We start from the raw sequence: 55827 nt of genomic DNA on the forward strand, positions 1-55827 counted from the left end.
CGTGCTCCGCCGCAGGTCAGAGCGACGCCGGGCCCGTACTGCAAAGGTCTCTTCTAAGCACTTGGCCGCAGGTTCGAGTCCTGCCGGGGGCACTCGCGCCCGTCCGTACATGCCGAAAAAGAGCGCCGGCCCGTGGTTTCGTGTCCACGGGCCGGCGCTCTTCGGCTTGGTGCGTGTGCTGTCGTCCGGGCGGGATGCCCGGTCCGGAGGCGGTTCAGCCGTCCGTCTCGGCCGCCCATCCGGCGAGCAGGGCCTCGAGCCGGGCTTCCCGGGCGGCCGCGCGGGCCGCTGCTGCCGCCGCCCGGTCCACCGGGTCCGCGGGCGGCTCGACGGCCGTGACGGGCTCCGCGGCCTCGTACGGATCGGCCGCGTCGTAGGGATCCATCGCCTCGTACGGATCGGCGGTCTCGTACGGATCCGCAGCCCCGTAGGAAGCCATCGCCTCGTACGGGTCGGCCACATCGCCGGAATCCATCGCCCCGTACGGGTCGGCGGCCTCGTAGGGGTCCACGACCGCGGAGGGCTCGATCGGCGCGGACGGCTCGACGGGCGCGGGCTCGGCGGACGCCGTCCAGGACGGGGCCGCCGGCTCCGGCTGCGCCGCCGGCGCGGACTCCTCCACCGCCGCCGACTCCTCCACCGCTACGGACTCCACCGCCGGCGCGGACTCCACCGCCGGCGCGGACTCCTCCACCGGCAGGACCGGCTCCGCCGCGCCGACCGGCTCCGCCGGTTCCAGGGCCGCCACCGGGTCGACCGGGCCCAGGGCCTCGAAGACCCGCTCGGCCGCGCGGTCGAGGGTCGCCAGGACCCACTCGTCCAGGTCCGTACCCAGCTGCTCGGCCGCCTTCACCCAGTGCTGGAAGCGCTCCGCCGGCACGGCGAGCTGGCGCCGCGGAGCCGGCCTGTCACGGATGACGCCGTCGCCCTCGCGGGCCTCGCGCAGGGCGGCCCGGAGCTGCTTGGTCGTCCACGACAGCTCCTCGGCCCGCCCGAGCCACTGGTCCGCTTCCTCGGTCGGCAGCGAGGCCACCTCGGCGTGGTGCTGGAAGGTGAGCTTCCCGTGCCGCCGGCTGTGATCGAACCGGCGGGCGACCCAGGCGTAGTTGCGCAGCGTCTGGTACCGCAGGCCCGCTGCCTGGATGCCCTGCTGATAGCGGTCGCCGTAGTGGTCCTTGCCGTAGGCCAGCCAGTCGCCCAGCCACCACGCGGAGGAGTCCACGACTCCCGCCAGCTGGCGGCCGGCGCGCTGCCAGTCCTCGAAGGTGAAGACGACAGGGAGTTGCAGGCCCACTCTCGTCGTCAGTACTTGTTCGGCCCCGGGCTGCCCTTTGCGTATTGCCCGCTGCGGGGGAATCAGCCTCGACACCTGCGGACCGGGACGGTGGGGGGCTTGCGTTCCGACACCGGTGTTGTTGGCCAGGTTCACGTGCACGACCTCATTTCAGCCGACTAAGTGCGCGCTATGAGGCCATGATTTTCCGCCAACGCCTCTTGGAGAAGGGCAGGATTGAGACCTTGTCAAGTCCTCTCGAGTGAATCATGAATTCCGCACTAGGCCACCCGGTGCAGCATCCGGCGGCGTCGTTCGCGGGCGATGTCCACCGTGCCCGGCGCGGTCCCTGCAGGCCGGTTGAGCAGGGCGTTCCCGCCGGTACGGCCGTGGTGCGCGGCCAGGTAGCGGAGCACCGCGAGTACCCGGCGGTTGTCGCCCGGGCTGCCCGGTATGCCGAGCTTGTCGAAGACCGCGGCGACCCGCTTCTCCACCGTTCCGGCTGAGACGATCAGCCGTTCCGCGATGGCGCTGTTGGTACGGCCCTGCGCCATCAGTGACAGGACCTCCCGCTCCCGCTCGCTGAGCGAGGCGAGCGCGTCGGGCGCCGCCTCCTCGGCCGGGCCGTGACCCGAGGCCCGTGCCGCCAGGGCTCCGACCATCCGCGGATCGACCACCGTGCCACCCGTCGCGACCTGCGACAACGCGCCCACGACCTCGTCGGCGTCGGTCATCCGGTCCTGCAGCAGATAGCCCAGTCCGGCACCGTCGTCCCCGAACAGGCGGGCGACGTGCTGCGGTTCGGGAGCCGCGGAGAAGAGCAGGACGCCGGTCCCCGGGTGACTGCCGCGCGCGGCGAGCGCCGCGCCCACTCCCTCGTCGTTCCAGGCCGGCGCGAGCCTGACGTTGGAGATGAGGACGTCCGGGCGGTGCGTGTCGATGAGGGCCGGAAGCACTCGGGCGTCGTGGACCGCGGCGACCAGCTCATGGCCCCGGTCGCCGAGCACGTGGGCCAGGCCCGCCCGCAGGATCGCGGAGCCTTCGGCAATGACAAGACGCATGCTGGATCACTTCCTTCGGCCAGAGCCGGGATCGTGGTCGACCGGGGGTCAGCGCCGCCGGTACATTTCGGCGGTGAGGAATGCGAGTTCGAGCGACTGAGTGCGGTTCAGGCGGGGATCGCAAGCGGATTCGTAGCGATCCGTCAGGTCACCGAAACGCACCCGGGCTCCTCCTCCGACACACTCGGTGACGTCGTCACCGGTGAACTCCAGGTGGATTCCGCCGGGGTGGGTACCGAGACTCCGGTGCACCTCGAAGAATCCCGTGACCTCGTCGATAATGTCGTCGAAATGCCGCGTCTTGTGCCCGGAAGGGGCTTGGAAGGTATTTCCGTGCATGGGGTCACAGACCCACGCAACGGGGGCGCCCTCCATCGTCACCCGCTCCACCAGCGCGGGCAGCCGGTCGCGGACCGTGCCCGCGCCCATCCGCACCACGAAGGTGAGCCGTCCGGGCTCCCGCTCCGGGTCGAGCCGGTCGATCAGCCGCATGGCCGTGTCCGGGGTGGTGGTGGGCCCCAGCTTCACCGCGATCGGGTTGGCGATCCGTGAGAAGAAGTCGATGTGCGGTCCGTCGATGTCGCGGGTGCGCTCCCCGATCCACAGCATGTGCCCGCTGGCGGCGTAGGGCCGGCCGGTGGCCTCGTCGATCCGGGTGAGCGACCGCTCGTACTCCAGCAGCAGGCCCTCGTGGCTGACGAAGAACTCGACGGCCCGCATCGCCGCCTCGTCGCTGCCGCAGGCACGCATGAAGGACAGGGCCTGGTCGATCTGGTCGACCAGCCGGGCGTAGCGGGAGCCGATCGGGGAGGTCTGCACGAAGTCCTGGTTCCAGCTGTGCGCCTGATGCAGGTCGGCGTCACCTCCCGTGGTGAAGGCGCGCACCAGGTTCAGGGTGGACGCGGCCGCCTGGTACATGCGCAGCATGCGCCCCGGGTCGGGGATGCGCTGGGTCCGGGTGAAGTCGAAGCCGTTGACGGCGTCGCCCCGGTAGGCCGGCAGGGTGATGCCGTCGCGGGTCTCGGTCGGCTGGGAGCGCGGCTTGGCGTACTGCCCCGCGATGCGGCCGATCTTGACGACCGGGACACTGCCCGCGTAGGTGAGGACGAGGGCCATCTGCAGCAGGGTCCGCATCTTCGCCCGCACGGCGGCGGCCGAGGCGTCGGCGAAGGTCTCGGCGCAGTCGCCGCCCTGCAGCAGGAACGCCTCACCGCGGGCGACCGCGGCCATGCGCTGCTTGAGGGTCGCGCACTCGTTGGCGGAGACCAGCGGGACCGCGGCGTCCAGCTGGGCCCGGACCACGTCGACGGCGGCGGGGACCGGCCAGTCGGGCTGCTGGGCGGCGGCGCGCTGCTCCGGGGTCCAGTGCCTGGGGTCGAACGGATCGGTGACGGGGTTCGTCGCGGGCATCCCCTCGGGGGACGCGTCCAGGACCTGCTCCGTCGCCTGCTGCGTTGTCGTAGCTTCGATTACGGTCGTCATCTTCGCTGTCTCCCATGAACGATTCGAGTGGATGCCGGGCGGGCGTCAGCCGGCGGCCGGTACGGGTCGGGCGCCGTGCCTCTCGTCGAGCAGGGCCGCCAGTTCGCCGAGGGTGGAGCAGCGCGCGAACTCGCTCAGGGAGAGCCCCTGGTCCAGCGCGATCACCAGACGTGCGGCGGCCCGTGACGTGCCGCCGATCTCGAAGAAGTTGTCGGTGCGCTGGATGCGGTCGGCCGGCACGCCGAGCACGCCGGCCCAGAGACCCGCCAGCTTGCGCTCGTTGTCGGATCCGAGGCCGCTGTGCCGCTCTCGCGCCGCGATGCCGTACTCGTCCGTGTCGTCAGTCATGTGCGTCGCCTCCACCGGGGATCTGCGCCTCCGCGTGCGCCGGGGTCCGGCGTCGCGTCTTCATGAGGAAGACATTAGGGAGGAGCGTTATCAGGCCAATATCGACTGGCTTCCGGGGGATGCGGGGGGCTCGAAAAGGCCCTGGAAGGCCCGCCGGGAGAAACCCGGCGGTGACACCTTCACCAGCACATCGGACCACTCGTGGAGCGAGGGGGGAAGAGAAAGACAGGAGAAGTGAAGAAGCGGGGAAACAGAGAGGAAGAGAAGAGGAGAAACGGGGAAGCCGGGAAGCGGCGGGCCTAGTCGGCGCCCTCCAGCAGCCGCTGCATCGCACCCACGCTCTTGGTCAACTCAGCTACCTCTGCACGCAGTTCGCGCTGTACGGCGGCTGCCGCGTGGTCCGCGTGCCGGCGCTCGCGCGCCCGGCTGGTGGCGAGCCAGACCAGTCCGGTGACGACCACGGCCGTGCTGCTCAGCATGGCCGAACTGGCGATGACCGCGCCTGCTGTGGAATCCATGACGATGCCTCCTTCTTTCTTCACGGGTGAATGTCGGTGGGTATATCCGAAGTTACGCGCACGCGCGCGCGAGCACCATGGAGGAAAACCTCCGCAATTCCTGTGGCCGCCGCCGTGGCAGCCGCGACCGGCGCCGTGGCCAGCAGAATGCCCCCCGCGACGACCCGTGGGGGAAAAGGGTCGTCGTGGGGGGCGGGCGGCGACGGAGCCGGATCAGCTGTCGGCCGCCTGGAGGGCGCCGGCCGGCACGAGTTCGCGCTCGGCCCGCCGCTGGATGATGGAGTCGGCGATCTCGCCGCTGCGCACGGCGATGTTCGACAGCAGGGACGAGCTCAGCCCGTGGGTGTGCTCGGTGCCGCCCTGCAGGTAGATGCCGACGGGCAGGTCCGGGGTGGTGACGAGCCGGTAGTCGCGCTCGACCCGGTGACGGCCCGACTCGTCGCGCAGGCAGAAGCGGTCGAGGTCGCCGAGCAGGCTGCTCGGGTCCAGGGAGTCGTAGCCCGTGGCGAAGACGATGGCGTCGACGTCGAGCTGCTGCGGCTCGCCCTCCAGCTGCGAGACCAGGTGGACGATCCGCTCGTCGCCGGCCTGCTCGACGGCACGGACCTTGGTCAGGTTGCGGTAGTGCAGCCGCTTGGCGCCGCCCACCTCCTCGGCGTACTGGATCTCGAAGAGGTCGCGGATGATGTCGGAGTCGGCCACGCCGTAGTTGGTGTTCTTGTGGTAGCGCCAGAAGGCGTCGCGGGCCCCGTCGGCGCCGAAGTAGTACTCGTCGACGGCCGCCGCGTCGAAGATCTGGTTGGCGAACGGGGTGTCGTCGGCGACGGAATACCCGTACGACGGCATGATCGCGGTGACCTGCGCCTCGGGGAGGCGGTCGTGGAAGAACTTCGTGATCTCGGCGGCGCTCTGGCCGGCACCGACGACCGCGACCCTCCGGAGCCGGGCCGGGTCCACCTCCGCGAACCGTGCGAGGAACTCCGAGCTGTGCCAGACCCGGGCGTCCCGTTTGATGCCGTCCGGCATGCGTGGGACGAGGCCGGTCGAGACGACCACGTTCCTCGCGTTGACCGTACGGGTCTCCCCGGTGGCGGTGCGGACGTCCACCTCCACGTACTCCGGCGTGCCGTGGAGGGCTTCCGGGGGCAGCCGGATCCCGGTGACCGCCGAGCTGTAGGTGACGACGTTGCTGAGGCTGGACTCGGCCCACTCCAGGTACTGGTGGAACTCGGCGCGGGTCGGGAAGAAGTCCTGGCGGTTGACGAAGCGGGCGAGCCGGCCCTGGGAGTGCAGGAACGAGACGAAGCTGTAGCGGGACACCGGGTTGCGGAAGGTGACCAGGTCCTTGAGGAAGGAGATCTGCATGGTCGCGTCCGGCAGCAGCATGTTGGGGTGCCAGCCGAAGCGGGGCTGCTTCTCGAAGAAGGCCGAGGTGATCGGGTTCGTCAGGACGTTCGCACGGTGCTCTTCCAGGCTGATGGCGAGGGACAGGTTGGACGGGCCGAAGCCGATGCCGACCACGTCGTAGATCTGGTGTTCGCGAGCAATCATGGAAATTCTCTCCCGCTTGCGCAGTGGTGACGGTGGGGTGACCCCGGCGTCCGCGACGCCGGGCGGTGGGGCGGTGCGTGCTCGGGTCAGGCGCCTGCCGTGACCCGGTGGCGGATCTCCAACGTGCAGCACTTGACGCTGCCGCCCGCCTTGAACAGTTCGGAGAGGTCGACACCGACGGGTTCAAAACCGCGGGCGCGCAGCTGCCGCGCCAGGCCCGTCGCGGTCTCCGGAAGGAACACGTGCCTGCCGTCGGAGACCGCGTTGAGCCCAAAGACCTCGGCGTCCGCCGCGTCGACCAGCAGCGCGTCCGGGTAGAGCTCGCGCAGCACGGCCAGGCTCTCCCCGGAGAAGGCGCCCGGGTAGTACATGACCTCGGTGTCCGAGAGCGCGGCCAGGGCCACGTCGAGGTGGTAGTAGCGCGGGTCGACCAGCTGGAGGCTGACCACGGGGACGCCGAGGGCCTCCCGGGCCTCCGCGTGGGCCCGCGGGTCGGTACGGAAGCCGGTGCCGGCCAGGACGGTCCGGCCGACGACGATGTAGTCGCCCTCGGCCTCGTTGACGTACTCGGCGGAGGTGACCTGCGGATAGTCCCGGGAGGTGAACCACGCGTGGTAGGAGGGCGCTTCGGCGGTGCGCTCGGGGTGGCGGAACTTCGCGACCAGCACCCGGTCGTCGACCACGGTGGCGCCGTTGGCGGAGAACACCATGTCCGGCAGGCCCTCGACCGGTTCCACCAGGTCGACGGTGTGGCCGTACTCGAGGTACAGCCGGCGCAGGCCCTCCCACTGTTCGACCGCCAGGTCCGTGTCGACCGGCTTCCCGGGGTCCATCCAGGGGTTGATCGCGTAGGTGACGTCGAAGTGCGTGGGCCGGCACATCAGGTAGTGACGGGGCGTGGCCTCGCGGACGGGCGTGGGCTCGGACAAGGGATCTCTTCCTCTCGGTCGGTGGGGTTCCCGGACGGCCGGGTGGCCTGTGGGCCGGATCGGCCGGATGTGCGGGTGTGGCCGTGTTGGGCCGAATTGGACCGTGATTAAGCTTTTTTGTTCTCTGTTGGCCTGAACTGGCCGGAACACGATCTCTGTAACGAAGGTATCGGGGCGGGTTTCTCTTTCGTTATTGATCGCTTTTTCGCCGGGGCTTCTGCTTTGCGCCCTGGCGGCCAAGCGGCACGACAGTCAGGCGCCCCGACGGTCAGGCGCCCCGAAGGTCAGGCGGCGTCGCGCTCGATCGGGCAGCTCATGCAGCGCGGACCGCCGCGGCCCCGGCCGAGCTGGTCGCCGCGGATCCGCAGCACCTCGATGCCGTTGTCCTCGAGCATGCGGTTGCTCATCTCGTTGACCTCGTACGCGACGACCGTGCCCGGGGACAGGGCGAGCAGGTTGCTGCCGTCGTTCCACTGCTCGCGCTCGGCGGCGTAGGAGCTCTGGCGGGTCTGCAGCACGCGCACCCGGTCCAGGCCGAGGGCGTCGGCGATGGCGTCGAAGAAGTCCTTGTTCTCGGTGATCTCGGGCACCTGGTGGGCGCCCGGCGTGAGGGTCCAGGACCTCAGGTGGCGCCGGTCCAGGCCGGTGAAGAGGGTGAAGGCGTCCCGGTCCACCATGGTCAGCACGGTGTCGAGGTGCATGTACGCACGGGCCTTGGGCAGCTCGACGGCGATGACCCGCCGCGCGGAGCCGGTGCGGAAGAGGCGGCGGGCCAGGATCTCCACGCCGGCCGGGGTGGTGCGCTCGCCCAGCCCGACGAGGACGGTGCCGTTGCCGATGACCTCCACGTCGCCGCCCTCGATCGCGGCCGGGGCCATCGCCTCGCCGTCGATCCAGCGGTGCGCGCCGGACTCGGCGAACATCGGGTGGAAGTTGTAGATGGCCTCGTAGTTGACGGTCTCCCGCTTGCGGCCGGCCATCATCATCGGGTTGACCGACACCCCGTCGTAGACCCAGCAGCTGGTGTCCCGGGTGAAGAGGGCGTTGGGCAGCGGGGCCAGGACGAAGCCGTCGTCCGGCATCAGCTCGAGTCCCAGGGAGCGGGCTCCGCGGGTGCGGTGTTCGCCCAGCGCCTCCAGGAGTTCGCGCTTGTTGAGGCCGCCGAGCAGGTGCGTGGCGAGCTCGTCGGGACCCATGTCGGCCAGCACCCCGGCCGTGGCACGGGTGAGCGCCGGCCCCATGTGGGGTTGCCGCACGTCGAGGATCCGGTCCAGGATGAAGGCGACCGCCTGCTCGTACTTCACCGTTTCGGCGAGCAGGTCGTGCAGCAGGTGGACGGTGACTCCCCGGTCCCGCATGACCTGCTGGAACTCGCGGTGTTCCTCCTGGGCCCGGGACACCCATACGACGTCGTCGAAGAGCAATTCGTCCTTGTTGCCCGGGGTCAGCCGCTCGAAGGCCAGGCCCGGCTCGTGCAGAATGACCTGTTTCAGGGCGCCGACCTCGGAATCCACATGGAACATGTTCTCTCCTGACTTCGATCCGGAGCGGTGTCGACTCCTTCCGAAGCTAGGCCCGGGGGTTTAACTTTCGGTATCGAATGCTTTTCGGCCAAAGTCTGGGAGCATGGACGGTCGGATCACCCGCCATGACCTGCACCGGCAGCCCGTCACCCGCGGAAACCAGGCCGATAACGATCCAAAATCCGGCCCTCGTAGCTTTCTCGGCAGACACCTCACCAGCCGCCTGCCGAGAGGGGCGAATTCCCGATGTTCGTGCCACCGTTCTACAAAGAGCCGTCCGGTTCGTGGATGGTCGACCTGATCCGCAACAATCCGCTGGCCCTGCTCGTGCACAACGGCTCCGACGCCGCAGGGCCGTTCGCGACCCACCTCCCGGTGATTCCGGATCCGGAGATGACCGGAGACTGGGCCGAGGATCTCTCCGGGGCCGTACTGCTCGGCCACATGAACCGCAACAACCCCCACTGGGCCGTCGTCGAGAAGGGCGGAACCGGCCTGCTGACCTTCACCGGTCCGCACGGCTACGTGTCCCCCACCGTCTACGGGAAAACCCCGGCCGCTCCCACCTGGAACTTCACCTCGGTGCATCTGCGCGGCACGATCGAGAAGATCGATTCCCCGAAGTCCTCGGAGGAATCGCTGGAGGTCGTCAAGGCAACGGTGCGGGCCTTCGAGGCGGACTTCGGAGACCGGTGGGACATGACCGAGTCGATCGACTACTTCCGCCAGATCCTGCCGGAGGTCGGGGCGTTCCGGTTCACCGTCAGCGGCGCGGACGGCATGTTCAAGCTCAGCCAGGAGCAGCGGCCCGAGGTCCGCGAGCGCGTGCGGGTGTCGTTCAGCGGCCGTGACTGCGCCCGGCACCGTGCGACCGCCTCCCTGATGGCGCAGTTGCCGTGAGTTCCGCACAAGCCGACGCCGGTGTCCGGCAGTTCTCCGGGCAGTTCCCGGCGCAGTTCTCCGCGAATTGCGATCTGGGAGTCCGTTGCGCCGCCATGGCGCTGTCCAGGATGCTCGCGGTCCAACTGCCCGCATTGCTACGTCACATACGTCGGCAGAAACCCTCGGCAGCAGCCGGCTTCGTCCCGCCGACAGGACGCCGCCAGGACACCGCCGGGACACCCACCAGCGCGTTGACCGCCCCGACCCCGTAGGACACAATGAAGCCTGGGAATTTCGTCGAGAGTTTCACGCACTCCGCCCACGCGGTCTTCTGCAAGAACCGCAAACTCGCCTTCCGTCTGACCGACCGAATGCGCGGATCCCCTTATTCATCGCCTCAACCCCCGGCGTCCGCACAGGGCCGGCGGAAATTTCCCGCACCCTGCACCGACGGCGATGCGCCCTTTGTGCAACTCGCTTCGTTCAGTTCATCAAGAGGAGGAATGTCATGACGGCCATTGCGGCTACCGGTCTGCGCAAGGCGTATGGGGAGCACAAGGTTCTGGACGGGGTGGATCTGCACATCCCGCAGGGTTCGGTGTTCTCGCTGCTGGGTCCCAACGGTGCGGGCAAGACCACGACGGTGAAGATTCTCTCGACGCTGACCTCGATGGACTCGGGGGACGCGCGGATCATGGGTCATGACCTGGGGTCGGATCCGGACGGGGTGCGGGGCAGCATCGGTGTGACGGGTCAGTTCTCCGCGGTGGACCCGTTCCTGAACGCCTACGAGAACCTGCATCTGATGGGGCGTCTGTGGCACCTGCCGGCGAAGACGGTCAAGCAGCGGGCGGTGGAGCTGGTCGAGCAGTTCGATCTGGTCGAGGCGGCGAAGAAGCCGGTGGTGACCTACTCGGGCGGTATGAAGCGGCGTCTTGACCTGGCGATGACGCTGGTGGGTGGTCCGCGCCTGATCTTCCTGGACGAGCCGACGACGGGTCTGGACCCGCGGGTGCGGCGTTCGATGTGGGAGCTGATCAACGGTCTGGTCGCGGACGGCGTGACGATCTTCCTGACCACGCAGTACCTGGAGGAGGCCGATCAGCTGGCCGACCGGATCGCGGTGCTGGACGGCGGCCGGCTGGTCGCCCAGGGCACCCCGGAGGAGCTCAAGCGGAAGGTCCCCGGCGGCAGCATCGACCTGCAGTTCACCAGCCTGGCCGCGCTCGACCAGGCGGCCGCCGCCCTCGGCGTCGGCGCGACCCGGGACGAGGAGGAGTTCAAGCTCCGCATCCCCTCGGACGGCAGCGCGCAGAACGTGCAGGCGGTCCTCAACCGGCTGGACACCAGCACGGTCAAGGAGCTGTCCCTGCACACCCCCGACCTCGACGACGTCTTCCTCGCCCTCACCGGCCAGTCCTCCGCCCAGAAGACCGCCGAGACCACCGAGACCACCGAGACCGCCGAGACCCCCGCCACCCTGGCCGCCTGAGAAGAGGTAGATCCATGAGCACCGTCACCTACGCGGTCGCCGACTCCGTCACCCTGCTGCGCCGCAACGTCAAGAACCAGCTCCGCTACCCCACCACCACGATCTCCATCATCGGCATCCCGGTGCTGTTCCTGCTCCTGTTCGTCTACGTCCTCGGCGGCGCTCTGGGAGCCGGCGTCACCCCCGCCGGCGGCGGTAGCGACGACTACGTCAACTACGTCCTCCCAGGCCTGATCATCATGACCGCCGCCACCGGCATGCTCGGCACCGCCGTCGCCACCAGCGTCGACATCACCGAAGGCATCATCGCCCGCTTCAAGACCATGGCCATCTTCCGGCCCTCCATCCTCATCGCCCGCGTCATCACCTCCGTCGGCCAGACCATCGCCTCCATGGCCTTCGTCTTCGGCGTCGCCTTCCTCATGGGCTTCGACCCCAACGCCACCGCCGTCGAATGGCTCGCCGTCCTCGGCCTCCTGGCCGGCATCAGCTTCGCCCTCACCTGGCTCGGCGTCGCCTTCGGCCTCGCCGCCAAGACCCTCGACGCCGCCTCCAACGCCCCCTTCCCCCTCATCCTCCTGCCCTTCGTCGGCTCCGGCGTCGTCCCCACCGACTCCATGCCCACCGGCCTCCGCTGGTTCGCCGAATACCAGCCCTTCACCCCCGTCATCGAAACCCTCCGCGGCCTCCTCCTCGGCACCGAGATCGGCAACAGCGGCTGGATCTCCCTCGCCTGGTGCGCCGGCATCGCCCTCCTCGGCTTCATGTGGTCCATGAAGCACTTCAACAAGGACCGCACCCACTGAGTCCCGCCCCGACCCGCAGTTGATCGTTCGTTGATCCTTCGAGGCGCTTCGGAAGCGCGAGATGAGGTATAGGTGATGACCCGTCAGCTAGTCGTGGGCGGTGAGCAGGCAGACCTGCTCCGGATCGGCATGGACGCCCTGAACGACACCGACCCCGAGCTCGCCGCGCTCCTGGATGCCGAGGTGAACCAGCAGAACTCCACCCTGGCGATGATCGCGTCGGCGAGCATCGCCGACCCGTCGGTCCTCGCGGCCGGCGGAGCGGCCCTGTCCAACGTGACCGCCGAGGGTTACCCCGGCGCCCGGTACCACCCCGGTGCCCGGCAGTTCGACGAGGTGGAACGCCTCGCGGTCGAGCGGGCCAAGGGCCTCTTCGGCGCCCGCTACGCCAACGTGCAGCCGCACTCCTGCTCCTCCGCCAACCTCGCCGTGCTGGCGGCCCTGGTCCCGCCGGGCGGCACCATCCTCGGCCTGGACCTCGACGCCGGCGGCCACCTCACCCACGGCTCCCGGGCCTCGGTCACCGGCCGCCACTACCACGCGGTGCACTACGGCCTGGACGAGGCCGGCCGCATCGACTACGCGCAGGTCGAGGCCCTGGCACTGGAGCACCGCCCCAGGGTCCTGATCGCCGGCGCGAGCGCCTACCCCCGCACGGTGGATTTCGTCCGCTTCCGCTCGATCGCCGACAAGGTCGGGGCGTACCTGCTCGCCGACATCTCGCACATCGCGGGCCTGGTGGCGGCGGGGCAGCACCCGAGCCCGGTGGACGTCGCCCACATCACCACGATGAGCACGTACAAGCAGCTCGGCGGTCCGCGCGGCGGTCTGATCCTGAGCGGCCGGGACTACCAGACCCCCGGTCCGGACGGCCGTACCCCGCTGAACCGGCTGATCCAGCGGGCCGTGTTCCCGCAGTCCCAGGGCACCCCGAGCCCGGCCTCGATCGCCGCCAAGGCCCGCGCCTTCGCCGTGGCCTCCGCTCCGGGCTTCCGGAACACGGCGCGGCTGATCGTCGAGAGCGCCTCGGCCCTCGCCGGCGAGCTGTCCTCGCTCGGCTACCGGATCCTCACCGGCGGCACCGACAACCACATCGTGCTGATCGACACCGCCGGGGTCGGCCTGACCGGTGTGATCGCCGAACGGGCCCTGGAGGAGTGCGGGATCCTCGCCAACCGCAACCGGATCCCCGGCGACACCAAGCCGCCGCTGGTCACCAGCGGGCTGCGGCTGGGCACCAACATCCTCGCCCAGCGCGGCATGGGCCCCGAGCAGATGCGCGAGTGCGCACTCCTGATGCACACCGTCCTGGAGGGGACCACCGCCCTGACGGACACCGAGTACCGGATCGACCCCGCACTGGTCGCCAGGATCCGCGAGGAGGTGCGGTGGCTGTGCGCCCGGCACCCCCTTCCCATCGAGAGCCCCAGCAGCGTTTCCGCAGAACTGATCGGAGTCGGACCATGACCACCCTCGACCACCACCACGACGCCTCCCAGGAGGCCTGGCCGCCGGCCCTCGTGCCGTCGGACCGGCCGCGCCTCCCGGACACGGCGCCCCGGTGCTCGGCGGTGGTGCACTCCACCTTCGACGTACTGGCCGCGGCCTCCCAGGCCGTACGGGGCGAGGTGCTGGCGGCCGCCTTCGCCGCCCTGCTGTTCCGCTACACCGGCCAGGACCGGATCGCCCTGGGCGGTCCTGACGGGGGGTTTCACTTCCCGGTGAACGGAGCGGCGACGCTCACCGGGCTGGCCGGGGCGGGGATTCCCGCCACGGAATCCGGAATAGCCGGTTCCACCGTGACCGCCTTCGCCGCACACCCGGCCGACCGGACCGACCGGACCGACCACGCCGGCACCGACGAGCACGCCCCCACCGACGAGCACGCCCCGTACGAGCTCCAGCTGCTGGTCCGCGGCTCGGACCTGGAACTCCACTACGACCCCGCCCTGTTCGACCGCGACACCGCGGTCCGCCTGCTCGACCACTACCGCACCCTGCTCGCCGACGGTCTGGCCTCCCCGGAGCGCCCGGTCGGCAGCCTGCGCCTGCTCACCGACGACGAGCTGCACCGCACGCTCATCGAGTGGAACCGCACCGGGACCGAGCTGCCCGAGCACGCCCACGGCACCCTGCACCGGGCCTTCGAGGCCAGGGTCGCCGCCGCCCCCGACGCGGTCGCCGTCGTCCACGGCACCGAGCGGCTCAGCTACCGCGAGGTCAACGCCGCCGCCAACCGGCTGGCCCACCACCTGCGCGACCTCGGCGTCGGCCCGGACGTCCGCGTCGGCCTCTGCCTGGACCGCTCCCCCGGCCTGCTGGTCGCCGAGCTCGCCGTCCTCAAGGCCGGCGGCGCGTACGTCCCGCTCGACCCGGACTACCCGGCCGACCGCATCGCCGTCATGGTGGGCGGCACCTCCTGCGCTGTGATGATCAGCCGTGCGGACCTGACCGGCAACCTGCCCGACGCCGGCGACCAGAGCCCGCCGCTGGTGCTGCTCGACCGCGACGCCGCCGTACTGGCGGCCCGGCCCGAGCACGACCCGGAGCCCCTCGCCGGTCCCGAGCACCTCTGCTACATCATCCACACCTCCGGCTCCACCGGTGCGCCCAAACCGATCGCGCTGCGCCACGCCGGCGTGCTGAACAACATCGCGGACCTCAACTCCCGCTTCGGGGTGGGCCCCGGGGACTCCGTCCTGGCGCTGTCCTCGCCCAGCTTCGACATGTCCGTGTACGAGTTCCTGGGCCTGACCATCGCCGGCGGCACCGTGGTCGTCCCGGCCGCCGGACGCACCAAGGACCCGGCCCACTGGGCCGAGCTGGCCGTCGCCGAGAACATCACCGTCTGGAACTCCGCCCCGGCTCTGCTGGGCCTGCTGGCCGACCAGCTGGAACAGACCGGTGCGGGAGCGGCGCACCTGGCGCGGCTCCGCCTGGCCCTGCTCGGCGGTGACTGGGTGCCGGTGCCGCTGGCCGACCGGGTCCGGGTCTTCGCCCCCGCCCTCCGCTTCATCGTGATGGGCGGCGCCACCGAGGCCTCGATCCACTCGACCATCTTCGAGGTCGAGAAGACCGACCCGGAGTGGACGAGCATCCCCTACGGCCGCCCGATGGCGAACCAGCGCACGTACATCCTCGACGAGGACCTCCAGCCGGTGCCCCCGGGCGTCCCCGGCGAGCTGTACCTGGCCGGCACGGGCCTCGCCCGCGGCTACCTGAACCAGCCGGAGCGGACCGCCGAGCGCTTCCTCGACTGGTCCCACGGCGACCTGCTGCCGGCCGAGCGGCTGTACCGCACCGGCGACGTCGCCCGGTTTGGCCCGGACGGCCTGATCGAGCTGATCGGCCGCGCCGACTTCCAGGTGAAGATCCACGGCCTGCGCGTGGAGCTCGGCGAGATCGAGAGCGTCCTGCGCTCCCACCCCGGGGTCCGGCAGAGCGTGGTCGTCGCCCGCTCCAACCGCCTGGTCGCCTACGTGGTCGCCGAGGAGACCGCCGCCGCGGCGGGCGGGCCCGGCACCGGTGAGCTGCTCCGCCTCGCTTCCGGCCGCCTTCCGGAATACATGGTTCCGGCCGCGGTGGTCGTCATGGACGCGCTGCCCCTCACGCCGAACGGCAAGCTGGACCGCAAGGGCCTGCCCGAGCCGCAGCTCGCCACCGCCGCCTACCGGGCGCCGCGGACGGACACGGAGGAGCTGCTGGCCGCCGTCTTCGCCGAGGTGCTGCGCGCCGAACGGGTCGGCATCGACGACGACTTCCTGGCGGTCGGCGGCGACAGCATCCGCGCCATCCAGGTCGTCACCCGGGCCCGCGCCCGCGGCCTGGACGTCACCCCGAAGCAGATCCTGCAGTCCCGTACGGTGGCCAGGCTCGCCGAGGTCGCCACCGCGGCGGACCGCGCCGCCGAGGCCGCCGCGACCGCCCCGCTCAGCGCGCCGGACTCGGCCGCCTTCCGCACCTGGCAGCAGCGCTACCCGGGCCTGTCGGACGTATGGCCGCTGACCGCGCTGCAGTCGGGCATCCTCTTCGAGTCCACGCTCAGCGACACCGGCTACGACGCGTACCAGATGCAGACCGTGTTCCACCTGTCCGGGCCGGTCGACTCCGCCCGCATGCGGGCCGCGGGACAGGCCCTGCTCGAGCGCTACGCCAACCTGCGCGTGGCCTTCGCCCAGGACGCCGAGGACAACCTCGTCCAGCTGGTGGTCGACGGGGTCGAACTGCCCTGGCAGGAGCTGGACCTCGGCGGTCTCGGCGAGGCCGACCGCGAGGCCGCCTTCGAGCGGTTCCTCGCCGAGGACTACGCCCGCCACTTCGACCGCGCGGTCCCGCCGCTGGTCCGCCTGACCCTGGTGCGCCTCGGGCCGGACCGGAGCGAGCTGGTCCTCACCACCCACCACGTGCTGATCGACGGCTGGTCCGAGCCGATCCTGATGCAGGACCTACTGCGCCTGTACGCCTCGGACGGCGACGCCTCCGGCCTTCCCCCGGTCCGCGACTTCCGCGGGTTCCTGGCCTGGCTGGACCGGCAGGACAAGGCGGAGACCGCCCGGGTCTGGGCGGAGGAGCTCGCCGGGGTGGACGAGCCGACCCTGCTGGTCCCGGCCGCCGGCGAGCGCGGCGGGACGTCCGGGGCCGGCGAGGTGGGCCTGGGCCTGTCCGAGGAGGAGTCCCGCGCGCTGGTGCGCCGCGCCTCCGAGCTGGGCATCACGGTCAACACGCTGGTGCAGGGCGCCTGGGCGGTGCTGCTCGGCGGGCTCACCGGCCGCCGGGACGTGGTGTTCGGCGCGACCGTGTCCGGCCGTCCGGCGGCACTGCCGGGCGTGGAGTCCATGGTCGGCCTGTTCATCAACACCCTGCCGGTCCGGGTCCGCTTCGCGCCCGGCGACACCCTCGCCGAGCTGCTGACCGGCCTGCAGGACCGCCAGTCGGGGCTGCTCGACCACCACCACGCGGCGCTGCCCGAGATCCACCAGGCGGCCGGACTGGACATCCTGTTCGACACCCTGGTGGCCTTCCAGTCGTACCCGGTGGACCACGCCGGAATCGCCGAGGCGACCGCGGCGGCGGGCATCGAGGTGACCGGCACCAGCGCCGAGGGCGCCGCGAACTACCCCCTCGCGCTGATCGTGGAGACGGACCCGCGGGTCCGGCTGACCCTGCAGTACCACCGGAACCTGCTCGGACCGGACGCGGTCGGCGAGATCGCCGAGCGGCTGCACACCGTGCTCACGCGGATCGCCGCCGCCCCCGGGCAGGGCGCCGACGGCACCGACGGCGTGGACGGCATCGACGTCCTGACGGACGCCGAACGGGAGCTGATCGCAGCCGGCCCCGGCACGGCGGTGTCCGGCGACGGGCTCCCCGCAGAGACCCTGCAGGCCCTGCTCGTGCGCCGCGCCGCAGTCCCCGAGGCCGCCGCGGAGCCCGCCGGCGGGTACCGGGCCGGCCGGACCCCGCAGGAGGAGGCGCTCTGCGAGCTGTTCGCGGAGGTCCTCGGTGTCGACCGGGTCGGCATCGACGACAACGTCTTCGCGCTCGGCTGCAACTCCCTGAAGGCGACCCGGATCATCGGCCGCATGCGCCGGACCCTCGGGCTCGAGGCTTCGATCCGGATGCTGTTCCAGCATTCGACGATCGCGGAACTCTCCGGCCACCTCCAGCCCGCCAAGGCCAAGAGCCGCCCCAGCCTGGGCAAGTCGCTCCGGCAGGCGGTCAAGGACATCCGAAACGACTCGAAGGAACAGGTGAAGGACATGAAGGCGACCGCCAAGGAGCAGGCCAAGCAGCTCAAGGCACAGCTCACCGAGCAGGCCACGGAGGCCGCTCGCGAGCAGTACAGCGGCGAGGACTTCCAGGCCCGGCTGCAGGCGGACATCGACGCCCGCATCGAGCGCGGGATGCAGGCGGGCTCCCGGAAGCAGTGGGGCTCCTACCTGGCCAAGGAGGCCGAGCGCGCCGAGAAGGCCAAGGACGCCCCGCAGGTGACCGGCGGCAAGACCCTCTAGTCGAGCTCCTCCCGCAGGGAGGCACTCCGGGGCCGCTCGCACTCCTCCGCGAGCGCGCAGGCCCCCCGGCCCGGTGATCCCCCCGGGCCGGGGGGCCGTTGCGCTGTCCGCCCCCGGCGCCGGTGTTCCGCCGCTACGCCGCGGCCGGCAGCGGATTGCCGGTACGCCGCAGCCAGGCCCGGTACGGAGCCGTCCGCAGGGCGGCCTCGCGGTAGGCCGCGCACAGGTCGGCGTACACCTCGGCGTGCGCACCGGGCAGGGTGGCCAGCAGCAGCCGCACCGCGAGCGGGTCGCCGCGCAGTGGCCGTATGGCCATGTCCTCGCGGGGCAGGGAGGTCGGCTGGCACGGCGCGACGGCCTCGCCGGAGACGATCAGCGAGGCGGCGGTGTGGTAGTCGGTGTGCAGCACGGGCGGGTCCAGGCCGGCCCCGGCGAGGACGCGGCGCAGCCCGTCCCATTCACCGTCCACCGAGGGGTCCACCGTCCAGCGGTCCCCGGCGAAGTCGTGCAGGTCCACGACGGGCCGGCGGGCGGCGGGGTGGCTCCTGGACATCGAGACGAACTGCGGCTCCCGTTCCATGAGCACGCGCACCTGCAGCCCCGCGGGGACCGTCAGCGGGCTGCCCTCCACCTCGTGCACGAAGGCCACGTCGAGCTGCCCGGCGGCGGTCATGCGCAGCAGGGCGTTCGCCGAGACGTCGACCACCAGGGTGGTCTCGGTGTCGGGCAGCCGGTGGTGCAGGCGGCGCAGCCAGCCGGGCAGGGCGCGGCTGGCGGTGGAGCCGATCCGCAGCCGCCGGCCCTGGGAGCGTGCCCGTGCCTCCGCCACCAGTGCGGCCATCTCCGCGAGCAGCGGGCGGGCGCGGCCGAGGACCTCGCGGCCGAAGGGGGTGGGGCGGCAGCCGGTGCGCTCGCGCAGGAACAGTTCGCCGTCCAGGGCCCGTTCGATCCGCTGCAGCTGCGTGGTGAGGGAGGGCTGGCTGACACCCAGCTGCCGGGCCGCTTTGTGCAGGCTGCCGGCGTCGGCGATGGCGCAGAGTGCGCGCAGATGCCTCACCTCGAGCTCCATGACCCGAGAGTAGGTCGGGGCCGGTCGGCCGCACCAGTCACCCAGACCCCGTTGATTCACGCCAATTTCTCCTGCCCGTAAGGGGATCGGCGAGCCGAAAAACCTCGATAGGGCCGTGCTATCGGGTGCTGACATCATCCGCGGCGGGCCCGGGCTCCCGCAGACTCCGGTACCGAACGACCCACCCCCCGCACCGAATTGAGAGCAGGAGCCCCCCACATGCGCCTCTCCCGTCATGCCCATGACACCAACCGTTCCCGGAAGGGTCTGCTGGCGGCCGCGATCGGCCTCGGTCTCGCCGCCGCACTCGGCGCCACGCCCACCGCCGGCGCGGCACCCGCCCCCGATGCCGCCGCGGGCGGCCCCGCGAGCTACGCGGCGTACGAGCGCTCACAGGAGAACGCCGACGCCAACCGGGCGTTCTTCGACGCCGTGCAGCGCGCTGCCGCGCAGGAGCGGGCCGCGAAGCCCGGCGCTCTCGCGGTGACCGTCACCTACAACACCCGCAACGCGCCGAGCTTCCGGACCCAGATAGCCCGGTCCACGCAGATCTGGAACAGCTCGGTCTCGAACGTGAAGCTCCAGGAGGTGTCCTCGGGCGGGCACTTCTCCTACCGCGAGGGCAACGACTCGCGCGGCTCGTACGCCAGCACCGACGGCCACGGCCGCGGGTACATCTTCCTCGACTACCGGCAGAACCAGCAGTACAACTCGACCCGGGTGACCTCGCACGAGACCGGACACGTGCTCGGCCTCCCGGACCACTACTCCGGGCCCTGCAGCGAGCTGATGTCGGGCGGCGGGCCGGGCACCTCCTGCCAGAACGCGACGCCGAACTCGGCGGAGCGGGCCCGGGTCGACTACCTGTGGCAGAACGGACTGGCCGCGGCGCGGCGCTAGCCGAGCCGCGGCAGGCCGGCGCGCCGGACGGGCTCAGCCGTCCGGCGGGTCGTACTCCGGACAGTCGGGGTTCCGGCAGGGACCGGGACCCCACACCGGCACCCAGGCCCCGAGGACCTTGCGCCGCTTGACCACCGTGTCGACGGTGCGCTTGCAGGCCGGGCAGAAGTGCTGCTCGTGCCCGGCCTGCGGGGCGACCGTCAGGTGTGGATGCTGATCATGACCGGTCATACCTTCAACGGTAGGCCGGTTCTCCGGTTTCGGCCCCAGGGGGCCGGAACCGGAGACAGCCTAGGAGCGCTTGCGGGCGTAGGTGGTGACCACCTGCCCCTCCGTGAAGGACCGGACGCCGGTCAGCTCCAGGTCCCGGGGCGCGAACCCGGCCCTGGTCATCGGGATACCGGACCCGGCGAAGACCGGGTAGGTCTTCAGCACGAACTCGTCGATCTCCTCGACCAGCTGTCCGGCCAGGTCGGCGCCGCCGCAGAGGTAGATGCCGAGGCCGTCCTCCGCCTTGAGCTCCCTGACCCGGGCCACCACGTCCCCGCTGATGAACTCGACCTCCGGATCGGTGGAGGCGGGCAGCGAGCGGCTGACCACGTAGTGCTTCAGCGGGCTGTAGGGCTGGGTGAGCCCGGCCTGGAGGCCGGGGTCGTACGTGGCCCGGCCCATGATCACGGCGTCGAACCGCTTGAGCTCGGGCTCGGGCAGGCCGAACGCCTTGCGGGCCGGCGCCGGGAAGAAGATCTCCGGGTATTCCTCCGCCATGAAACCGGCGTACTCCGGGTCCGGGTGGAGGGGGAAGAAGTCGAAGCCCCCGTCGGGAGCCGCGATGAAGCCGTCGATGGTGACGCCGATGAAGTACGTGAGCTTGCGCATACGGATGTCCCCCGTTTGATCCGTGCCACCGCTCCGGGGCACGTCAAATAAAGTACTTCACTTGAAGTGGTACCACAAGGGATTACCGTCCGCGCCCTCACGCAGAGGCCGCGCCCTGCGGCTTCCGCCACATCGGCCACATCTCCGGCCCGTCCGGCAGCCGCACCGCCGTACCGGTGAAGACCCAGCCCAGCCGCTCGTAGAGCCGCATGCTCCGCTCGCTGCTCGCCTCCAGGTACGCCGCCACCCCGTCCCGGTCGCAGCGCTCCAGCACCGGGCGCATCAGCTCGGTGCCCAGCCCCTCCCCCTGCCGCTCCGCGTCGACGGCGATCATCAGCAGGTACTCGTGCTCCTCGTGGGTCGGGTGCACGGCGCCGGTGAGCCTGCCGACCAGTTCGCACCGCTCGTTGCCGGGGTCGGCCGCCGCCCGCATCCGCGCCGGCACCTCGTCCTCCCCCTCCGGCTCGCCGGCCGGGACCCGCAGCCACAGCGCCGCGCAGGAACCGTCCACCGCGTAGTCGATCCGGCCCTCCTCCAGGGCCACGTCCACGAACACCCCGAGGAACGCGCCGTGCACCGCGCGGCGGTGCTCCGGATCCGGGAAGACCCAGGTGCTCACCGGGTCGTTCCGGAACGTCTCGTCCAGCAGCCGGGCCACCGCGTCCCGGTCCGACGGACCCGCCCGACGTATCTCCAGCACCATGGGGATCACCCTTCACTCGGCAGTCAACAACCGCGAGTGATCCTAGAGTTGGGCCGAAGACGCGGAAAGGCCCGTTCCGGCACCGTGGGGTGCCGGAACGGGCCTTTCCCGCACGCGGCCGGGCCGCGCCCGGGCTCAGCGGGCGCCGCCGACGGGTGCGCTCAGCGGGCGCGCTCAGCGGGTGCGCCGGGTCACGAACTCCGCCAGGGCCAGCAGTCCGCCCGCCGCCGCCAGGTCCGGGACCGCCCGGGACAGCTGGTGCACCGCCCGGCCCATCCGGTCCGCGGCATGGGCCTGCGCCCAGTCACGGCCCCCGGCCCGTTCCACCGCGTCGGCCGCCCGCCGTACGTCGTCCCCGGTCATGGGGCCCGCGTACAGCTCGGCCAGCTCGGCCCCCGCCTCCGTCCCCGAGGTGAGGGCGGCGACGACGGGCAGGGACTTCTTGCGGGCCAGGAGATCGGCCCCGGCAGGCTTCCCGGTGTGCTCCGGGTCGCCCCAGATGCCGATCAGGTCGTCGATCAGCTGGAAGGCCAGTCCGGCCTCCCGCCCGAAGGCGTCCATGGCGTCGACCTCGTCCGGTCCCGCCCCGGCGTACAGCGCGCCGAGGGCGCACGCGCACCCCAGCAGGGCCCCGGTCTTGGCCGTCGCCATGGTGAGGCACTCGTCCAGCGAGACCTCGGCCACCTTCTCGAAGGCGCAGTCCGCCTGCTGGCCGGCGCAGAGCTCGATCAGACAGGAGGTGAGCCGGACCACGGCGGCCGCGGAGGCCGGGTGCGGGTGCTGTGCCAGCCGCCGCAGGGCGAGCGCCGCCACGGCGTCCCCGACGATGATCGCGTCGGGAACCCCGAAGACCGTCCAGGCCGTGGCCCTGCCGCGGCGCCGCACGTCCTCGTCCACCACGTCGTCGTGCAGCAGGGTGAAGTTGTGCGCCAGCTCCACGGCCACCGCGGCCGGGACGGCCCGGCCCGGGTCCCCGCCCACGGCCCGGGCGGCCGCGAGGACCAGGGCGGGCCGGATGGCCTTGCCCGTGCGGCCGTCGGCGGGGGTGCCGTCGGCACGCTCCCAGCCGAAGTGGTACATGGCCACGCGGCGCATGGAACCGGGCAACTCCTCGACAGCACGCCTGAGTTCGGGATTGACCGTTTCTCTGGCGTGTTCGAGCAGGGCCACGGCCTCCTGGCCCTCACCGGTCGCGATGGCGTTCACGCTCAGTACCAGCGGCCGATCTCGACGTTCTCCAGCACGCCCAGCGCGTCCGGCACCAGCACCGCGGTCGAGAAGTACGCGGTGACCAGGTACGAGATGATCGCCTGCTCGCTGATGCCCATGAAGCGGACCGACAGGCTCGGTTCCAGCTCGTCCGGGAGACCCGGCTGGTGCAGGCCGATCACGCCCTGCTCGTCCTCGCCGGTGCGCATGCAGAGGATGGAGGTCGTGCGGGCGTCGCTGATCGGGATCTTGTTGCACGGGAAGATCGGGACCCCGCGCCAGGTCGGGATGCGGCTGCCGGCCACGTCGACGGTCTCGGGGACCAGACCGCGCCGGTTGCACTCGCGGCCGAAGGCGGCGATGGCCTTGGGGTGGGCGAGGAACAGCTTCGAGTCGCGCCGCATGGACAGCAGCGCGTCGAAGTCGTCCGGGGTCGGCGCACCGTCGTGCGGCTGGATGCGCTGGTCGTACTCCGCGTTGTGGAGCAGACCGAACTCCGGGTTGTTGATCATCTCGTGTTCCTGGCGCTCGCGGAGCGCCTCCACGGTGAGCCTCAACTGCTGCTCGGTCTGGTTCATCGGCTGGTTGTACAGGTCCGCGACGCGCGTGTGGACCCGCAGGACCGTTTGTGCAATGGACAGTTCGTACTCGCGCGGCCTGGCCTCGTAGTCCACGAACGTACCGGGCAGGACGGGCTCGCCGATGTGACCGGCGGAGAGGTCGATCTCGGCCTCGCCGTGCTCGTTGGTGCGCTGTTCGGGGCGGCTGCGGGCCCGGTCGAGGTGCGCGCGGAGCGAGTCGACGCGGTCGGCGAGGAGCCGGAAGTCCTGCCGGGACAGCACGAGCGCGGTGCCGGAGGTGGCCGCGCGGGCGGTGTACTCCCAGATGGCCTCGTCGTCGACGAGGCTGTCCTCGCCGAAGTAGGCGCCGTCGGCGACGGTGCGCAGTACGGCGTCGGCGCCGTAGGGGCCGGGGCCGATCTGCTCGATGCGGCCGTGGGCGAGCAGGAAGACCTGGTCGGCCTGGCTGCCGAAGGAGGTGAGCTCCTGGCCGGCCTGGAACTCGATCTGCTGGAAGCGCTGGGCGAGTTCGCCGAGCACGTCGAGGTCCTCGTAGGTGCGCAGCAGGGGCAGTTCGCCGAGCTCCGCGGGGATGACCTGGACCTGGTCCCCGGTCTTGACGAAGGTGACCCGGCCGTCGCCGACCGAGTAGCTGAGCCGCCGGTTCACCCGGTACGCGCCGCCCTGCACCGACACCCACGGCAGCATCTTGAGGAGCCACCGCGAGGTGATTTCCTGCATCTGCGGCGCGGACTTGGTCGTGGTTGCCAAGTTCCGTGCGGCCGAGGTGGCGAGACTGCGCTGGGGCACCGCCTGTGCCTCGGTTTCGGAACCTGCCTGGACCGACATGTCTATCCCTTTCGACACTCCACGGATGTGCGGGACACGAGCCTTCCAGGGCGCAACGCGACGGGACCATTACACAAAAGGGTGGGACTACCAGGGCCGGGAGCGGGGAACTCTCTAGGGTCCCCGCCCTCTGTCCGCAGGGCGTGATCCGGCCACCGGGCGCCCGCCGCGAGGTCCGGGCCCACCCGCCTCCTCCGCGCCCTCCGCGGCCGTTAATTTGCATCCAAGATGCAAGGTTTCCTACGCTGCACCCATGCGGCTCACCCGATTCACGGACCTGGCCCTGCGCGTCCTGATGCGCCTGGCCGTCGAGGACGCCGAGCAGCCCACGACGCGCGAGGTGGCGGCGACCATGCAGGTCCCGTACACGCACACCGCCAAGGTGGTCGCCCGGCTGCAGCACCTCGGACTGGTCGAGGCGCGGCGCGGCCGGGGCGGCGGCCTGGCACTGACCACCGCCGGCCGGGACGCCTCGGTCGGTGGCCTGGTCCGCGAGCTGGAGGGCGCCGACGACGTGGTCGAGTGCGAGGGCAGTACGCCGTGCCCGCTGCGCTCGGCCTGCGTGCTGCGCGGCGCGCTGCGCCGGGCCCAGGAGGCGTTCTACGCGGCACTGGACCCGCTGACCGTGGGTGAGCTGGTGGCGGCACCGACCGGGCCGCTGCTCCTGGGGATCTCCAGAGGCCCCGGAAGCCCGGCCCCCTAGCGGCACCGGCGACCGGCGCCGCGTGGCCGATACCGGGCGCTCACAGCACGCACGACAGCACCCGCTCATGCCACACCCTTAAATACGCATCTCAAATACCAATTAACCCGAAGAACAAACCGGCACAGAACGAAAGAAGGACCATCGATGCTCTCGGAGAAGTCGGCCGCGACCGTACGCGCCACCCTGCCCGCCGTCGGCGCCGCCATCGGCGAGATCACGGACCTCTTCTACCGGAAGCTGTTCGCGGACCGTCCGGAGCTGCTGCGCGACCTGTTCAACCGGGGCAACCAGGCCGCCGGGCTGCAGAAGCAGGCCCTCGCCGGGTCCATCGCGGCCTTCGCCACCCACCTCGTCGACCACCCGGACACCCGCCCGGACGTGATGCTGAACCGCGTCGCCCACAAGCACGCCTCGCTCGGCGTCACCCGCGAGCAGTACGGGCTCGTCCACACCCACCTCTTCGCGGCGATCGCCGAGGTCCTCGGCGACGCCGTCACCCCGGAGGTCGCGGCAGCCTGGGACGAGGTGTACTGGCTGATGGCGGGCGCCCTGACCGCCATCGAGGAGCGGCTCTACGCCGAGCGGCAGGTCCTCGCCGGCGACGTGTGGCGCGCGTGGACGGTCACCGGGCGCACCGAGGAGACCGCCGACTGCACCACCTTCCGGCTGACCCCGGCCGACGGCGGTCCCGCCCCCTCCTTCAGGCCCGGCCAGTACGTCTCCGTACAGGTCGAACTCGCCGACGGCGCACGCCAGATCCGGCAGTACAGCCTCTCCGGCGCACCCGCCTCGCCGGTCCGTTCCATCACCGTCAAGCGGGTGCACGACGGCGAGGTCTCCCGCCACCTGCACGAGCACGTCCACGAGGGCGCCACCCTGCGCGTCTCCGCGCCGTACGGCGACCTGGTCCTGCCCGGCACGGGCGACCGGCCCGCGCCGCTGCTCCTCGCCTCGGCCGGCATCGGCTGCACCCCGATGCTGTCGATGCTGGAGCACCTGGCCGAAACCGGCCACACGGCCCCGGTCACCGTCGTCCACGCCGACCGCTCCCCGGCGGACCACGCGCTGCGTGCCGACCACCGGGCGCTCACCCGCAAACTGCCCGACGCCCGCGCGGAGTTCTGGTACGAGTCGGGGGCCACGGCGGAGGACCGCACCGGCCTGGCCGACCTCTCCGGCCTCCCGCTGGCCCCCGGCACCCGCGCCTACCTCTGCGGCCCGCTCCCCTTCATGCGCGCGGTCCGCGAACAGCTCCTGTCCGCGGGTGTCCCGGCGTCGGACATCCACTACGAGGTCTTCGGCCCGGACCTCTGGCTCGCCTCCTGAGGAAGCGGCCACCGGCGGACACGGGTGTCCGGAACGGCTCGCTCGCCGTACGAAAGGACTAGCCGCGGAACCTCCACCTCCGCTACATCGGGTAGTGGATGTTCACTCCCGGTACGCAAGGAAGGAGGCGGCCATGTCCGCACCCATGTCCGCGGAACGGTTCATCACGGCACTGCGCAACGAGGGGCTGACCGTCGTCGAGGTCGGGGCCTGGCGCACACACAACCGCAACCACAAGGGCCCGTGGGGGCCGGTCCACGGTGTGATGATCCACCACACCGTCACGCACGGCACGGCGAGCACCGTCGCGCTGTGCCGTGAGGGCGACTCCCGCCTCCCGGGCCCGCTCTGCCACGGCGTGATCACCAAGGACGGCCGGGTCCACCTGGTCGGCTACGGCCGCGCCAACCACGCGGGCGGCGGCGACCCCGACGTCCTGAACGCGGTGATCGCGGAGCGGGGGCTCCCCCCGGACAACCAGTCCACCACCGACGGCAACCGCCACTTCTACGGCTTCGAGTGCGAGAACCTGGGCAACGGCGAGGACCCCTGGCCCGCCCGCCAGCTCGACGCCATCGCCCGCGCGGCCGCCGCCGTCTGCCGCGTCCACGGCTGGACCTCGCGCTCGGTCATCGGCCACCTCGAATGGCAACCGGGCAAGATCGACCCGAAGGGCTTCACCATGACCTCCATGCGCACCCGTGTGGCGGAACGCCTGAAGTGAACCGAGGGGCGAGGGCCGGCCCCGGCCCTCGCCCCACCCCGCCGGTACGCCGGACAGCGGACGTACGCCGGACAATGGACGGGTGAACCGCTCCGTGGACCTTGACGCGACCCTTCGGGAACGGCCGCCGTCGCCGGTGGTGGAGGCGGTGGACGAACGGTTCGGGCGGTGCGGGGTGGGGCTGCTGCTGAAGCGGGACGATCTCGTGCATCCCGAGCTGCCCGGGAACAAGTGGCGGAAGCTGGCGCCGAACCTGCGGGTGGCCGTGGCGGAGGGGTACCCGGAGCTGCTGACGTTCGGAGGGGCGTACTCCAATCATCTGCGGGCCACCGCGGCCGCCGGGCGGTTGCTCGGGATGCCGACCGTGGGGGTGGTGCGCGGGGAGGAGCTGGCCGGGCGGCCGCTCAACCCCTCGCTCGCGCGGTGCGCGGCCGACGGCATGCGGCTGCACTTCGTCAGCCGGGCGCGGTACCGGGAGAAGGGGGCCCACCCCGGAGGGCTGGCGGGCGAGGCGGGGGCCGCCGGGGCGTACGTGATCCCCGAAGGGGGCAGCAACGCACTCGCCCTGGAGGGGTGCGCCGGGCTGGGGCGGGAACTGGCCGGGGTGGCGGACGTGGCGGCCGTCGCGTGCGGCACCGGCGGGACGCTGGCCGGGCTCGCGGCGGGACTGGGTCCCGGGCAGCGGGCGCTGGGGGTGCCGGTACTCAAGGGCGGCTTCCTCGACGGGGAGATACGTTCCCTCCAGACGGCCGCGTACGGGCGGGTCCTGCCGAACTGGACTCTGGCCGACGGGTTCCACCACGGCGGCTACGCCCGGGTCCCCGCCGGCCTCGACGCCTTCGCCGCCGACTTCGAGCAGCGGCACGGCGTCCCGGTGGAACGGCTGTACGTGGCGAAGCTGCTCTGGGCCCTGCTGCGGCTGGCCGAGGACGGCGCCTTCCCCCGCGGCACCACCCTCGCGGCCGTGGTCACCGGACGCCCCTGAGATGGCGGCGATCGTGTACTTCCGGAAGGTGTCGGAGGACGCCGGGCACGTGCGGTACGCGTTCGGGGCCGAGCCGGGGGCACTCGTACGCCATCTGTCGCTGGAGCGGGCCGGCGGCCGGTCCGCCGCCGAGGACGGGCGGACCGACCACCTCTTCCTCAAGGCGTCACGGAAGATCAACGCGCTTCGGGCGGAGTCCGGCACCTGGCCCGACCACGGCATGAGCGTCAGCTGAGCGGGCGGGCCGGGGCGTGCGCTACGCCGTCTCCTCGCGGTACGCCGCAGCCTCCTCCAGGTCCAGCCGGCGCAGCAGGGCCCGGAGCATCTCGTCGTCGATGCGGCGCTGGTCCCGGAGGGCGACGAAGACCTCGCGTTCCGCCTCGATCATCTCCCGGGCCAGCCGGCGGTAGATCTCGTCCGCCGACTCCCCCGTCACCGGATTGGTCTCCCCCAGCCGTTCCCACACCGCGTTGCGCCGGCGCTCCAGCACGCTGCGCAGCCGGTCCGCCAGCGGTGGCGGGAGGGCGTTGCCGGGGTCGGCGAGCAGTTCCGCCAGCCGCTCCTCCGCCGCCCGCGAGGCCTCGCTCTGCGCCTGCGCCTCGGCCAGCGTCTCCGCCTGCACGTCGCGCTGCGGCAGCCGCAGCGCCCTGATCAGCGGCGGCAGCGTCAGCCCCTGGATCACCAGGGTGAAGATCACCGTGGTGAAGGTGAGGAAGAGGATCAGGTTCCGGTACGGGAAGGGGCTGCCGTCGTCCAGGGCCATCGGAATGGAGAAGGCGATGGCCAGGGACACCACGCCCCGCATGCCCGCCCAGCCCACGATCACCGGCGACTTCCAGTCGGTCCCCGGCTCCCGCTCCCGGATCCGCGCGGACAGCACCCGCGGCAGGAACGTCGCCGGGAAGACCCAGACGAACCGCGCCACCACCACCGCCAGGAACAGCGCGACGGCGTACCAGACCGCCTCTCCGCCCTCGTAGTCCCCGAGCCCCTGCAGCACCACCGGCAGCTGGAGGCCGATCAGCGCGAAGACCACGGACTCCAGGATGAAGGCGACCATCTTCCACACCGCCCCCTCCTGCAGCCGGGTGGCGAAGTCCACCTGCCAGGCCCGGTGGCCCAGGTACAGGGCGACCACGACCACCGCCAGCACCCCGGAGGCGTGCACCCGTTCGGCCGCCGCGTAGGCCACGAAGGGGATCAGGAGGGACAGGGTGTTCTGGAGCAGCGGCTCGCGCAGCCGGGTGCGGAGGTGGTGGATGGGCACCATCAGCACCAGACCGACCCCGACGCCGCCCACCGAGGCCAGCAGGAACTCGCCGAAGCCGCCCGCCCAGCCCGCGCCCTCCCCGATCACCGCCGCCAGAGCGACCTTGTACGCGGTGATCGCGGTGGCGTCGTTCACCAGGGACTCGCCCTGCAGGATGGTCGTGATCCGGTTCGGCAGACCCAGCTTCCGGGCGATCGCGGTCGCGGCCACCGCGTCCGGCGGGGCGATCACCGCGCCCAGGACCAGCGCCGCGGTCAGCGGCAGCCCCGGCACCAGCAGGTACGCCGCATAGCCGACCGCCAGGGTGGCGAACAGGACGTAGCCCACCGACAGCAGCGCGACCGGCCGCAGGTTCGCCCGCAGGTCCAGGTACGAGCTGTCCACCGCGGCCGTGTACAGCAGGGGCGGCAGCACCAGCGGGAGCACGATGTGCGGGTCCAGTTCGTACGCCGGCACGCCGGGGACGTACGACGCGGCCAGTCCGGCGGCGACCAGCAGCAGCGGGGCCGGCACCGGGGTCCGGCGGGCCAGGCCCGCCACCGTGGCACTGAACGCCACCAGTGCCACAAGCGTCAGTACTTCCATCGAAGATCAGCCCTCCGTAGCTCGTCGCGCGCCCCGACCTGCGTAACCTGGCCATCATGAGCGAGTGCCCGCATGTTGCCGAACTGCCGCGCCCCGAGCCCATCCCCCGTGCCCTGACCTGCCCGGAATGCGAAGCCATCGGCAGTCACCCGGTGCAGCTGCGGCTCTGTCTCTGGTGCGGGCACGTGGCGTGCTGCGACTCGTCCCCGCACCGGCACGCGACGGCACATTTCCACCAGACCGGACATCCGGTGATGCGGAGCTACGAGCCCGGCGAGACCTGGCGGTGGTGTTTCGTCGATGCCTCGATCGTCTGAGGTTCGATCGCGCGCGGCGGGGTAGGTCAACCCTCCGCCGGTTCCCCCGATTTGGAACCCGCAGACCCCTAGCCACTGTGCGTACCCATGGGCTTACCATCGGTCACTGGCCGTGGGTGGGGTTGCCACCGGGGGTGCCGCGACACGATCGTCCGGATCGCGATAGCGTCACCGGCGAACAGAGCTCGTACCACCTTGGAGGTGAGGGTGTCCCAGATCGCAGGCGAGCCCGGGACCCAGGACTTCGTGGAAGTCCGGCTGCCGGCCGCGGGTGCCTACCTGTCCGTGCTGCGAACGGCCACGGCCGGCCTCGCGGCGCGCTTGGACTTCACCCTGGACGAGATCGAGGACCTCCGCATCGCGGTGGACGAAGCCTGCGCGATCCTGCTCCAGCAGGCCGTTCCGGGCTCCGTCCTCAGCTGCGTGTTCCGGCTGATCGAGGACTCGCTGGAGGTGACCGTGTCCGCGCCCACCACGGACGGGCGCGCACCCGAGCGCGACACTTTCGCCTGGACGGTCCTGTCGGCGCTGGCCGGCAAGGTCGAGTCCACGGTCGAGGAGGACCGCACGGTCAGCATCAGCCTCTACAAACAGCGCGGCGCGGGACCAGGCGCGGCGTGAGCGGCGGGGAGACCCCGGTGCGGGAGTCCGCCTCCGGCATCCCGGAACAACAGGCCCGGCCGCACCCGGTGGCGGCGGAGGACCTGACGGACGGCCTTGCGGCAGACGGCTTTTTGGACTCGGCGGAGCGACGGGCGGGCCCTGTGAGCGATAACGAGCACGAACACCACGAGGAGCACGATCCGCGCGACCGCAGCGGCGCGCGGGCCCTGTTCCTGGAGCTGCGGGAACTCCCCGAGGGCTCCCCGCAGCGGGCCGAGCTCCGCAACCGGCTGGTGCGGATGCACCTGCCGCTGGTCGAGCACCTGGCGCGGCGGTTCCGCAACCGGGGTGAACCCCTCGACGACCTGACACAGGTCGCCACGATCGGCCTGATCAAGTCGGTGGACCGGTTCGACCCGGACCGCGGGGTCGAGTTCTCGACGTACGCGACCCCGACGGTGGTCGGCGAGATCAAGCGGCACTTCCGGGACAAGGGCTGGGCCGTCCGGGTCCCGCGCCGCCTCCAGGAGCTGCGGCTGTCACTGACCACCGCCACGGCCGAGCTGTCCCAGCAGCACGGCCGCTCCCCCACGGTCCACGAGCTCGCCGAGCGGCTCGGGATCTCGGAGGAGGAGGTGCTGGAGGGGCTGGAATCGGCCAATGCCTACAGCACGCTCTCCCTGGACGTGCCGGACACGGACGACGAGTCGCCGGCGGTGGCGGACACGCTGGGGGCGGAGGACGAGGCGCTGGAGGGCGTCGAGTACCGCGAGTCCCTGAAGCCGCTGCTGGAGGGGCTGCCGCCGCGGGAGAAGCGGATCCTGCTGCTGCGCTTCTTCGGCAACATGACACAGTCGCAGATCGCCCAGGAAGTCGGCATCTCCCAGATGCACGTCTCCCGGCTGCTGGCCCGCACCCTGGCCCAGCTCCGGGACAAGCTGCTCGTCGAGGAGTGACCCGGACCCGCCGGACGCCTCCCGGCGGGTCTCCTCGCAGGCCTGGCGGGGGCTAGCGGGTCTCCTCGCGGGGCCCGATGCCCAGGGCCTCGGTGGCCGTCGGGTTGACCAGCATCACCAGGACGGCCAGCGCGGCCACGGCCAGGGCCACCGCGGCGAACGCCATCGCGCCGCCGGTGGTCCACAGGGTCCAGGCCACCGGCATGGCCATGATCTGGGTGATCAGCGCCGGGCCACGGCTCCAGCGGCGGCCCAGGCGCAGGCCGCGGGCCGCGATCAGCGGCAGCGCGGCGAGCCCGAGCACGGTGAGGCCGCCGGTCTCCGCCTGCTGCGGGGAGTCGGCGTCGCCGGCGATGCCGACGTAGAGGAGATAGACACCGAGGCCGGCCAGCGCGAGGCCCTCCAGCGCGGTGAGCGCCGCGGCGGCGGTCAGCCGGCCGGGCAGGGACGGGGTCGCGGAGGTCTGCTGCGTACTCACCCCAGCAGGGTAGCCGCGCCACCGTGCGGCACCTCGTGGCAGGCCTTGATCGTCGGCGGGCAGGGGGGCGGGCGGTATGGGTGAGCCGACACGGTGTGGGTACTCTGACGCTCATGCGTGCACTTCTCGTGGCCAACCCAGCAGCGACCACCACCAGTGCGCGTACGCGTGACGTCCTGATCCATGCCCTGGCCAGCGAGATGAAGCTGGAGACGGTGACCACCGAGTACCGGGGGCACGCGCGGGACCTCGGCCGGCAGGCGGCCGAGAGCGAGGACATCGAGCTGGTCGTGGCGCTGGGCGGCGACGGCACGGTGAACGAGGTGGTCAACGGCCTGCTGCACGCCGGGCCCGATCCCGAGCGGCTGCCCGGCCTGGCCGTGGTGCCGGGCGGGTCCACGAACGTCTTCGCGCGGGCGCTCGGCCTCCCCAATGACGCGGTCGAGGCGACGGGCGCGCTGCTGGACGCGCTGCGCGAGCGGCGCGAGCGGACGGTGGGACTCGGACTGGCTGACGGCCCGGCGGGTTCGGAGGACCAGGGGGTCCCGCCGCGCTGGTTCACCTTCTGCGCCGGCTTCGGGTTCGACGCGGGCGTCGTCGGGCGGGTCGAGCAGCAGCGGGAGCGCGGCAAGCGTTCGACGCACTCCCTGTACGTGCGACAGCTTCTGCGGCAGTACCTGGAGGAGCCGCACCGGCGGCGCGGCACCGTCACCCTGGAGCGGCCGGGCGCGGACCCGGTGCCGGGTCTGGTGCTGTCGATAGTGTGCAACACCTCACCCTGGACCTTCCTCGGGAACCGGCCGCTGTACGCGTCCCCGCAGGCGTCCTTCGACACCGCACTTGACGTCCTGGCGCTGAACCGTTTGTCAACTTCGGCGGTCGCGCGCTATGCGACGCAGCTCCTGACCTCGACTCCTGAGCGCGGTCCGCGCGGCAAGCATGCGGTGTCCCTGCACGATCTGACCGAGTTCACCTTGCATTCGAAGGTGCCGCTTCCTTTCCAGATGGACGGAGACCACCTCGGTCTGCGCACCAGCGTTCGGTTCACAGGCGTTCGCCGTGCACTGCGTGTGATTGTGTGAGTAGAAGGGGCCATACTCCTTTCACTCGAACGTTTAGACGCCGGTCCACCCCCTAGAAGTACGGCTGTGACCTAGTCGACACCGACGAATCAAAAAAAACTTTCCGGAAGGGGTTGTATCCCCGTCCGAGGTTTGCGAATCTCTACATGGCGATCGGGACGGCCCGCACAACCCGGCCAGCACCCACGAAGACCGCCAGAACCCCTCCACGAATCACGGACCGCCCCGGGAAACTGGGCGTTGGCCCTTCCCTTGCGGGGGGATTCGTGAAAGCGTTCACATTCACAAGCAACCTGTACGCAATACAAGGAGATGGAGCAGCCATGGACTGGCGTCACAACGCCGTTTGCCGCGAGGAAGACCCCGAGCTCTTCTTCCCCATCGGCAACACCGGTCCTGCGCTGCTGCAGATCGAGGAAGCCAAGGCCGTCTGCCGCCGTTGCCCCGTCATGGAGCAGTGCCTGCAGTGGGCGCTCGAGTCCGGCCAGGACTCCGGTGTCTGGGGCGGCCTGAGCGAGGACGAGCGCCGCGCCATGAAGCGCCGCGCCGCCCGCAACCGGGCGCGCAACGCCAGCGCCTGATCATCGACTTTCGAGCCTCGAGCCGCAGCGCGTAGTACCCCGTAGCGATCGGCAACGTGCTCTTGAGCCCCGACCGGGAACCCCGGCCGGGGCTCAGTGCTGTGCGGACACGGCATTGCCCCACACCGGGTTCCGCCACGCTGAGTGACAATCCGGGTGGATACGCTGCGTGACGGCGAAGCCGCCCGCGCCGGCTACTTCTGGGGGCACGCCGGGACGTCGAGCACGACCTTGGTGCCGCGCCCGTCCCCCGGGACCATGTCGAAGCTGCCGCCGAGCTCCCCCTCGACGAGGGTCCGTACGATCTGCAGCCCGAGGTTCCCGGCCTTCTGGGGGTCGAACCCCTCGGGCAGTCCGCGGCCGTCGTCGAGCACCGTGATGAGCAGCCGGGCGTCGTCGCGGCCGGTGCCGCCGCGGGTCGCCGACACCTCGACCGTGCCCCGCTCCCCCGGTGCGAAGGCGTGCTCCAGGGCGTTCTGCAGGATCTCGGTGAGCACCATCGACAGCGGCGTGGCCACTTCGGCGTCCAGGATCCCGAACCGGCCCAGGCGCCGGCAGTCGACCTTCCCGGGCGAGATCTCCGCGACCATCGCGATCACGCGGTCGGCGATGTCGTCGAACTCGACCCGCTCGTCCAGGTTCTGCGAGAGCGTCTCGTGCACGATCGCGATCGAACCGACGCGCCGCACCGCCTCGTTGAGGGCCTCCCGGGCATTGGCCCCGCCGGGGGCGGCCGTGTCCATGCGGCGGGCCTGCAGCCGCAGCAGCGCGGCCACCGTCTGCAGGTTGTTCTTCACCCGGTGGTGGATCTCCCGGATGGTCGCGTCCTTGGTGATCAGTTCACGTTCGCGACGGCGCAGTTCGGTGACGTCCCGGCAGAGCACCAGCGAGCCGATCCGGGTGCCCTTGGGCTTCAGCGGGATCGCGCGGAGCTGGATCACGCCGCCGTTGCCCTCGACCTCGGTCTCCCGCGGCGCCCAGCCGCTGGCGAGCTTGACCAGGGCCTCGTCCACCGGCCCCCGGGACGGGGCGAGTTCGGCGGTGGTGGTGCCGAGGTGCTGGCCGACCAGGTCGGAGGCCAGACCCAGCCGGTGGTAGGCGGAGAGCGCGTTCGGGGACGCGTACGTCACCACGCCCTCGGCGTCCAGCCGCATCAGGCCGTCGCCGACCCGCGGCGAGGCGTCCATGTCGACCTGCTGGCCGGGGAACGGGAAGGCCCCCGCGGCGATCATCTGCGCCAGGTCGGAGGCGGACTGCAGGTAGGTGAGCTCCAGCCGGCTCGGTGTACGCACAGTGAGCAGGTTGGTGTTCCGGGCGATGACCCCGAGTACCCGGCCCTCACGGCGGACCGGGATGGACTCGACCCGCACGGGGACCTCCTCCCGCCACTCCGGGTCGCCCTCGCGTACGATGCGCCCCTCGTCGAGGGCGGCGTCCAGCAGCGGGCGGCGTCCGCGCGGCACCAGGTGGCCGACCATGTCGTCCTGGTAGGAGGTGGGGCCGGTGTTGGGCCGCATCTGGGCGACCGAGACGTAGCGGGTGCCGTCCAGGGTGGGCACCCAGAGGACCAGGTCCGCGAACGACAGGTCGGAGAGCAGCTGCCACTCCGACACCAGCATGTGCAGCCACTCCAGGTCGGTGTCGCTGAGAGCGGTGTGCTGGCGTACGAGGTCGTTCATGGAGGGCACATGTGCGAGCGTACCCGGGTTTCGGACAAGACTTTCCCCACAGGAATACCCATGAGTACGGTGGGCCGCGTAACCTTGGAGGAAGCGACGGTTCGGAATCCGTTTCCGTCGTCGGATGGACAGAGGATATTGGTCTAGTCCACAATCGCCACAGAGCTTCCGTCCTCCCCGCACAGGAGGACGGATCGAGGAAGCCACGCGATCTGCCCTGACCGCGCAGGCACCTCTTGCCGGCCGCAGGAACCGCACACCTGCCGGCCGAAGAACTCCGGGCTACGGTGCCGGACGGGTTGAGGGTCCCGTCCCGGCACCGTGGCCCAGAGGAGTCCACCGGGGAACACCCCGGAGGAACGCGCCAGGGGAGTCCCTACGCCGGCCAGGCGCGGAGCGCCGTCTCGGCCACCGTCTCCAGTTCTGCCCGGGTCGCGCCGTCCCGCGACTGCACGGACATCCCCTGGATCACGGCCCCGCAGTACCGGGCCAGCGCGCGCGCATCGGTGTCCGCCGGCAGCTCCCCGGCGGCGACGTCCGCCCGGATGCGGCTCTCGAAGGCCGCCAGGTTGGCCTCCCGACGGGTCCGCAGCGCCTCCGCCACCTCGTCGGCGGTGGTGTTGACGGCCGCGCTGATCACCAGGCAGCCGGGCGGGTGGGCGGGGTCGGTGTAGATCTCGGCGGCCTCGCGCAGGATGCGCGCGATCGCGGCCCGCGCGGTGGGCTCCTCGGCGAGCGCGACGCTCGCGAAGTCCCCGTAGCGGCCGCCGTAGACCACCACGACCTCGTCGAAGAGCTTGCGCTTGTCGCCGAAGGCCGCGTACAGGCTGGGCGCACCGATGCCCATGGCCTTGGTGAGGTCCGAGATCGAGGTCGCCTCGTAGCCGCGTTCCCAGAAGGCGGTCAGTGCCTTGTCGAGGGCGGCGTCACGATCGAAGGAGCGGGGCCTGCCGCGCTGTCCGGTCACCATGCGCCAATTCTATAGCGTGCGCTAGAAAATCTGGTACGGTCCCCGTCGTCAGGTTCTGTATCGATCGCTACGGAAAGGGGTGCGCCATGGGCGTGCTCGAGGGGAAGACGGCAGTGGTCACCGGCGGCGGCCGGGGCATCGGGCGGGCGGTGTCGCAGCGGCTGGCCCGCGACGGCGCGCTGGTGGCCGTGCACTACGGCAGCAACGAGGCGGCGGCGAAGGAGACCGTGGCGGGCATCGAGGAGGCCGGCGGGCGCGCCTTCGCCCTCCGGGCGGAACTGGGTGTCCCGGGCGACGCGGAGGCGCTCTGGGCGGCGTACGACGCCCACCCGCTGAGCACCGAGGGGGTGGACGTCCTGGTGAACAACGCGGGCTCGGCCGTCTTCGCGGACATCGAGTCGACCGACGAGGAGACCTACGACCGGGCGCACGCGCTCAACGCCAAGGCGCCGTTCTTCGTCATCCGGCACGGGCTGGCCCGATTGAGGGACGGCGGCCGGATCGTGAACGTGACCGGCACCCCGGACATCGCCCTGCCCGCCATCCTCGCCACCATCACCGCCAAGGGCGCGGTCAACGCCCTGACGGTGTCGCTCGCCGCGCAGCTCGCGCCTCGCGGGATCACGGTGAATTCGGTGGGCCCGGGCGTGATCGAGACCGATCTCAACGCGGCCCTCCTGGCCGATCCGGCGATGCGGGCGCACGCGGAGTCGCGCTCGGTGTTCCACCGACTGGGGACCACGGACGAGGTCGCCTCGGTAGTGGCCTTCCTGGCCTCGCCCGACGCGCAGTGGGTGACCGGCCAGCACCTCGCCGCGACCGGCGGCCTCCAGCTCGCCCTGCTCTGACGGCGCGACGGCCGTCCCGGCCTGCCGGGACGGCCGATCGGGACCACGATGGAAGTCGGGCGGAAACGCAGCCGGGAAGGGGGCGGCTCTGCTAGATTGGTCTATACCACACAGCCCACACTCCCCTCGGCTGCGCCGGGGACCCTCTCCAGAACGGCAGGCCCAGCGTGGAAGTTGTCATCGTCCCGGACGCCAAGGCAGGCGGCGAGCTCATCGCGGAGGCCATGGCCGCCCTGGTCCGCCGCAAGCCCGACGCCCTGCTGGGTGTGGCGACCGGCTCGACGCCGCTGCCGATCTACGAAGCCCTGGCCGGGAAGGTCGCGCGCGGCGAGGTCGACGCCTCGCGCGCCCGGATATGCCAGCTCGACGAGTACGTCGGCCTGCCCGCCGGCCACCCCGAGTCCTACCGCGCGGTCGTGCTCCGCGAGGTCGTCGAGCCGCTCGGGCTGACCGAGGCCAGCTTCATGGGCCCCGACGGCTCCGCCGAGGACGTCCAGGCGGCCTGCGACGCCTACGACCGGGCGCTCGCCGAGGCCGGCGGGGTGGACCTCCAGCTGCTCGGCATCGGCACCGACGGGCACATCGGCTTCAACGAGCCCTGCTCCTCGCTCGCCTCCCGCACCCGCATCAAGACGCTGACCGAGCAGACCCGGGTGGACAACGCCCGCTTCTTCGACGACGACATCGACCAGGTGCCGCACCACGTCATCACCCAGGGCATCGGCACCATCCTGGACGCCCGCCACCTGGTGCTGCTCGCCACCGGCGAGGGCAAGGCGGAGGCCGTCGCCCAGACCGTGGAGGGCCCGCTCTCCGCCCTGGTCCCGGCCTCCGCGCTCCAGCTGCACCGGCACGCCACGGTGGTCGTGGACGAGGCCGCGGCCTCCAAGCTGAAGCTGGCCGACTACTTCCGCCACACCTACGCCGCCAAGCCGGCCTGGCAGGGCCTGTAGGCCCTCTCGCCACGCCTCCGGGCCGGTGCCGGCGCACCGGCCCGGAGGCGTATCAGTACCGGGTCGTGGTCGCGCTCGCGCCCGGCGGCCCCGGGCGCAGCGCCGCCGCCTCCGACCGCCAGGCGTCGGCCAGTTCGGCGGGGAAGCGGCGGCCGCTGCGCGTGAGCAGCACACCGGGCGCGAGCTCGGCCTCGTCACCCGGCCGGAACGCCCGGCCCGCGCCCTTGGGCAGCGGCTCCCACGGGCCGAACCGGCCCTTCCGGCCCGCCCGGCGCATCCGCGTGCCGTAGCTGCTGACGTCCCGGATCGACACCGACCCCTGCTCTGCCGACACCGTCACGTGCGTACGGCTGACCCGCGCGGCCACCTCCGGCGCCAGCAGGCTGTGCAGGGCGATGCCCGCCGGCTCCGGCAGCCTGCCGACCGCGACCCCGGCACCCTCGGCGAGGGTGTAGCGGGCCACGCAGGTACCGTCCACCACGGCCTTGAGCTGCGCGGTGCCGCGACGCGGACCGGCGTCCGCCAGGGGCCCGCCGTGCAGCTCGCAGGTCGGCACGCCGCGCCGCATCCGCGGCAGCAGGACCCGGCCGCCCTTCCCGGCGTCGTAGAGCGAGCACCGGGGTTCCGGGCAGCTCCAGGAGCGCATCAGCACCTCAGTGAGCGGGGTGCTCGACGGCCCGAGGAGGCCCTGCTTCTTCAGTGCGTCGAGCTCCATCTTCCGGGAGATCTCCGCCGCCGAACTGACCCCCATGTCCACCGCCGCCAGCGCGACCGTGCCGTCGGAGCGCGGCTCGGGGCGGAGGAACTGCCAGGTGTTCCCCTGGATCCAGGGGTGGGCGAGCCGGTGGTCCACGTACCGGTCCCCCGTGATCACCCGGGTGCCGGTCATCCGTGCCAGCTCCAGGATCCGCCCGTCGGCGTCGCCGACCTCCTCGACCGTCCCTTCGGCCACCCAGCGGCGCAGTCGGCGCACCTCCGCCCGGTCCGCGAACTCGCGCCATCCGCCCAGCAGGCTGGTGTCGGCCACCAGGTACACGGAGACGTCCGGGTCCCGGGTGAGCTCCATCAGGGCGCGCAGCACCAGCCCGAGCCTGCGCAGCGAGCGGGGGCCGCGCGGCCCGATGTCCTTCTGCCTTACGACATTGGAGAGTTCGACCAGATAGTCGGCCCGTTCGGCGGAAACCGCCAGGTGGTGCTCCATGATTCTCCCCGCAACTGGGCGCTCTTGTTCCGTTTCCCCTCGGTAGCGCTCCGTGCAGCTATAGCATCACTTCCGTGACGGGGAGAGATGATCTCATCAACACCACTGGTTCAGGGCCCCGACCGGAGCCACTCGACCCGCAGGACCCGCGCGAGGTGGCCGGCTACCGGCTGCTCGCCCGGATCGGCGAGGGCGGGATGGGCTCGGTCTACCTCTCGCGCACCCGCGGCGGACAGCCGGTCGCGCTGAAGGTGATCCGCCGGGAGTACGCGCAGGACGAGGAGTTCCGGCGCCGCTTCGAGCAGGAGGCGCGGGCCGCCCGGCAGGTGCAGGGCTACCACATCGTGCCGGTGGTCGACCACGACACCGCCGGCCCCCGGCCGTGGCTGGCCACCGCCTACGTCCCCGGGCTGTCGCTGGACGCGGCACTGGCCGGGTACGGGCCGCTGCCGGAGGCCGCCGCGCTCCAGCTCACCGGATGCGCGGCGGAGGCACTGCAGGCAGTGCACAAGGCGGGGGTGATCCACCGCGACCTGAAGCCGAGCAACGTGCTCATCGGCTCGGACGGACCGTGGGTCATCGACTTCGGCATCGCGCGTGCCGCCGACGCCACCCACCTCACCCGCAGCGGCGGCTTCATCGGCACCCCGCAGTACATGTCTCCGGAGCACGCGGGCGGCCTGCCGCTGACCCCCGCGAGCGACGTCTTCTCGCTGGGCCTGATCGCGGCGGTCTGCGCGACCGGGCGGCATCCGTACGGGGACGGCGGCGCGATCACCGTGGCCAACCGGATCGCCAACACCGCGACGCGGCCCCCGGATCTGACCGGATATCCGGAACCGCTCCGGACCGTCCTGACGCACTGCCTGGCCGCCGACCCGCGGGACCGGCCGGGTCCGGCCGAACTGGCCGCCCTGTGCGAGCAGTTCTCCGGGCGGTCGCTGCGGGATTTCGGCAGCTGGCTGCCCGCCCCGCTCGCCTCGGACATCGCCGGGCGGGAGCTGGCGGCGCGGCGGCTGCCCGATCCGCCCGGGGCGGGACCGGCGGCGTACGGGACGACCGTCCCGCCGGGGCACACCCACGGGGCACCCGACGGGGCTCCGCAGCCTGCCGGGAACCCCTACCCCACCGGGGGCGGTTACGGCACCGGCGGCGGATCGGATGCCGGGGCGACGCACCCCCGGCAGCCCGCGGGCCCACCGGTCGGCCCACCCGGCACCGGGCCCCTGCCGCCGTCGGCCGCGCCCGCCCGCCGCAGGGGTCGCACCGTGGTGATCGGGGCCGTGGCGGTGGCCGTGGTGGCAGTGGCCGTGGCGGGCTGGGCCCTGACCCGGAAGGACGGTCCGGACACGGACGCGGGCGGGAACACGGGCGGGCAGCCGGGCGCCGCGGCGCGGCCGCCGTCCTCTTCCGGACCGTCCGCGGCGGGCTCCACCACCCCGTCACCGCCCGCCGCTTCCCCGCCGCAGGCTCCGGCCTCCGGCGGTGCGGCCGCCCCGTCCGCGGGCGCCTCCGGCCGCACGTACAAGGTGCTGTTCGAGAACCGCCCCTTCGCGATGCGCTTCCCGACCACCGGCTACTCCCACGGCGACCTGGACGCCCCGAAGATGGTGCCGTCCGGATCCGACTTCAGCGCGACGGAGCTGATCTACTCCGGCGCGGGAGACGACAGGCAGTTCCGGTTGCTGAAGTTCGAGACCCCGACCGGGCTCAGCGACGGAACCACTCCGGAGCAGTGCGAGAGGGCCGCCGGGGGCAACGCCCTGTCCCAGCAGCTCGACGCGGACGCGATCGAGCGGTACCTGACCCCGGGCGCGCTGCTGTGCACCGTCACCAAGGACGAGAACCTGGCGATGATGAAGATCACGAAGGTGGAGGACAACGGCGGCAAGCCCGACTTCCTCACCGAGCTGACGCTCTGGGACAGGCCCTGACGCACGGGGACGGTCCCTGACGCAACAGCACCGGAGGCCGGGCTTCCCCCTGGGAAGCCCGGCCTCCGGTGTACCCGGTCCGGCATGGTCGGGGACCGGCCGGGGCCGGCGTGCGCGGCGCTGCGCACGTCGGAGTCGAAGAAGGGGCGTCCCGCACGACCGCCTGGTTCCGCGGGACGCCCCGGGGCCCGGACGCTCCCTGCCCGGGGCGTCGGGGCCCGGTCCATGACGCGGGGCCGCTGTTCAGGCCCCGGGGGCCACCCCCGCGATGACCTCGGCCGCGGCGCGGCCGCAGACCCGGGCGGCGCCGTGCGTGGCGATGTACAGGGCTCCGGCCGGTTCGGCCCGGGGCAGGCCCATCTCGACCACCACGGTGTCCGGGCGCGCGGCGACCAGCTCGGCCACGGCCGCCGCCATCCACGGGTGGCGGTGCGCGTCGCGGACCACGGCGACGACCGTGCGGTCCCCGGCCGCGGCGAGGACCTCCGCCGCGACGGCGCCCTCCGGGTAGACCCCGGACGCGGTGTCCGGGACCAGTGCGGCCAGTTCGGCGGCGACGCCCCACGGGGTCTCGTCGCCCACCGCGATGTTCGCGACCGGGGTGAGCGTCGCGACGTAGGGGCGGCGCACGGCGGCCGCGGCGCCGGAGGTGGCCAGGGCGCGGCGGGCCGCGGTGAGGCCGATGGCGGACGCGCCGCTCCCCTCCTGCTGCCGCGCGTCCGCCGGAGCCTGCGTACGGTTGCGCCGGGTCCAGTCGGCGAGGGCCCGGACGCGTGCGGCCGCGTCGGCGAGCCGCTCCGCGGGCAGGGAGCCCTCGCGCACGGCGTCGACCAGGGCGTCCCGCAGCCGCAGCACGGTGGCCTCGTCGGCGAGTCCGCCGCCCACGCAGATCGCGTCGGCGCCGGCCGCGATGGCGAGCACGGAGCCGCGCTCGATCCCGTAGGTCCCGGCGATGGCGTTCATCTCCATGCCGTCGGTGACGATGAGGCCCTCGTAGCCGAGCTCCTTGCGGAGCAGTCCGGTGAGGATCTGCGGGCTGAGGGTGGCGGGCCGGGTCGGGTCCAGGGACGGGACCAGGATGTGCGCGCTCATCACGGCCTTGGTGCCGGCCGCGATGGCCGCCTTGAAGGGCACCAGCTCGCGGGCGTGGAGCGTGTCGAGGCCGGCGTCGATGCGCGGCAGGGCGTGGTGCGAGTCGACGCTGGTGTCGCCGTGGCCGGGGAAGTGCTTGGTGCAGGCGGCCACGCCCGCGGCCTGGAGGCCCTCGACGTACGCGGCGGTGTGGCGGGCCGCGAGGTGGGTGTCGGCACCGAAGGACCGGACACCGATGACCGGGTTGTCCGGGTTGGAGTTGACGTCGGCGGACGGGGCCCAGTTGAGGTTGACCCCGCACTCGGCGAGGCGGCGGCCCAGCTCGTGGGCCACGTCCCGGGTCAGGGCGGTGTCGTCCACCGCGCCGAGTGCGAGGTTGCCGGGGAAGGAGGAGCCGCCGCGCACCTCCAGGCGGGTCACGTCGCCACCTTCCTCGTCGATGGCGACGAGGACGTCCTCGCGCTCGGCGCGCAGCTGCGCGGTGAGCGCGGCGAGCTGCTCGGGCGAGGTGATGTTGCGGCCGAACAGGCCGACCGAGGTGAGGCCTTCGGAGACCCGGCGGAGCAGCCAGCCGGGGGCGGTGGTGCCCTCGAAGCCGGGCTGGAGGACGGCGAGCGCGTCCTGGGTCAGGGTGTCGACGCGGTGCGCAAGGACGGTCATGTGCCTCATCCCTTCACGGCGCCGGCGGTCATCCCGCCGACGGCCTTGCGCTGGAGGAAGACGAAGATCAGCAGGACCGGCAGGGCGAACAGGGTGGAGGCGGCCATGGTGGCGCCCCAGTCGTTGCCGAAGGCGGTCTGGAACTGGGTGAGCCACAGCGGGAGGGTCTGCGCGCTCTTGTCCTTGTTGAGGATCAGGACCATGGCGAACTCGTTCCAGGCGGTGATGAAGCCGAAGAGCGAGGTGGACATCAGGCCCGGGGCGAGCAGCGGGAAGATCACCTTCCGGAAGGCCTGGCCGCGGGTGCAGCCGTCGATCTGGGCGGCCTCCTCCAGGGTGACCGGGACGGCGGCGATGAAGCCGCGCAGGGTCCAGATGGTGAAGGGCAGGACCATCACGAAGTAGATCGCGGTGAGCAACGGGAGGCTGTTCAGCATCTCCGCGTCGCGGGCGATCATGTACATCGCGATGACCATGACCTCCCAGGGGGCCATCTGCGCCATCATCACGCCGAGCACCAGGCCCTTGCGGCCCCTGAACTTCATCCGGGCGATGGCGAAGCTCGCGGCGAGGGCGACGAGCAGCGCCAGCAGCACGGCGGAGACCGTGACGATCAGGCTGTTCTGCACGTAGGTCCAGAACAGCTCGACGCCGGTGGCGGTGCCGAAGTTGTCGAAGGTCGGCGTGAAGACGAAGACCGGGTCCTTGGTGAGGATCTCGCTCGACGGCTTCAGCGCCGAGGAGATCATCCAGTAGACCGGGAAGACGAAGACCACCGCGAGGAGGAGCGCTCCGAGGTTCTTGGCGACCGCGGCGGGCCGGACCGGCTTGCGCTTGCGGAGGGTCTGCTGCGTGTGCGTGCTCAACTCTCGTCCTCCTGCTTGAGGATCAGGCGGAAGTAGAAGGACATGACCACCACGAGCATCACGATCGTCAGGACCGAGATCGCGGCGGCGAGGCCGTAGTGGCCCTGGCTCTGGCCCTCGATGTAGGCGAAGACCGGGAGGGTCTCGGAGGCGCGGTCGGGGCCGCCGGCCCGCATCGCGTAGACCTGGGTGAACACCTTGAAGATCCAGATCACCTCGAGGAAGGTGGTGACCAGGAAGAAGGACCGGAGGTTCGGGAAGACGACCTTCCAGAAGGTCTGCCAGCCGTTGGCGCCGTCCATCTTGGCGGCCTCGTACAGCTCGGCGCCGACGGTCGTCAGGCCGGCGTACATGTTGAGGGCGACGAAGGGGATGGAGCCCCAGACCACCAGGACGGTGATGATCGCCAGGGTGGAGAAGCCGGTCTCGAACCAGTTGTGCTGCTCGTAGCCGGAGAAGCCGAGGGTGCGCATCAGCCAGTTGACGACGCCGAACTGCTCGTCGAACAGCCACTGGAAGACGGTGACCGAGGCGACGATGGGCATCGCCCAGGCCATGACCAGGGCCAGCGACAGGACCAGCCGCATCTTCTTGCCGAGGTGGTTGAGCAGGATGCCGATCAGGCACCCCAGCACCATGGTCAAGGCCACATTGACGGCGGTGAAGGCGAAGGTCCGGACGACCACGGTCCAGAACTGCGAGTCGCCGAGCAGCTCGGTGTAGTTGTCGAACCCGGTGAACGGGGTCTTGCGCTGGATCAGTTCGATCCGGTTGACCCGCTGGAACGACAGCAGGATGTTCTTGAAGAAGGGGTAGAGCAGCAGCCCGGCGAGGCTGATGACGGCCGGCGCGATCAGTGCGTACGGCAGCCAGCCGGACGGGAGCGACTTTCTGCCCCCGCGAGGAGACGGCCGGCTGCCCGGGCCGGGATCGGTCTGCGCCGGCGGCTCGGGCGGCCTTCCGGCGGACTTCTGTGGTGCGTCCTGTGGAGCGCTGGTCGCCGCTCCCTGGGAGTGCACGGTCATGTCGTTGTTTCCTCGCGGTTGACTGTGGCGTCAATGCGCGACCGGGGGTACGGCGAGCGCCGGTGCGCGCCTGCCGCACCCCCGGTGCGTGGTGCTGCTCAGGTGGTGCTGCTGCTCAGGTGGTGCCCTCCGCTGCCGGGGGCGCCGGGTGTTACTTGTTGATGCGGGAGGCGATTTCCTTGTCGGCCGCCTCGCCCGCCTTGGCAGCGTCGTCACCCTTCAGGACCTTGGTCATGAACTCCTTGATGGGGTTCGGCTCGGTCTCGACGTTCGCCCAGCCCGGGGTGATCGGGGTGATCTTGCCGGAGACGGCGCCCTGGGCCATGGCCTCGGCGAAGGAGCCGGCCGGGGCCTGGAAGTTCGCGGCCTCCTGGTTGGGCAGCAGCGCGCCCTTGAGCTCGGCGGCGTACTTGGTCATCTGGTCCTTGCCGGCGGCCAGGGCCAGCCACTCCTTGGCGAGGTCCTTGTTCTTGGAGCGCTCGGCGATGGCGAGGTTGGAGCCGCCGAGGAAGGTGGCGCCCGGCTTGTCCGCGGTCTTGCCGGGGATCGGGAAGTAGCCGAAGTCGGCTTCCTTGCCCGCGTCCTTCAGGGCCTTCTCGGCACCGCCGGCCTCCCAGCCGAGACCGATCCAGGAGGCGACGCCGCCCTTGGGAACGATGTCGGTGGACTGCTGCGGGGTGGCCTCGTCCTTGTCCTTCGGGGCGGTGGAGAACGCCTGGAGCTTCTTGTAGAACTCCATGCCGTTCTTGGCGGCGGGGGTGCCGAGCTGGCCCTTCCACTTGTCGCCGTCCTTGACGGCGAGGTCGCCGCCCTCGTCCCAGATGAAGCCGGCGAGGACGTACCAGCTCTGGCCGGGGAGGTAGATCGGCTGGGTGGCCGGGTCGGCGGCCTTCAGCTTCTCCAGGCCGGCGATCCACTCGTCGCGGGTCTTGGGCGGGGTGACGCCGGCCTTGGCGTAGGCCTTCTTGTCGTAGACGACGACACGGTTGGCGGCGTACCAGGGGGCGGAGTACAGCTTGCCGTCGACCTCGGCGGACGGCAGCATGCCCTTGGACCAGGAGTCGGCGCCGAGCTTGGCTTTGTCGCCGGTGAGGTCGGCGAGGCCTCCGGTGACGGCGTAGCCGGCGGTCTGGGTGTTGCCGAGCTCGATGACGTCCGGCGGGGTGTTCTCGGAGAGGGCGGTGGTGACCTTCTCCTGGATGCCCTTCCACTGCTGGATCTCGACCTTGACCTTGGTGCCCGGGTGCTTGGCCTCGAACTCCTTGTTCACGGCGTCGAGCCACGGCTGGGGAGCGGAGCCGTCCATCACCCAGACGGTGAGCTCCTTGTTGCCGTTCGCGTCGGTCTTGCCCTTGCTGTCGTCCCCGTCGCCACACGCCGCGAGGCCGATCACCATGCCCGCGACACCGACCGCCGCGATGAGCTTGCGCTTCACGCCACCCTCCTCAGGGATGCTGCATTGCACTTCCCTTGCCCGCCGCGATGACATACGCCAAGTGCTGCCTGTGGGGCTGGGATCTGGTTCATGATTGGTTTAGACCAGTACCCGGAGCTTGGCCTAGACCTTTAGGGGTGTCAAGGGTCTAATGAGCGGGTGCTCGGTCCGTTACCGGACCGACACCTGAGGAGGGGCGAGGTCCACCCTCCGGCACGTGTCACGATGTGACAGCGACATATCGGAGGAGCCGGTGACGGCAGCAGAACTGGAGTCGGGAAGGCGGGCGGCGATGGCCACCGAAGGGGCGCTCTCTGAGCCGGACGGCGGAGCGGCCACCCGCACCGCCCGCGTGCCCAAGTACTACCGGCTCAAGCGGCACTTGCTGGAGATGACCGAGACCCTGCCGCCCGGCACCCCGGTGCCGCCGGAGCGCACCCTCGCCGCGGAGTTCGACACCTCGCGGACCACCGTCCGGCAGGCACTGCAGGAGCTGGTGGTCGAGGGGCGGCTGGAACGCATCCAGGGCAAGGGGACATTCGTCGCGAAACCGAAGGTTTCGCAGGCCCTGCAACTCACCTCGTACACCGAGGACATGCGCGCCCAGGGACTGGAGCCGACCTCCCAGCTCCTCGACATCGGCTACGTCACGGCGGACGACACCCTGGCCGGCCTGCTGAAGATCTCCACCGGCGGGCGGGTGCTGCGGATCGAGCGGCTCCGGCTGGCCAGCGGCGAGCCGATGGCCATCGAGACCACCCACCTCTCGGCCAAGCGCTTCCCGGCGCTCCGCCGTTCGCTGGTCAAGTACACGTCCCTGTACACCGCCCTCGCCGAGGTGTACGGCGTCCACCTCGCGGAGGCCGAGGAGACCATCGAGACCTCCCTGGCCACCCCGCGCGAGGCCGGGCTGCTGGGCACCGACGTGGGCCTGCCGATGCTGATGCTGTCCCGGCACTCCTTCGACGCCGACGGCGAACCGGTCGAGTGGGTGCGGTCGGTGTACCGCGGCGACCGGTACAAGTTCGTGGCCCGACTCAAGCGGCCCGCCACCTGATCCCCACCGCTCCTCCACGAACCCTCAACGGACCTCCATGACCGGATTCCGGACAGGGGCTTACGCCGGGCGTGCCGCCCCCCATAGATTCCCTGCACTTGTGCAGTGATCAACGAGGGGACGAGGGTCATGGCAGAACCAGGAGCAACACCGGCACAACGGCGCATGACGCCCCGGTCGATCGCCATCTGGGTGCTCGTGGCACTCATCGGCGCCATCGGCTGGGGCGTGATCGCGCTCTCCCGCGGCGAGGAGATCTCGGCCGCCTGGCTGCTCGCCGCCGCACTCGGCTCGTACGCGATCGGCTACCGCTTCTACTCGAAGTTCATCGCGGACCGGGTGCTGAAGGCCGACCGCACCCGGGCCACCCCCGCCGAACGCCTTGACAACGGTGTCGATTTCCACCCGACCGACCGCCGCGTGCTCTTCGGCCACCACTTCGCCGCGGTGGCCGGCGCCGGCCCGCTGGTCGGCCCGGTGCTCGCCGCCCAGATGGGATACCTGCCCGGCACCATCTGGATCGTGGCCGGCGTGATCTTCGCCGGCGCCGTGCAGGACATGGTCACGCTGTTCTTCTCCACCCGGCGCGACGGCCGCTCGCTCGGCCAGATGGCCCGGGACGAGATCGGCCCGGTCGGCGGAGCCGCCGCCCTGGTCGCCGTGTTCGCCATCATGATCATCCTGCTGGCGGTGCTCGCCCTGGTCATCGTCAACGCGCTGGCGCACTCCCCCTGGGGTGTCTTCTCCATCGGCATGACCATCCCGATCGCCCTGTTCATGGGCTTCTACCTGCGGGTGCTGCGTCCGGGGCGGGTCACCGAGGTCTCCGTGATCGGTGTGGCGCTGCTGCTGCTCGCCATCGTCGCGGGCGGCTGGGTCGCGGAGTCCTCGCTGGCGGACACCTTCACCCTGGAGAAGGAGACCCTGGTCATCTGGATGGTGGTGTACGGCTTCCTGGCCTCGGTGCTGCCGGTCTGGATGCTGCTCGCACCCCGCGACTACCTCTCCACCTTCATGAAGGTCGGCACCATCGCCCTGCTCGCCCTCGGGGTGGTCATCGCCATGCCCACCCTGAAGATGCCCGCCGTCACCGACTTCGCCTCGCGCGGCGACGGCCCGGTGTTCGCCGGGTCGATGTTCCCGTTCGTGTTCATCACCATCGCCTGTGGCGCCCTGTCGGGCTTCCACTCCCTGGTCTCCTCGGGCACCACCCCGAAGATGATCCAGAAGGAGACCCAGGTCCGGATGATCGGCTACGGCGCGATGCTGACCGAGTCCTTCGTCGCCGTCATGGCGGTGATCACGGCCTGCATCCTGGAGCCCGGCCTCTACTTCGCCATCAACTCCCCCGGCGGGGTCATCGGCACCACTGTCGAGTCCGCCTCACAGGCGGTGACGAACTTCGGCTTCGCCGTCTCCCCCGAGACGCTCGCGCAGGCGGCCAAGGACGTGGAGGAGACCAGCCTGCTCTCCCGCACCGGTGGCGCACCGACGTTCGCGCTCGGAATGTCGGAGATCTTCGCCTCGGTGGTCGGCGGCTCCTCGATGAAGGCGTTCTGGTACCACTTCGCGATCATGTTCGAGGCGCTGTTCATCCTCACCACGGTCGACGCGGGTACCCGGGTGGGGCGCTTCATGCTCCAGGACACCCTGGGCAACGTGCACAAGTCCTTCAAGGACGTCAGCTGGAAGCCGGGCGTCTGGCTGGCCAGTGCCGTCGTGGTCGGCGGCTGGGGCTACTTCCTGTGGGTCGGCGTGAAGGACCCGCTGGGCGGCATCAACCAGCTCTTCCCGCTGTTCGGCATCGCGAACCAGCTGCTGGCCGCAGTCGCCCTGGCGGTCTGCACCACCCTGCTGGTGAAGTCGGGCCGGCTCAAGTGGGCCTGGGTGACGGCCGTCCCGCTGGTCTGGGACGCCACGGTGACGCTCACCGCCAGCTACCAGAAGGTCTTCTCGGACGACGTCAAGGTCGGCTTCTTCGCCCAGCGCGACAAGTACCAGGCCGGCATCGACGCGGACAAGGTCCTGCCGCCCGCCAAGACCATGGACGACATGCACACCGTGGTCACCAACGCCACCGTGGACGGCGTCCTGTGCGCCCTCTTCGCCCTGCTGATCATCGTGGTGCTGGCCGACGCGGCCCGCACCTGCTTCAAGGCCATCAGCAACCCCGAGTCGGTCCGGCTGGCCGAGGTCCCGTGGACCGAGTCGAAGATCGTCGCCCCCGCCGGGCTGTTCCCGACGGCCGAGGAGAGGGCCGAACTGGAGGCGGCGGGCCTGGACTCGGGCGGCGGCAAGGTCAAGGAGCCGGTGGCATGACCACCCTGCGCGACCGGCTCGCCAAGGTCCGGTACTACGTACGGGAGTTCTCCGGCGAGGCGGCGTACGACCGTTACGTCGCCCACGCCCGCTCCCACGACCCGGACGCCGGGGTCATGACCCGCCGCGCCTTCGAACGCGCCCGGACGGACGCCCGCGAGGCGGACCCCCGCGAGGGCTTCCGCTGCTGCTGAGCGCCGTACGCGCGAAGGGCCCCGCCGATTCGGCGGGGCCCTTCACGCACATCAGCCGACGCGGGCGTCGAACGACTCCGTTCGGAGCATGACGCCGACCGGTTCGGGCAGGTCGATCTGCGTCCCGAACGGGGCCGTCCTGCTGTATCGGTAGCGCACGGCATCGGGCTCACCTTGGATGGTGACCGTACGCGCGTCCCTGTCGACCAGCAGGTAGGCGGGAATGCCCGTCGCGGCATAAACCCCGGGCATCGTGTCCCGGCGACACCGATCGGTCCACACGTCACCGCTGGTGACTTCGAGAACCGCCAGTACGGGCTCCGGGTCACGCCAATCCCCCTGTCCGACGAAGGCGTTCGACGGGGCCAGCACCGCATCGGCCACGGCGCGACCGGCCCTGTCGGCACCGGTCTTCAGTCCGGTCCACGGATGAGCCCAGAGGTCCGGTCTGGACTCAAGACACGTCCGCGTGAACCAGGCGACGATCCAACCGCGATCCCCGTCCACCAGGGCCTTGCTGCTCACCCTGCCTTCAATGAGCTCAAGGCGCAGGCCCTCCGCCTCTCGGGCGGCGAACCGGGCCACCGCGTCGAATTCCTCGGGCATGAGGTGCGGCCGATCCCACGTCATGGAAGGACGATAGCGGCGCGCGCCGGCCGCCGTCCTGCACACTCGACCGCATGGACATCGTGATCAGGGAGGCAAGGCCCGAGGAGTACGAGACCCTCGGGGAGATCACCGCTCAGGCGTACGTCGGGGACGGGCTGCTGGACGCCAACCCGGACGGGTACTACCTGGGGGTGCTGCGGGACGTGGCCGCGCGGGCGGCGGACTCCGAGGTGCTGGTAGCCGTACGCGAGGACGGGACGGTGCTCGGCGGGGTGGCCTTCGCGCCGCCCGGCAGCCGGTACGCCGACATCGCCGGGCCGGACGAGGCCGAGTTCCGGATGCTCGCCGTGTCGAAGGAGGCCCGCGGGCAGGGCGTCGGCGAGGCGCTCGTACGGGCCTGCGTCGACCGGGCCCGGGCCATCGAGGGGGTACGGGCACTGGTGCTGTCCACCCAGCCGGCCATGCGCGGCGCGCACCGGATCTACGGGCGGATGGGCTTCGTGCGGACCCCGGAACGGGACTGGTCGCCGGTCCCCGAGGTGCCGCTGCTCACCTACGCACTGGAGCTGCACGGACCCGATCAGTAGCCGAGGAGCAGGGCGCACGACACAACATCTGGGGGTGGCAACACAGGGCCGCCCCCACATGTATGCTCATCCTCGCTGTCGACGCAGGGGAATCCGGTGAGAATCCGGAACTGTCCCGCAACGGTATGAAAAGTCCGAATACCTGCCGACGGTGCGCCCGGGTACGACCGTCCCGGGTGCCGATACGTCCGGGCCTCGCGGTTGGGCCGGTGGACGCCGTACGGTGCTGCGCTCGCTACCCGCCCCGCCACTCCCGTACGCGCGCTGCCTCGCGCCCGCCCGCAGGGATTCCGGAGCCGAGCGAGGGAGAGCTCCCCCCGTGACCATCGCGCCTGCCGCACCGCGCGCCGAGTCCGCCGACCCGTCCTCCGGGGACACCAAGGGCACCGAGGGACCGGGGGCCGCACTGCTGCGGACTCTCACCGAGCTGACGGCCGACCTGCCCGACACCGACCCCGGCCGGGTCGCCGCCGCCGCGCTGCGCGGCCGCAGCGCCGGCGCGGACGAGGCCGAACTGCGCGGTCTGGCCACCGAGGCGGCCGCGGGGCTGATCTCCGAGGACCCGGCGTACTCCAGGCTGGCGGCCCGGCTGCTGACCCTCACCATCGCCGAGGAGGCCGCCGGCCAGGGCGTGACCTCCTTCACCGAGTCGGTCGCCGTCGGCCACCGCGAGGGCCTCATCGCCGACCGGACCGCCGAGTTCGTCGCCGCCCACGCCGCCCGCCTCGACGCGCTGGTCGGGCACGCCCTCGCCGACGGCGCCGACGACCGCTTCGGCTTCTTCGGCCTGCGCACCCTGCACAGCCGCTACCTGCTGCGCCACCCGATCACCCGCCAGGTCATCGAGACCCCGCAGCACTTCATGCTCCGCGTCGCCTGCGGCCTCGCCGAGGACGAGAGCGTCCGCGCGCTGGAGGAGGTCACCTCCCTGTACGGGCTGATGAACCGGCTGGACTACCTGCCCTCCTCCCCCACCCTCTTCAACTCCGGCACCCGGCACCCGCAGATGTCCTCCTGCTACCTGCTGGACTCCCCGCTGGACGAGCTGGACTCCATCTACGACCGCTACCACCAGGTGGCCCGGCTGTCCAAGCACGCCGGCGGCATCGGCCTGTCGTACTCCCGGATCCGCGCCCGCGGTTCGCTGATCCGCGGCACCAACGGCCACTCCAACGGCATCGTGCCGTTCCTGAAGACCCTGGACGCCTCGGTCGCCGCGGTGAACCAGGGCGGCCGCCGCAAGGGCGCCGCCGCCGTCTACCTGGAGACCTGGCACGCCGACATCGAGGAGTTCCTGGAGCTCCGCGACAACACCGGCGAGGACGCCCGCCGCACGCACAACCTGAACCTGGCGCACTGGATCCCGGACGAGTTCATGCGCCGGGTCAACGCGGACGCCGACTGGTCGCTCTTCTCCCCGGCCGACGTGCCCGAGCTGGTCGACCTGTACGGGGCGGAGTTCGACGCCGCCTACGTCAAGGCCGAGCAGGCCGGCCTCGCCAAGAAGACGATGCCCGCCCGCGAGCTGTACGGCCGCATGATGCGCACCCTCGCGCAGACCGGCCAGGGCTGGATGACCTTCAAGGACGCCTCCAACCGGACCGCCAACCAGACCGCGCTGCCCGGCACCGTCGTCCACTCCTCGAACCTGTGCACCGAGATCATCGAGGTCACCAACGACGGCGAGACCGCCGTCTGCAACCTCGGCTCGGTCAACCTCGGCGCCTTCGTGAGCCGCGGGACGGGCGAGCTGGACTGGGAGCGCCTCGACGAGACCGTCCGCACCGCCGTGACCTTCCTCGACCGCGTGGTGGACATCAACTTCTACCCGACCGAGCAGGCCGGCCGCTCCAACGCCAAGTGGCGCCCGGTGGGCCTGGGCGCGATGGGCCTGCAGGACGTGTTCTTCAAGCTCCGCCTGCCCTTCGACTCCGCGGAGGCCAAGGCGCTCTCCACGAAGATCGCCGAGCGGATCATGCTGGCGGCGTACGAGGCGTCCACCGACCTCGCCGAGCGCAACGGCGCGCTGCCCGCCTGGGAGGCGACCCGCACCGCCCAGGGCGTGCTGCACCCCGACCACTACGAGACGACGCTGTGCTGGCCCGAGCGCTGGGAGGCGCTGCGCACCCGGATGGCCACCACCGGTCTGCGCAACTCCCTCCTCCTCGCGATCGCCCCGACCGCGACGATCGCCTCGATCGCCGGTGTGTACGAGTGCATCGAGCCGCAGGTCTCCAACCTGTTCAAGCGCGAGACGCTGAGCGGTGAGTTCCTCCAGGTCAACGCCTACCTGGTGGAGGACCTGAAGAAGCTCGGCGTGTGGGACGCGCAGACCCGCGAGGCGCTGCGCGACTCCTCCGGCTCCGTCCAGGGCTTCGGCTGGATCCCGGACGAGGTCCGCGAGCTGTACCGGACGGCGTGGGAGATCCCGCAGCGCGGCCTGATCGACATGGCCGCGGCCCGCACCCCGTACCTGGACCAGAGCCAGTCGCTGAACCTGTTCCTGGAGACGCCGACCATCGGGAAGCTGAGCTCGATGTACGCGTACGCCTGGAAGCAGGGCCTGAAGACCACCTACTACCTGCGCTCGCGCCCGGCGACGAAGATCGCCCGCGCGGCCTCCGGCACGGCCGTCCCCGCTGCCGCAACGCCACTGCCCCAGGCCCTCGACGCCGAGGCGCTGGCCTGCTCCCTTGAAAACCCCGAGTCCTGCGAGGCCTGCCAGTGATGAGCTCCACCGACCACAAGAACCTCCTGGACCCGGGCTTCGAGCTCACGCTCCGCCCGATGCGCTACCCGGACTTCTACGAGCGCTACCGGGACGCGATCAAGAACACCTGGACGGTGGAGGAGGTCGACCTCCACTCCGACGTGGCCGACCTCGCCAAGCTGACCCCGGCCGAGCAGCACATGATCGGCCGTCTGGTCGCCTTCTTCGCGACGGGCGACTCGATCGTGGCGAACAACCTGGTGCTGACGCTGTACAAGCACATCAACTCCCCGGAGGCGCGCCTGTACCTGTCGCGCCAGCTGTTCGAGGAGGCCGTGCACGTCCAGTTCTACCTGACGCTGCTCGACACCTACCTGCCCGATCCGGACGACCGCGCGGCGGCCTTCGACGCGGTCGAGAACATCCCGTCGATCCGCGAGAAGGCGCAGTTCTGCTTCAAGTGGATGGACTCGGTCGAGAAGATCGACCAGCTGGAGACTGCCGCCGACCGCCGCCGCTTCCTGCTGAACCTGATCTGCTTCGCGGCGTGCATCGAGGGCCTGTTCTTCTACGGCGCCTTCGCCTACGTCTACTGGTTCCGGTCCCGCGGCCTGCTGCACGGCCTGGCCACCGGCACCAACTGGGTGTTCCGCGACGAGAGCTGCCACATGGACTTCGCCTTCGCGGTCATCGACACCGTCCGCAAGGAGGAGCCGGAGCTGTTCGACGACCAGCTGCAGCAGCAGGTCACCGACATGCTCAGGGAGGCCGTGGAGGCCGAGCTCCAGTTCGGCCGCGACCTGTGCGGTGACGGCCTGCCGGGCATGAACACCGAGTCCATGCGCGAGTACCTGCAGTGCGTGGCCGACCAGCGTCTGGTCCGCCTCGGCTTCGCCCCGGTGTACGGCTCGGAGAACCCGTTCTCCTTCATGGAGCTGCAGGGCGTCCAGGAACTGACCAACTTCTTCGAGCGGCGGCCGTCGGCCTACCAGGTCGCCGTCGAGGGCACGGTCGACCTCGACGAGGACTTCTGAGCCCTCGTCTCCCTCAGTACGTCCTTCCCCGATCGGCCGGCGGACTGCGCCTCGCGCAGCTGCCGGCCGATCCGGCGTTCCCGGGCGATCCCGTACAGGGCGGGGCCCAGCACCAGGGCGGCCAGGACGAGGACGGCGAGGTAGTTCCACAACGTGTTCATGGCTCCACTCTCGCCGGAGTGATCAACACCGGACAGTGGCAGGACTGTCATGAAAGAGCGAATTACTGCCACACTGGGCTCATGCTGAAGAACGTGGCCGTGGTGCTGATGAACGGCGTCGCCCCCTTCGAATTCGGGATCTTCTGCGAGGTGTTCGGGCTGGACCGGAGCGGTGACGGGCTGCCCGTCTACGACTTCGCGGTGTGCGCCGGCGAGGACGGCCCGCTGACCCTCTCGGACACCGGACTCACGCTCAGGCCCGAGCACGGCCTGGAACGGCTGGCCGAGGCCGACCTGATCTGCCTGCCCGCCGACCGGCACGCACCCGTCCGGGAGGACTATCCCGAGCCCCTGCTGGAGGCCCTGCGCGCGGCCGTGGACCGCGGGGCGCGCGTGCTCAGCGTGTGCAGCGCCGCCTTCATCCTGGGTGCGGCCGGGCTGCTGGACGGGCGCCGCTGCACCACCCACTGGATGCACTCGGCCAACCTGATGCGCCGCTATCCGCGCGCCCTGGTCGACCCCGAGGTGCTGTACGTGGACGAGGGCCGGGTGGTCACGGCGGCCGGCACGGCCTCCGGCATCGACGCCTGCCTGCACGTGGTCCGCCAGGAGCACGGCGCCGAGGTCGCCAACGCCGTCGCCCGCCGGATGGTGGTCCCGCCGCACCGGGACGGCGGCCAGGCCCAGTACATCCGGCGACCCCTGCCGCGCACCTCCTGCGACACCGTCGGCGAGGTGCTGCAGTGGATGTCCCGGCACCTCGCGGAGGAGATCACCGTGGAGCAGCTGGCCGAGCGGGCCCACATGTCCCCGCGGACCTTCGCCCGCCGCTTCC

The 55827-nt window shown here is 71.3% G+C and carries 51 protein-coding genes and 1 riboswitch (1 of these 52 only partly in view); of the genes, 26 read left to right on the top strand and 25 right to left on the bottom strand.

Features of this window, described 5'->3' with window-relative positions; genetic code table 11:
* Window positions 1-214: 214 nt before the first annotated feature.
* The 8 genes from ACGFQ9_RS36030 to ACGFQ9_RS36065 all read right to left on the bottom strand — a co-directional run bounded on the left by ACGFQ9_RS36030 (window position 215) and on the right by ACGFQ9_RS36065 (window position 8685).
* Window positions 215-1294, bottom strand: coding sequence for an LmbU family transcriptional regulator (locus tag ACGFQ9_RS36030; RefSeq protein ID WP_393579880.1), 1080 nt, complete (start codon window positions 1292-1294; stop codon window positions 215-217).
* 260 nt (window positions 1295-1554) lie between these two features.
* Entirely contained in the window at window positions 1555-2334 is a 780-nt protein-coding gene (locus tag ACGFQ9_RS36035) for a LuxR C-terminal-related transcriptional regulator (RefSeq protein WP_393579881.1), read from the bottom strand.
* 48 nt (window positions 2335-2382) lie between these two features.
* Window positions 2383-3816, bottom strand: coding sequence for a class II 3-deoxy-7-phosphoheptulonate synthase (locus ACGFQ9_RS36040; protein ID WP_393579882.1), 1434 nt, complete (start codon window positions 3814-3816; stop codon window positions 2383-2385).
* 45 nt (window positions 3817-3861) lie between these two features.
* Entirely contained in the window at window positions 3862-4164 is a 303-nt protein-coding gene (locus ACGFQ9_RS36045) for an acyl carrier protein (RefSeq protein WP_393579883.1), read from the bottom strand.
* A 299-nt stretch (window positions 4165-4463) separates the two neighbouring features.
* Window positions 4464-4682 carry a hypothetical protein gene (locus ACGFQ9_RS36050; RefSeq protein WP_393579885.1) on the bottom strand — a complete coding sequence of 73 codons (219 nt, stop codon included), beginning with the start codon at window positions 4680-4682 and terminating at the stop codon, window positions 4464-4466.
* Between the two features lie 213 nt (window positions 4683-4895).
* Window positions 4896-6233 (bottom strand): lysine N(6)-hydroxylase/L-ornithine N(5)-oxygenase family protein, encoded by a 1338-nt coding sequence (locus ACGFQ9_RS36055; RefSeq protein ID WP_393579886.1) that lies wholly within the window; start codon window positions 6231-6233, stop codon window positions 4896-4898.
* 86 nt (window positions 6234-6319) lie between these two features.
* Entirely contained in the window at window positions 6320-7114 is a 795-nt protein-coding gene (ddaH, locus tag ACGFQ9_RS36060) for a dimethylargininase (protein WP_393580015.1), read from the bottom strand.
* Between the two features lie 332 nt (window positions 7115-7446).
* Window positions 7447-8685 carry an arginine deiminase gene (locus ACGFQ9_RS36065; RefSeq protein ID WP_393579888.1) on the bottom strand — a complete coding sequence of 413 codons (1239 nt, stop codon included), beginning with the start codon at window positions 8683-8685 and terminating at the stop codon, window positions 7447-7449.
* 246 nt (window positions 8686-8931) lie between these two features.
* Here ACGFQ9_RS36065 and ACGFQ9_RS36070 point away from each other — a divergent pair, with 246 nt between their 5' ends.
* The 5 genes from ACGFQ9_RS36070 (at window position 8932) to ACGFQ9_RS36090 (ending at window position 17876) form a co-directional block, all read left to right on the top strand.
* Entirely contained in the window at window positions 8932-9585 is a 654-nt protein-coding gene (locus tag ACGFQ9_RS36070; protein ID WP_393579889.1) for an FMN-binding negative transcriptional regulator, read from the top strand.
* A 490-nt stretch (window positions 9586-10075) separates the two neighbouring features.
* The gene (locus ACGFQ9_RS36075; protein WP_393579891.1) at window positions 10076-11059 is read left to right on the top strand and encodes an ATP-binding cassette domain-containing protein; all 984 of its coding nucleotides are present in this window, start codon (window positions 10076-10078) and stop codon (window positions 11057-11059) included.
* A 14-nt stretch (window positions 11060-11073) separates the two neighbouring features.
* Window positions 11074-11865 (top strand): ABC transporter permease, encoded by a 792-nt coding sequence (locus ACGFQ9_RS36080; RefSeq protein ID WP_393579893.1) that lies wholly within the window; start codon window positions 11074-11076, stop codon window positions 11863-11865.
* Between the two features lie 75 nt (window positions 11866-11940).
* Window positions 11941-13332, top strand: coding sequence for a serine hydroxymethyltransferase (glyA, locus tag ACGFQ9_RS36085; protein WP_393579895.1), 1392 nt, complete (start codon window positions 11941-11943; stop codon window positions 13330-13332).
* A complete protein-coding gene (locus ACGFQ9_RS36090; RefSeq protein WP_393579896.1) occupies window positions 13329-17876 on the top strand; it encodes an amino acid adenylation domain-containing protein in 4548 nt (1515 codons plus the stop codon). Before glyA ends, ACGFQ9_RS36090 begins: the two co-directional genes overlap by 4 nt.
* A gap of 133 nt (window positions 17877-18009) precedes the next feature.
* Here ACGFQ9_RS36090 and ACGFQ9_RS36095 read toward each other — a convergent pair whose 3' ends face one another.
* A complete protein-coding gene (locus ACGFQ9_RS36095) occupies window positions 18010-18945 on the bottom strand; it encodes a LysR substrate-binding domain-containing protein (RefSeq protein ID WP_393579897.1) in 936 nt (311 codons plus the stop codon).
* Between the two features lie 219 nt (window positions 18946-19164).
* Here ACGFQ9_RS36095 and snpA point away from each other — a divergent pair, with 219 nt between their 5' ends.
* Window positions 19165-19845, top strand: coding sequence for a snapalysin (snpA, locus tag ACGFQ9_RS36100; protein WP_393579898.1), 681 nt, complete (start codon window positions 19165-19167; stop codon window positions 19843-19845).
* Between the two features lie 33 nt (window positions 19846-19878).
* Here snpA and ACGFQ9_RS36105 read toward each other — a convergent pair whose 3' ends face one another.
* From ACGFQ9_RS36105 to ACGFQ9_RS36125, 5 genes are all read right to left on the bottom strand, one after another.
* Entirely contained in the window at window positions 19879-20076 is a 198-nt protein-coding gene (locus ACGFQ9_RS36105; RefSeq protein WP_393579900.1) for a hypothetical protein, read from the bottom strand.
* Window positions 20077-20136: 60 nt separating this feature from the next.
* Complete coding sequence (locus ACGFQ9_RS36110; RefSeq protein WP_393579902.1) at window positions 20137-20724, bottom strand: dihydrofolate reductase family protein; 588 nt, start codon at window positions 20722-20724, stop codon at window positions 20137-20139.
* A 97-nt stretch (window positions 20725-20821) separates the two neighbouring features.
* Window positions 20822-21427, bottom strand: coding sequence for a GNAT family N-acetyltransferase (locus ACGFQ9_RS36115; protein ID WP_393579903.1), 606 nt, complete (start codon window positions 21425-21427; stop codon window positions 20822-20824).
* A 174-nt stretch (window positions 21428-21601) separates the two neighbouring features.
* On the bottom strand, window positions 21602-22639 hold the full coding sequence (locus tag ACGFQ9_RS36120) for a family 2 encapsulin nanocompartment cargo protein polyprenyl transferase (protein WP_393580016.1): 1038 nt from the start codon (window positions 22637-22639) through the stop codon (window positions 21602-21604).
* Window positions 22636-24045 carry a family 2B encapsulin nanocompartment shell protein gene (locus ACGFQ9_RS36125; RefSeq protein WP_393579905.1) on the bottom strand — a complete coding sequence of 470 codons (1410 nt, stop codon included), beginning with the start codon at window positions 24043-24045 and terminating at the stop codon, window positions 22636-22638. Before ACGFQ9_RS36125 ends, ACGFQ9_RS36120 begins: the two co-directional genes overlap by 4 nt.
* Before the next feature lie 253 nt (window positions 24046-24298).
* Here ACGFQ9_RS36125 and ACGFQ9_RS36130 point away from each other — a divergent pair, with 253 nt between their 5' ends.
* From ACGFQ9_RS36130 to ACGFQ9_RS36150, 5 genes are all read left to right on the top strand, one after another.
* A complete protein-coding gene (locus ACGFQ9_RS36130) occupies window positions 24299-24748 on the top strand; it encodes an RrF2 family transcriptional regulator (RefSeq protein WP_393579906.1) in 450 nt (149 codons plus the stop codon).
* Between the two features lie 147 nt (window positions 24749-24895).
* Window positions 24896-26077 (top strand): globin domain-containing protein, encoded by a 1182-nt coding sequence (locus ACGFQ9_RS36135; RefSeq protein ID WP_393579908.1) that lies wholly within the window; start codon window positions 24896-24898, stop codon window positions 26075-26077.
* A 133-nt stretch (window positions 26078-26210) separates the two neighbouring features.
* Entirely contained in the window at window positions 26211-26801 is a 591-nt protein-coding gene (locus ACGFQ9_RS36140; RefSeq protein WP_393579910.1) for an N-acetylmuramoyl-L-alanine amidase, read from the top strand.
* A gap of 82 nt (window positions 26802-26883) precedes the next feature.
* A complete protein-coding gene (locus tag ACGFQ9_RS36145; protein WP_393579911.1) occupies window positions 26884-27786 on the top strand; it encodes a 1-aminocyclopropane-1-carboxylate deaminase/D-cysteine desulfhydrase in 903 nt (300 codons plus the stop codon).
* A 1-nt stretch (window position 27787) separates the two neighbouring features.
* Complete coding sequence (locus tag ACGFQ9_RS36150; protein WP_393579913.1) at window positions 27788-28021, top strand: hypothetical protein; 234 nt, start codon at window positions 27788-27790, stop codon at window positions 28019-28021.
* 21 nt (window positions 28022-28042) lie between these two features.
* On the opposite strand, the gene ACGFQ9_RS36155 is transcribed toward ACGFQ9_RS36150, so the two are convergent.
* Complete coding sequence (locus ACGFQ9_RS36155) at window positions 28043-29641, bottom strand: Na+/H+ antiporter (RefSeq protein ID WP_393579914.1); 1599 nt, start codon at window positions 29639-29641, stop codon at window positions 28043-28045.
* Window positions 29642-29697: 56 nt separating this feature from the next.
* Between ACGFQ9_RS36155 and ACGFQ9_RS36160 the strand changes: the two genes are divergently transcribed.
* The 3 genes from ACGFQ9_RS36160 to ACGFQ9_RS36170 all read left to right on the top strand — a co-directional run bounded on the left by ACGFQ9_RS36160 (window position 29698) and on the right by ACGFQ9_RS36170 (window position 31517).
* Entirely contained in the window at window positions 29698-29958 is a 261-nt protein-coding gene (locus tag ACGFQ9_RS36160; RefSeq protein ID WP_393579915.1) for a UBP-type zinc finger domain-containing protein, read from the top strand.
* 207 nt (window positions 29959-30165) lie between these two features.
* Complete coding sequence (locus tag ACGFQ9_RS36165; RefSeq protein ID WP_393579917.1) at window positions 30166-30579, top strand: anti-sigma regulatory factor; 414 nt, start codon at window positions 30166-30168, stop codon at window positions 30577-30579.
* Window positions 30576-31517 (top strand): RNA polymerase sigma factor SigF, encoded by a 942-nt coding sequence (locus ACGFQ9_RS36170; RefSeq protein WP_393579919.1) that lies wholly within the window; start codon window positions 30576-30578, stop codon window positions 31515-31517. Before ACGFQ9_RS36165 ends, ACGFQ9_RS36170 begins: the two co-directional genes overlap by 4 nt.
* 52 nt (window positions 31518-31569) lie before the next feature.
* Here the strand turns inward: ACGFQ9_RS36170 and ACGFQ9_RS36175 are convergent, their stop codons facing one another.
* Window positions 31570-31995, bottom strand: a complete 426-nt coding sequence (locus ACGFQ9_RS36175; RefSeq protein ID WP_393579920.1) for a hypothetical protein — start codon at window positions 31993-31995, stop codon at window positions 31570-31572.
* A gap of 113 nt (window positions 31996-32108) precedes the next feature.
* Between ACGFQ9_RS36175 and ACGFQ9_RS36180 the strand changes: the two genes are divergently transcribed.
* Entirely contained in the window at window positions 32109-33077 is a 969-nt protein-coding gene (locus ACGFQ9_RS36180; RefSeq protein WP_393579921.1) for a diacylglycerol/lipid kinase family protein, read from the top strand.
* 323 nt (window positions 33078-33400) lie between these two features.
* Entirely contained in the window at window positions 33401-33658 is a 258-nt protein-coding gene (locus tag ACGFQ9_RS36185) for a WhiB family transcriptional regulator (RefSeq protein ID WP_003953983.1), read from the top strand.
* A gap of 194 nt (window positions 33659-33852) precedes the next feature.
* Here the strand turns inward: ACGFQ9_RS36185 and ACGFQ9_RS36190 are convergent, their stop codons facing one another.
* Both ACGFQ9_RS36190 and ACGFQ9_RS36195 read right to left on the bottom strand, forming a co-directional pair.
* The gene (locus tag ACGFQ9_RS36190; protein ID WP_393580017.1) at window positions 33853-35337 is read right to left on the bottom strand and encodes a sensor histidine kinase; all 1485 of its coding nucleotides are present in this window, start codon (window positions 35335-35337) and stop codon (window positions 33853-33855) included.
* A 376-nt stretch (window positions 35338-35713) separates the two neighbouring features.
* A complete protein-coding gene (locus ACGFQ9_RS36195) occupies window positions 35714-36307 on the bottom strand; it encodes a TetR/AcrR family transcriptional regulator (protein ID WP_393579923.1) in 594 nt (197 codons plus the stop codon).
* 86 nt (window positions 36308-36393) lie between these two features.
* Between ACGFQ9_RS36195 and ACGFQ9_RS36200 the strand changes: the two genes are divergently transcribed.
* Together ACGFQ9_RS36200 and nagB are read left to right on the top strand one after the other, a co-directional pair.
* Entirely contained in the window at window positions 36394-37155 is a 762-nt protein-coding gene (locus ACGFQ9_RS36200) for an SDR family oxidoreductase (protein ID WP_393579925.1), read from the top strand.
* Window positions 37156-37322: 167 nt separating this feature from the next.
* Window positions 37323-38108 carry a glucosamine-6-phosphate deaminase gene (gene nagB, locus ACGFQ9_RS36205; protein ID WP_393579926.1) on the top strand — a complete coding sequence of 262 codons (786 nt, stop codon included), beginning with the start codon at window positions 37323-37325 and terminating at the stop codon, window positions 38106-38108.
* A 52-nt stretch (window positions 38109-38160) separates the two neighbouring features.
* Here the strand turns inward: nagB and ACGFQ9_RS36210 are convergent, their stop codons facing one another.
* Window positions 38161-39309, bottom strand: a complete 1149-nt coding sequence (locus ACGFQ9_RS36210) for an FHA domain-containing protein (RefSeq protein WP_393579928.1) — start codon at window positions 39307-39309, stop codon at window positions 38161-38163.
* Window positions 39310-39383: 74 nt separating this feature from the next.
* Between ACGFQ9_RS36210 and ACGFQ9_RS36215 the strand changes: the two genes are divergently transcribed.
* Window positions 39384-41243: a serine/threonine-protein kinase gene (locus tag ACGFQ9_RS36215; RefSeq protein ID WP_393579929.1), complete on the top strand. Its 1860-nt coding sequence runs from the start codon at window positions 39384-39386 to the stop codon at window positions 41241-41243.
* A 243-nt stretch (window positions 41244-41486) separates the two neighbouring features.
* On the opposite strand, the gene ACGFQ9_RS36220 is transcribed toward ACGFQ9_RS36215, so the two are convergent.
* The 4 genes from ACGFQ9_RS36220 to ACGFQ9_RS36235 form a co-directional block, all read right to left on the bottom strand.
* On the bottom strand, window positions 41487-42995 hold the full coding sequence (locus ACGFQ9_RS36220) for a glycoside hydrolase family 3 protein (RefSeq protein ID WP_393579931.1): 1509 nt from the start codon (window positions 42993-42995) through the stop codon (window positions 41487-41489).
* A 5-nt stretch (window positions 42996-43000) separates the two neighbouring features.
* Window positions 43001-43861: a carbohydrate ABC transporter permease gene (locus ACGFQ9_RS36225; RefSeq protein WP_393579933.1), complete on the bottom strand. Its 861-nt coding sequence runs from the start codon at window positions 43859-43861 to the stop codon at window positions 43001-43003.
* Complete coding sequence (locus ACGFQ9_RS36230; RefSeq protein WP_393579934.1) at window positions 43858-44886, bottom strand: carbohydrate ABC transporter permease; 1029 nt, start codon at window positions 44884-44886, stop codon at window positions 43858-43860. The genes ACGFQ9_RS36225 and ACGFQ9_RS36230 overlap by 4 nt, the downstream gene beginning before the upstream one ends.
* 151 nt (window positions 44887-45037) lie before the next feature.
* Window positions 45038-46321: an extracellular solute-binding protein gene (locus ACGFQ9_RS36235; RefSeq protein WP_393579936.1), complete on the bottom strand. Its 1284-nt coding sequence runs from the start codon at window positions 46319-46321 to the stop codon at window positions 45038-45040.
* A gap of 292 nt (window positions 46322-46613) precedes the next feature.
* Here ACGFQ9_RS36235 and ACGFQ9_RS36240 point away from each other — a divergent pair, with 292 nt between their 5' ends.
* From ACGFQ9_RS36240 to ACGFQ9_RS36250, 3 genes are all read left to right on the top strand, one after another.
* Entirely contained in the window at window positions 46614-47378 is a 765-nt protein-coding gene (locus tag ACGFQ9_RS36240; protein WP_393580018.1) for a GntR family transcriptional regulator, read from the top strand.
* A gap of 129 nt (window positions 47379-47507) precedes the next feature.
* Window positions 47508-49697, top strand: coding sequence for a carbon starvation CstA family protein (locus ACGFQ9_RS36245; protein WP_393579937.1), 2190 nt, complete (start codon window positions 47508-47510; stop codon window positions 49695-49697).
* Window positions 49694-49891: a CstA-like transporter-associated (seleno)protein gene (locus ACGFQ9_RS36250; RefSeq protein ID WP_393579938.1), complete on the top strand. Its 198-nt coding sequence runs from the start codon at window positions 49694-49696 to the stop codon at window positions 49889-49891. The genes ACGFQ9_RS36245 and ACGFQ9_RS36250 overlap by 4 nt, the downstream gene beginning before the upstream one ends.
* Window positions 49892-49942: 51 nt before the next feature.
* Here the strand turns inward: ACGFQ9_RS36250 and ACGFQ9_RS36255 are convergent, their stop codons facing one another.
* Window positions 49943-50521, bottom strand: coding sequence for a Uma2 family endonuclease (locus tag ACGFQ9_RS36255; RefSeq protein WP_393579940.1), 579 nt, complete (start codon window positions 50519-50521; stop codon window positions 49943-49945).
* Between the two features lie 50 nt (window positions 50522-50571).
* Between ACGFQ9_RS36255 and ACGFQ9_RS36260 the strand changes: the two genes are divergently transcribed.
* From ACGFQ9_RS36260 to ACGFQ9_RS36270, 3 genes are all read left to right on the top strand, one after another.
* Window positions 50572-51087 carry a GNAT family N-acetyltransferase gene (locus ACGFQ9_RS36260; RefSeq protein ID WP_393579941.1) on the top strand — a complete coding sequence of 172 codons (516 nt, stop codon included), beginning with the start codon at window positions 50572-50574 and terminating at the stop codon, window positions 51085-51087.
* A gap of 87 nt (window positions 51088-51174) precedes the next feature.
* Window positions 51175-51230, top strand: a riboswitch (cobalamin riboswitch).
* A 176-nt stretch (window positions 51231-51406) separates the two neighbouring features.
* Entirely contained in the window at window positions 51407-53815 is a 2409-nt protein-coding gene (locus ACGFQ9_RS36265) for a ribonucleoside-diphosphate reductase subunit alpha (protein WP_393579943.1), read from the top strand.
* A complete protein-coding gene (locus ACGFQ9_RS36270; RefSeq protein WP_393579945.1) occupies window positions 53815-54831 on the top strand; it encodes a ribonucleotide-diphosphate reductase subunit beta in 1017 nt (338 codons plus the stop codon). The genes ACGFQ9_RS36265 and ACGFQ9_RS36270 overlap by 1 nt, the downstream gene beginning before the upstream one ends.
* On the opposite strand, the gene ACGFQ9_RS36275 is transcribed toward ACGFQ9_RS36270, so the two are convergent.
* Entirely contained in the window at window positions 54783-54992 is a 210-nt protein-coding gene (locus ACGFQ9_RS36275; protein ID WP_393579947.1) for a hypothetical protein, read from the bottom strand. The genes ACGFQ9_RS36270 and ACGFQ9_RS36275 overlap by 49 nt on opposite strands.
* A gap of 81 nt (window positions 54993-55073) precedes the next feature.
* On the opposite strand from ACGFQ9_RS36275, the gene ACGFQ9_RS36280 reads away from it, so the two are divergent.
* Window positions 55074-55827, top strand: the 5' portion of a protein-coding gene (locus ACGFQ9_RS36280) for a helix-turn-helix domain-containing protein (RefSeq protein ID WP_393579948.1). Its footprint extends 215 nt past the window's final position; only the first 754 of its 969 coding nucleotides appear in the window; its start codon is at window positions 55074-55076; its stop codon lies off the right edge, out of view.

It is taken from the genome of Streptomyces sp. NPDC048603 (assembly GCF_043199475.1).
Taxonomy (GTDB): domain Bacteria; phylum Actinomycetota; class Actinomycetes; order Streptomycetales; family Streptomycetaceae; genus Streptomyces.

Bases quoted from the DNA above. Each gene is read 5' to 3' on its own strand.
- ACGFQ9_RS36105 (WP_393579900.1), bottom strand. From the start codon at position 20,076: ATGACCGGTCATGATCAGCATCCACACCTGACGGTCGCCCCGCAGGCC.
- ACGFQ9_RS36190 (WP_393580017.1), bottom strand. From the start codon at position 35,337: ATGAACGACCTCGTACGCCAGCACACCGCTCTCAGCGACACCGACCTG.
- snpA (WP_393579898.1), top strand. From the start codon at position 19,165: ATGCGCCTCTCCCGTCATGCCCATGACACCAACCGTTCCCGGAAGGGT.
- ACGFQ9_RS36250 (WP_393579938.1), top strand. From the start codon at position 49,694: ATGACCACCCTGCGCGACCGGCTCGCCAAGGTCCGGTACTACGTACGG.
- ACGFQ9_RS36130 (WP_393579906.1), top strand. From the start codon at position 24,299: ATGCGGCTCACCCGATTCACGGACCTGGCCCTGCGCGTCCTGATGCGC.
- ACGFQ9_RS36095 (WP_393579897.1), bottom strand. From the start codon at position 18,945: ATGGAGCTCGAGGTGAGGCATCTGCGCGCACTCTGCGCCATCGCCGAC.
- ACGFQ9_RS36255 (WP_393579940.1), bottom strand. From the start codon at position 50,521: ATGACGTGGGATCGGCCGCACCTCATGCCCGAGGAATTCGACGCGGTG.
- ACGFQ9_RS36110 (WP_393579902.1), bottom strand. From the start codon at position 20,724: ATGCGCAAGCTCACGTACTTCATCGGCGTCACCATCGACGGCTTCATC.
- ACGFQ9_RS36070 (WP_393579889.1), top strand. From the start codon at position 8,932: ATGTTCGTGCCACCGTTCTACAAAGAGCCGTCCGGTTCGTGGATGGTC.
- ACGFQ9_RS36065 (WP_393579888.1), bottom strand. From the start codon at position 8,685: ATGTTCCATGTGGATTCCGAGGTCGGCGCCCTGAAACAGGTCATTCTG.
- ACGFQ9_RS36150 (WP_393579913.1), top strand. From the start codon at position 27,788: ATGGCGGCGATCGTGTACTTCCGGAAGGTGTCGGAGGACGCCGGGCAC.
- ACGFQ9_RS36270 (WP_393579945.1), top strand. From the start codon at position 53,815: ATGAGCTCCACCGACCACAAGAACCTCCTGGACCCGGGCTTCGAGCTC.
- ACGFQ9_RS36275 (WP_393579947.1), bottom strand. From the start codon at position 54,992: ATGAACACGTTGTGGAACTACCTCGCCGTCCTCGTCCTGGCCGCCCTG.
- ACGFQ9_RS36245 (WP_393579937.1), top strand. From the start codon at position 47,508: ATGGCAGAACCAGGAGCAACACCGGCACAACGGCGCATGACGCCCCGG.
- ddaH (WP_393580015.1), bottom strand. From the start codon at position 7,114: ATGTGCCGGCCCACGCACTTCGACGTCACCTACGCGATCAACCCCTGG.
- ACGFQ9_RS36220 (WP_393579931.1), bottom strand. From the start codon at position 42,995: ATGACCGTCCTTGCGCACCGCGTCGACACCCTGACCCAGGACGCGCTC.
- ACGFQ9_RS36240 (WP_393580018.1), top strand. From the start codon at position 46,614: ATGGCCACCGAAGGGGCGCTCTCTGAGCCGGACGGCGGAGCGGCCACC.
- ACGFQ9_RS36040 (WP_393579882.1), bottom strand. From the start codon at position 3,816: ATGACGACCGTAATCGAAGCTACGACAACGCAGCAGGCGACGGAGCAG.
- ACGFQ9_RS36155 (WP_393579914.1), bottom strand. From the start codon at position 29,641: ATGGAAGTACTGACGCTTGTGGCACTGGTGGCGTTCAGTGCCACGGTG.
- ACGFQ9_RS36050 (WP_393579885.1), bottom strand. From the start codon at position 4,682: ATGGATTCCACAGCAGGCGCGGTCATCGCCAGTTCGGCCATGCTGAGC.
- ACGFQ9_RS36080 (WP_393579893.1), top strand. From the start codon at position 11,074: ATGAGCACCGTCACCTACGCGGTCGCCGACTCCGTCACCCTGCTGCGC.
- ACGFQ9_RS36160 (WP_393579915.1), top strand. From the start codon at position 29,698: ATGAGCGAGTGCCCGCATGTTGCCGAACTGCCGCGCCCCGAGCCCATC.
- ACGFQ9_RS36090 (WP_393579896.1), top strand. From the start codon at position 13,329: ATGACCACCCTCGACCACCACCACGACGCCTCCCAGGAGGCCTGGCCG.
- ACGFQ9_RS36230 (WP_393579934.1), bottom strand. From the start codon at position 44,886: ATGACCGTGCACTCCCAGGGAGCGGCGACCAGCGCTCCACAGGACGCA.
- ACGFQ9_RS36075 (WP_393579891.1), top strand. From the start codon at position 10,076: ATGACGGCCATTGCGGCTACCGGTCTGCGCAAGGCGTATGGGGAGCAC.
- ACGFQ9_RS36045 (WP_393579883.1), bottom strand. From the start codon at position 4,164: ATGACTGACGACACGGACGAGTACGGCATCGCGGCGCGAGAGCGGCAC.
- ACGFQ9_RS36140 (WP_393579910.1), top strand. From the start codon at position 26,211: ATGTCCGCACCCATGTCCGCGGAACGGTTCATCACGGCACTGCGCAAC.
- ACGFQ9_RS36210 (WP_393579928.1), bottom strand. From the start codon at position 39,309: ATGGAGCACCACCTGGCGGTTTCCGCCGAACGGGCCGACTATCTGGTC.
- ACGFQ9_RS36185 (WP_003953983.1), top strand. From the start codon at position 33,401: ATGGACTGGCGTCACAACGCCGTTTGCCGCGAGGAAGACCCCGAGCTC.
- ACGFQ9_RS36180 (WP_393579921.1), top strand. From the start codon at position 32,109: ATGCGTGCACTTCTCGTGGCCAACCCAGCAGCGACCACCACCAGTGCG.
- ACGFQ9_RS36035 (WP_393579881.1), bottom strand. From the start codon at position 2,334: ATGCGTCTTGTCATTGCCGAAGGCTCCGCGATCCTGCGGGCGGGCCTG.
- ACGFQ9_RS36115 (WP_393579903.1), bottom strand. From the start codon at position 21,427: ATGGTGCTGGAGATACGTCGGGCGGGTCCGTCGGACCGGGACGCGGTG.
- ACGFQ9_RS36055 (WP_393579886.1), bottom strand. From the start codon at position 6,233: ATGATTGCTCGCGAACACCAGATCTACGACGTGGTCGGCATCGGCTTC.
- ACGFQ9_RS36260 (WP_393579941.1), top strand. From the start codon at position 50,572: ATGGACATCGTGATCAGGGAGGCAAGGCCCGAGGAGTACGAGACCCTC.
- ACGFQ9_RS36135 (WP_393579908.1), top strand. From the start codon at position 24,896: ATGCTCTCGGAGAAGTCGGCCGCGACCGTACGCGCCACCCTGCCCGCC.
- ACGFQ9_RS36200 (WP_393579925.1), top strand. From the start codon at position 36,394: ATGGGCGTGCTCGAGGGGAAGACGGCAGTGGTCACCGGCGGCGGCCGG.
- ACGFQ9_RS36195 (WP_393579923.1), bottom strand. From the start codon at position 36,307: ATGGTGACCGGACAGCGCGGCAGGCCCCGCTCCTTCGATCGTGACGCC.
- glyA (WP_393579895.1), top strand. From the start codon at position 11,941: ATGACCCGTCAGCTAGTCGTGGGCGGTGAGCAGGCAGACCTGCTCCGG.
- ACGFQ9_RS36125 (WP_393579905.1), bottom strand. From the start codon at position 24,045: ATGTCGGTCCAGGCAGGTTCCGAAACCGAGGCACAGGCGGTGCCCCAG.